Origin of the sequence: Oceanicola granulosus HTCC2516 (assembly GCF_000153305.1) — a bacterium.
GTDB lineage: Bacteria > Pseudomonadota > Alphaproteobacteria > Rhodobacterales > Rhodobacteraceae > Oceanicola > Oceanicola granulosus.
On record NZ_CH724107.1, the window covers coordinates 385,071 to 439,468 of the forward strand.

At 71.6% G+C, this 54,398-nt stretch carries 56 protein-coding genes and 1 pseudogene (1 of these 57 only partly in view); 35 read left to right on the forward strand and 22 right to left on the reverse strand.

Features of this window, described 5'->3' with window-relative positions:
• Positions 1–561, reverse strand: a pseudogene (locus tag OG2516_RS01905) (ATP-binding cassette domain-containing protein); the annotation flags it as partial.
• A gap of 153 nt (positions 562–714) precedes the next feature.
• Here OG2516_RS01905 and ctaA point away from each other — a divergent pair.
• The 6 genes from ctaA (at position 715) to hflX (ending at position 7,963) form a co-directional block, all read left to right on the forward strand.
• Complete coding sequence (gene ctaA, locus OG2516_RS01910; RefSeq protein ID WP_007253908.1) at positions 715–1,869, forward strand: heme A synthase; 1,155 nt, start codon at positions 715–717, stop codon at positions 1,867–1,869.
• The gene (locus OG2516_RS01915; protein ID WP_007253909.1) at positions 1,866–3,341 is read left to right on the forward strand and encodes a carboxypeptidase M32; all 1,476 of its coding nucleotides are present in this window, start codon (positions 1,866–1,868) and stop codon (positions 3,339–3,341) included. Before ctaA ends, OG2516_RS01915 begins: the two co-directional genes overlap by 4 nt.
• A 72-nt stretch (positions 3,342–3,413) precedes the next feature.
• Positions 3,414–4,790, forward strand: coding sequence for a Trk system potassium transporter TrkA (gene trkA, locus OG2516_RS01920; protein WP_007253910.1), 1,377 nt, complete (start codon positions 3,414–3,416; stop codon positions 4,788–4,790).
• A complete protein-coding gene (locus tag OG2516_RS01925) occupies positions 4,790–6,310 on the forward strand; it encodes a potassium transporter TrkG (RefSeq protein WP_007253911.1) in 1,521 nt (506 codons plus the stop codon). Before trkA ends, OG2516_RS01925 begins: the two co-directional genes overlap by 1 nt.
• A gap of 130 nt (positions 6,311–6,440) precedes the next feature.
• The gene (hfq, locus tag OG2516_RS01930) at positions 6,441–6,674 is read left to right on the forward strand and encodes an RNA chaperone Hfq (protein ID WP_007253912.1); all 234 of its coding nucleotides are present in this window, start codon (positions 6,441–6,443) and stop codon (positions 6,672–6,674) included.
• Complete coding sequence (gene hflX, locus OG2516_RS01935; protein ID WP_007253913.1) at positions 6,671–7,963, forward strand: GTPase HflX; 1,293 nt, start codon at positions 6,671–6,673, stop codon at positions 7,961–7,963. The genes hfq and hflX overlap by 4 nt, the downstream gene beginning before the upstream one ends.
• 6 nt (positions 7,964–7,969) lie before the next feature.
• On the opposite strand, the gene OG2516_RS01940 is transcribed toward hflX, so the two are convergent.
• Positions 7,970–9,532 (reverse strand): hypothetical protein, encoded by a 1,563-nt coding sequence (locus OG2516_RS01940; protein ID WP_007253914.1) that lies wholly within the window; start codon positions 9,530–9,532, stop codon positions 7,970–7,972.
• 95 nt (positions 9,533–9,627) lie between these two features.
• Here OG2516_RS01940 and OG2516_RS01945 point away from each other — a divergent pair, with 95 nt between their 5' ends.
• The gene (locus OG2516_RS01945) at positions 9,628–10,035 is read left to right on the forward strand and encodes a DUF2177 family protein (protein ID WP_007253915.1); all 408 of its coding nucleotides are present in this window, start codon (positions 9,628–9,630) and stop codon (positions 10,033–10,035) included.
• On the opposite strand, the gene OG2516_RS01950 is transcribed toward OG2516_RS01945, so the two are convergent.
• Complete coding sequence (locus OG2516_RS01950; protein WP_007253916.1) at positions 10,032–12,518, reverse strand: penicillin acylase family protein; 2,487 nt, start codon at positions 12,516–12,518, stop codon at positions 10,032–10,034. The two genes, OG2516_RS01945 and OG2516_RS01950, sit on opposite strands and share 4 nt — an antisense overlap.
• 84 nt (positions 12,519–12,602) lie before the next feature.
• Here OG2516_RS01950 and OG2516_RS01955 point away from each other — a divergent pair, with 84 nt between their 5' ends.
• Entirely contained in the window at positions 12,603–13,478 is an 876-nt protein-coding gene (locus OG2516_RS01955) for an NAD(P)-dependent oxidoreductase (protein ID WP_040614886.1), read from the forward strand.
• On the opposite strand, the gene OG2516_RS01960 is transcribed toward OG2516_RS01955, so the two are convergent.
• From OG2516_RS01960 to OG2516_RS01970, 3 genes are read right to left on the reverse strand one after another with little or no spacing between them, the layout of a single operon-like run.
• Positions 13,475–14,287: an ABC transporter substrate-binding protein gene (locus OG2516_RS01960; RefSeq protein ID WP_007253918.1), complete on the reverse strand. Its 813-nt coding sequence runs from the start codon at positions 14,285–14,287 to the stop codon at positions 13,475–13,477. The two genes, OG2516_RS01955 and OG2516_RS01960, sit on opposite strands and share 4 nt — an antisense overlap.
• Positions 14,284–15,030, reverse strand: a complete 747-nt coding sequence (locus OG2516_RS01965) for an ATP-binding cassette domain-containing protein (RefSeq protein WP_007253919.1) — start codon at positions 15,028–15,030, stop codon at positions 14,284–14,286. Before OG2516_RS01965 ends, OG2516_RS01960 begins: the two co-directional genes overlap by 4 nt.
• Positions 15,020–15,730: an ABC transporter permease gene (locus OG2516_RS01970; RefSeq protein ID WP_007253920.1), complete on the reverse strand. Its 711-nt coding sequence runs from the start codon at positions 15,728–15,730 to the stop codon at positions 15,020–15,022. Before OG2516_RS01970 ends, OG2516_RS01965 begins: the two co-directional genes overlap by 11 nt.
• 191 nt (positions 15,731–15,921) lie before the next feature.
• Between OG2516_RS01970 and glpK the strand changes: the two genes are divergently transcribed.
• Positions 15,922–17,409 (forward strand): glycerol kinase GlpK, encoded by a 1,488-nt coding sequence (gene glpK / locus OG2516_RS01975; RefSeq protein WP_007253921.1) that lies wholly within the window; start codon positions 15,922–15,924, stop codon positions 17,407–17,409.
• Positions 17,410–17,416: 7 nt separating this feature from the next.
• Here glpK and OG2516_RS01980 read toward each other — a convergent pair whose 3' ends face one another.
• Positions 17,417–17,602 (reverse strand): hypothetical protein, encoded by a 186-nt coding sequence (locus tag OG2516_RS01980; RefSeq protein WP_050769100.1) that lies wholly within the window; start codon positions 17,600–17,602, stop codon positions 17,417–17,419.
• Positions 17,603–17,966: 364 nt separating this feature from the next.
• On the opposite strand from OG2516_RS01980, the gene frr reads away from it, so the two are divergent.
• From frr to lpxB, 12 genes are all read left to right on the forward strand, one after another.
• On the forward strand, positions 17,967–18,527 hold the full coding sequence (gene frr, locus OG2516_RS01985) for a ribosome recycling factor (protein WP_007253923.1): 561 nt from the start codon (positions 17,967–17,969) through the stop codon (positions 18,525–18,527).
• A gap of 87 nt (positions 18,528–18,614) precedes the next feature.
• Positions 18,615–19,343 carry a polyprenyl diphosphate synthase gene (gene uppS / locus OG2516_RS01990; RefSeq protein WP_007253924.1) on the forward strand — a complete coding sequence of 243 codons (729 nt, stop codon included), beginning with the start codon at positions 18,615–18,617 and terminating at the stop codon, positions 19,341–19,343.
• A 4-nt stretch (positions 19,344–19,347) separates the two neighbouring features.
• The gene (locus OG2516_RS01995) at positions 19,348–20,148 is read left to right on the forward strand and encodes a phosphatidate cytidylyltransferase (RefSeq protein WP_007253925.1); all 801 of its coding nucleotides are present in this window, start codon (positions 19,348–19,350) and stop codon (positions 20,146–20,148) included.
• Complete coding sequence (gene dxr / locus OG2516_RS02000) at positions 20,145–21,311, forward strand: 1-deoxy-D-xylulose-5-phosphate reductoisomerase (protein ID WP_007253926.1); 1,167 nt, start codon at positions 20,145–20,147, stop codon at positions 21,309–21,311. Before OG2516_RS01995 ends, dxr begins: the two co-directional genes overlap by 4 nt.
• A gap of 6 nt (positions 21,312–21,317) precedes the next feature.
• Positions 21,318–22,652 (forward strand): RIP metalloprotease RseP, encoded by a 1,335-nt coding sequence (rseP, locus tag OG2516_RS02005; RefSeq protein WP_007253927.1) that lies wholly within the window; start codon positions 21,318–21,320, stop codon positions 22,650–22,652.
• Between the two features lie 100 nt (positions 22,653–22,752).
• On the forward strand, positions 22,753–22,881 hold the full coding sequence (locus OG2516_RS20835; RefSeq protein WP_007253928.1) for a hypothetical protein: 129 nt from the start codon (positions 22,753–22,755) through the stop codon (positions 22,879–22,881).
• Between the two features lie 136 nt (positions 22,882–23,017).
• Positions 23,018–25,336, forward strand: coding sequence for an outer membrane protein assembly factor BamA (gene bamA / locus OG2516_RS02010; RefSeq protein ID WP_007253929.1), 2,319 nt, complete (start codon positions 23,018–23,020; stop codon positions 25,334–25,336).
• Positions 25,336–25,932, forward strand: a complete 597-nt coding sequence (locus OG2516_RS02015; protein ID WP_007253930.1) for an OmpH/Skp family outer membrane protein — start codon at positions 25,336–25,338, stop codon at positions 25,930–25,932. The genes bamA and OG2516_RS02015 overlap by 1 nt, the downstream gene beginning before the upstream one ends.
• A gap of 61 nt (positions 25,933–25,993) precedes the next feature.
• Positions 25,994–26,464, forward strand: coding sequence for a 3-hydroxyacyl-ACP dehydratase FabZ (gene fabZ, locus OG2516_RS02020; protein ID WP_007253931.1), 471 nt, complete (start codon positions 25,994–25,996; stop codon positions 26,462–26,464).
• Complete coding sequence (gene lpxA, locus OG2516_RS02025; RefSeq protein ID WP_007253932.1) at positions 26,461–27,246, forward strand: acyl-ACP--UDP-N-acetylglucosamine O-acyltransferase; 786 nt, start codon at positions 26,461–26,463, stop codon at positions 27,244–27,246. The genes fabZ and lpxA overlap by 4 nt, the downstream gene beginning before the upstream one ends.
• 3 nt (positions 27,247–27,249) lie before the next feature.
• On the forward strand, positions 27,250–28,059 hold the full coding sequence (locus OG2516_RS02030; RefSeq protein ID WP_007253933.1) for an LpxI family protein: 810 nt from the start codon (positions 27,250–27,252) through the stop codon (positions 28,057–28,059).
• Positions 28,056–29,216 (forward strand): lipid-A-disaccharide synthase, encoded by a 1,161-nt coding sequence (lpxB, locus tag OG2516_RS02035; RefSeq protein WP_007253934.1) that lies wholly within the window; start codon positions 28,056–28,058, stop codon positions 29,214–29,216. The genes OG2516_RS02030 and lpxB overlap by 4 nt, the downstream gene beginning before the upstream one ends.
• Here the strand turns inward: lpxB and soxR are convergent.
• Positions 29,213–29,656 carry a redox-sensitive transcriptional activator SoxR gene (gene soxR / locus OG2516_RS02040; protein ID WP_007253935.1) on the reverse strand — a complete coding sequence of 148 codons (444 nt, stop codon included), beginning with the start codon at positions 29,654–29,656 and terminating at the stop codon, positions 29,213–29,215. The genes lpxB and soxR overlap by 4 nt on opposite strands.
• Before the next feature lie 89 nt (positions 29,657–29,745).
• Here soxR and OG2516_RS02045 point away from each other — a divergent pair, with 89 nt between their 5' ends.
• Positions 29,746–30,126: a VOC family protein gene (locus tag OG2516_RS02045; RefSeq protein ID WP_007253936.1), complete on the forward strand. Its 381-nt coding sequence runs from the start codon at positions 29,746–29,748 to the stop codon at positions 30,124–30,126.
• Here the strand turns inward: OG2516_RS02045 and OG2516_RS02050 are convergent.
• From OG2516_RS02050 to OG2516_RS02060, 4 genes are all read right to left on the reverse strand, one after another.
• Positions 30,114–30,812 (reverse strand): M48 family metallopeptidase, encoded by a 699-nt coding sequence (locus tag OG2516_RS02050; protein ID WP_007253937.1) that lies wholly within the window; start codon positions 30,810–30,812, stop codon positions 30,114–30,116. The two genes, OG2516_RS02045 and OG2516_RS02050, sit on opposite strands and share 13 nt — an antisense overlap.
• A 449-nt stretch (positions 30,813–31,261) precedes the next feature.
• Positions 31,262–31,426 carry a hypothetical protein gene (locus tag OG2516_RS20150; protein WP_007253939.1) on the reverse strand — a complete coding sequence of 55 codons (165 nt, stop codon included), beginning with the start codon at positions 31,424–31,426 and terminating at the stop codon, positions 31,262–31,264.
• Positions 31,427–31,434: 8 nt separating this feature from the next.
• A complete protein-coding gene (locus OG2516_RS02055; protein WP_007253940.1) occupies positions 31,435–32,781 on the reverse strand; it encodes a DUF2927 domain-containing protein in 1,347 nt (448 codons plus the stop codon).
• On the reverse strand, positions 32,778–33,239 hold the full coding sequence (locus OG2516_RS02060; protein ID WP_007253941.1) for a GNAT family N-acetyltransferase: 462 nt from the start codon (positions 33,237–33,239) through the stop codon (positions 32,778–32,780). Before OG2516_RS02060 ends, OG2516_RS02055 begins: the two co-directional genes overlap by 4 nt.
• 323 nt (positions 33,240–33,562) lie before the next feature.
• Here OG2516_RS02060 and dksA point away from each other — a divergent pair, with 323 nt between their 5' ends.
• Both dksA and OG2516_RS02070 read left to right on the forward strand, forming a co-directional pair.
• The gene (gene dksA, locus OG2516_RS02065) at positions 33,563–33,985 is read left to right on the forward strand and encodes an RNA polymerase-binding protein DksA (RefSeq protein ID WP_007253942.1); all 423 of its coding nucleotides are present in this window, start codon (positions 33,563–33,565) and stop codon (positions 33,983–33,985) included.
• Between the two features lie 43 nt (positions 33,986–34,028).
• Complete coding sequence (locus OG2516_RS02070; RefSeq protein WP_007253943.1) at positions 34,029–35,138, forward strand: FAD-dependent monooxygenase; 1,110 nt, start codon at positions 34,029–34,031, stop codon at positions 35,136–35,138.
• Here the strand turns inward: OG2516_RS02070 and OG2516_RS02075 are convergent.
• The 6 genes from OG2516_RS02075 to OG2516_RS02100 form a co-directional block, all read right to left on the reverse strand.
• Positions 35,135–35,962, reverse strand: a complete 828-nt coding sequence (locus tag OG2516_RS02075; protein ID WP_007253944.1) for a hypothetical protein — start codon at positions 35,960–35,962, stop codon at positions 35,135–35,137. The two genes, OG2516_RS02070 and OG2516_RS02075, sit on opposite strands and share 4 nt — an antisense overlap.
• The gene (xth, locus tag OG2516_RS02080) at positions 35,959–36,741 is read right to left on the reverse strand and encodes an exodeoxyribonuclease III (protein WP_040615341.1); all 783 of its coding nucleotides are present in this window, start codon (positions 36,739–36,741) and stop codon (positions 35,959–35,961) included. Before xth ends, OG2516_RS02075 begins: the two co-directional genes overlap by 4 nt.
• A 78-nt stretch (positions 36,742–36,819) precedes the next feature.
• Positions 36,820–37,218 carry a hypothetical protein gene (locus OG2516_RS02085; protein WP_007253946.1) on the reverse strand — a complete coding sequence of 133 codons (399 nt, stop codon included), beginning with the start codon at positions 37,216–37,218 and terminating at the stop codon, positions 36,820–36,822.
• A 159-nt stretch (positions 37,219–37,377) separates the two neighbouring features.
• Complete coding sequence (locus tag OG2516_RS02090; protein ID WP_040615344.1) at positions 37,378–37,701, reverse strand: HesB/IscA family protein; 324 nt, start codon at positions 37,699–37,701, stop codon at positions 37,378–37,380.
• Between the two features lie 76 nt (positions 37,702–37,777).
• A complete protein-coding gene (locus tag OG2516_RS02095; protein ID WP_007253948.1) occupies positions 37,778–38,503 on the reverse strand; it encodes a L,D-transpeptidase in 726 nt (241 codons plus the stop codon).
• 64 nt (positions 38,504–38,567) lie between these two features.
• Complete coding sequence (locus tag OG2516_RS02100) at positions 38,568–38,885, reverse strand: hypothetical protein (RefSeq protein WP_007253949.1); 318 nt, start codon at positions 38,883–38,885, stop codon at positions 38,568–38,570.
• A 234-nt stretch (positions 38,886–39,119) separates the two neighbouring features.
• Here OG2516_RS02100 and OG2516_RS02105 point away from each other — a divergent pair, with 234 nt between their 5' ends.
• From OG2516_RS02105 to OG2516_RS19840, 7 genes are all read left to right on the forward strand, one after another.
• Positions 39,120–40,304, forward strand: a complete 1,185-nt coding sequence (locus tag OG2516_RS02105; protein WP_007253950.1) for a deoxyguanosinetriphosphate triphosphohydrolase — start codon at positions 39,120–39,122, stop codon at positions 40,302–40,304.
• A gap of 80 nt (positions 40,305–40,384) precedes the next feature.
• Positions 40,385–42,127 carry an arginine--tRNA ligase gene (gene argS, locus OG2516_RS02110; protein ID WP_007253951.1) on the forward strand — a complete coding sequence of 581 codons (1,743 nt, stop codon included), beginning with the start codon at positions 40,385–40,387 and terminating at the stop codon, positions 42,125–42,127.
• Positions 42,128–42,220: 93 nt separating this feature from the next.
• Positions 42,221–43,255, forward strand: a complete 1,035-nt coding sequence (locus tag OG2516_RS02115) for an SPOR domain-containing protein (RefSeq protein WP_007253952.1) — start codon at positions 42,221–42,223, stop codon at positions 43,253–43,255.
• 3 nt (positions 43,256–43,258) lie between these two features.
• Positions 43,259–44,248, forward strand: a complete 990-nt coding sequence (locus OG2516_RS02120) for a glycoside hydrolase family 3 N-terminal domain-containing protein (protein WP_007253953.1) — start codon at positions 43,259–43,261, stop codon at positions 44,246–44,248.
• A 15-nt stretch (positions 44,249–44,263) separates the two neighbouring features.
• Positions 44,264–45,040 carry a segregation and condensation protein A gene (locus OG2516_RS02125; protein ID WP_007253954.1) on the forward strand — a complete coding sequence of 259 codons (777 nt, stop codon included), beginning with the start codon at positions 44,264–44,266 and terminating at the stop codon, positions 45,038–45,040.
• A 74-nt stretch (positions 45,041–45,114) separates the two neighbouring features.
• Positions 45,115–45,702, forward strand: coding sequence for an SMC-Scp complex subunit ScpB (scpB, locus tag OG2516_RS02130; protein ID WP_050769140.1), 588 nt, complete (start codon positions 45,115–45,117; stop codon positions 45,700–45,702).
• A gap of 91 nt (positions 45,703–45,793) precedes the next feature.
• Positions 45,794–45,964, forward strand: coding sequence for a hypothetical protein (locus tag OG2516_RS19840; protein WP_245544267.1), 171 nt, complete (start codon positions 45,794–45,796; stop codon positions 45,962–45,964).
• Positions 45,965–45,970: 6 nt separating this feature from the next.
• Here OG2516_RS19840 and OG2516_RS02135 read toward each other — a convergent pair whose 3' ends face one another.
• The 4 genes from OG2516_RS02135 to OG2516_RS02150 all read right to left on the reverse strand — a co-directional run bounded on the left by OG2516_RS02135 (position 45,971) and on the right by OG2516_RS02150 (position 49,596).
• Positions 45,971–46,780: a DUF502 domain-containing protein gene (locus OG2516_RS02135; protein ID WP_007253957.1), complete on the reverse strand. Its 810-nt coding sequence runs from the start codon at positions 46,778–46,780 to the stop codon at positions 45,971–45,973.
• A gap of 89 nt (positions 46,781–46,869) precedes the next feature.
• A complete protein-coding gene (locus OG2516_RS02140) occupies positions 46,870–47,778 on the reverse strand; it encodes a pseudouridine-5'-phosphate glycosidase (RefSeq protein ID WP_007253958.1) in 909 nt (302 codons plus the stop codon).
• Entirely contained in the window at positions 47,775–48,668 is an 894-nt protein-coding gene (locus OG2516_RS02145; protein ID WP_007253959.1) for a PfkB family carbohydrate kinase, read from the reverse strand. The genes OG2516_RS02140 and OG2516_RS02145 overlap by 4 nt, the downstream gene beginning before the upstream one ends.
• Before the next feature lie 112 nt (positions 48,669–48,780).
• Positions 48,781–49,596: a DUF4198 domain-containing protein gene (locus OG2516_RS02150; protein WP_007253960.1), complete on the reverse strand. Its 816-nt coding sequence runs from the start codon at positions 49,594–49,596 to the stop codon at positions 48,781–48,783.
• A 76-nt stretch (positions 49,597–49,672) separates the two neighbouring features.
• Between OG2516_RS02150 and OG2516_RS02155 the strand changes: the two genes are divergently transcribed.
• The 4 genes from OG2516_RS02155 to tsf all read left to right on the forward strand — a co-directional run.
• A complete protein-coding gene (locus tag OG2516_RS02155) occupies positions 49,673–50,944 on the forward strand; it encodes a HupE/UreJ family protein (RefSeq protein ID WP_050769101.1) in 1,272 nt (423 codons plus the stop codon).
• Positions 50,945–51,084: 140 nt separating this feature from the next.
• The gene (locus OG2516_RS20505) at positions 51,085–53,100 is read left to right on the forward strand and encodes a collagen-like domain-containing protein (RefSeq protein WP_156799260.1); all 2,016 of its coding nucleotides are present in this window, start codon (positions 51,085–51,087) and stop codon (positions 53,098–53,100) included.
• A 177-nt stretch (positions 53,101–53,277) separates the two neighbouring features.
• Complete coding sequence (gene rpsB, locus OG2516_RS02165) at positions 53,278–54,174, forward strand: 30S ribosomal protein S2 (RefSeq protein ID WP_007253963.1); 897 nt, start codon at positions 53,278–53,280, stop codon at positions 54,172–54,174.
• Positions 54,175–54,250: 76 nt separating this feature from the next.
• Positions 54,251–54,398: the 5' end (the start) of a translation elongation factor Ts gene (gene tsf, locus OG2516_RS02170; protein WP_040614888.1), read on the forward strand. The gene runs 728 nt beyond the window's last position; 148 of the gene's 876 nt are visible here — the first part of the coding sequence; the start codon lies at positions 54,251–54,253; its stop codon lies beyond the right edge, outside the window.

A 54,398-nucleotide genomic window follows, 5' to 3' on the forward strand; every position in this document is an offset into this window, starting at 1 on the left:
CACGATGGCGAGGTCGTGGGTGATGAAGAGCAGGATCAGCCCCTGCTTGCGCTTCAGCTCCGAGAGCAGCTCGAGGATCTGCGCATGGATCGTCACGTCGAGCGCGGTGGTCGGCTCGTCGGCGATCAGCAGGTCGGGGTTGTTGGCGAGCGCGATGGCGATCATCACCCGCTGGCGCTGCCCGCCCGAGAGCTGGTGCGGGTAGGCCTTGAGCCGGGTCTCCGGGTCGCGGATGCCGACCTGGGTGAGCAGCTCGATGATCCGTTTCTCGACCGCCGGCCCGCGCAGGCCCTGGTGCAGCTCGATCGACTCGGCGAGCTGCTTGTCGAGGGTGTGGAGCGGGTTGAGCGAGGTCATCGGCTCCTGAAAGATGAAGCTGATGTCGTTGCCGCGCACCTTGCGCAGCCGCGCCTCGGGGGCGCCGACCATCTCCTGCCCCTCGTAGAGGATCGAGCCGGAGACGCGGGCGCTGTCGCCCACCAGCCGCACCGTCGAGAGCGCGGTGACGGACTTGCCCGAGCCCGATTCGCCCACCAGCGCCACGGTCTCGCCGCGGCCGCACCCCCGGACATCGCCCCACGCGCTCTCCGGTGCACGCCCGGTGCACGCCCCGTGCACGCCCGGCACGGGGGCCCGCCCCCCGCGACCATTCGGCCGCCTTGCCGATCTCGGCGGCCGGGCATAGCTTGCGCCGCGAACGAGCGAGGGAGCCCGATGGCCGACAAACCCAGAGCGATCTTCGAGGAGGTCAAGCCCGGCGAGCCGGTCCGCGGCCGCGCGCCCGTCACCGGCGGCATCGACCGGGGCGGGCAGGGGGCGCGCGGCCTCGTGCGCGTGTGGCTGATGGTGCTCTTCGCGCTGGTCATGGTGATGATCGTCGTCGGGGGCATGACCCGCCTCACCGACAGCGGCCTGTCGATCACCGAGTGGGCGCCGATCTCCGGCGCGCTGCCGCCGATGAACGCCGCCGACTGGGAGCGCGAGTTCGCCGCCTACCAGCAGACCACCGAGTACCGCGAGCAGAACGCCGGCATGAGCCTCGCCGAGTTCAAGTCGATCTACTGGTGGGAATGGGGCCACCGCCAGCTCGGGCGGGTGATCGGGCTGGTCTGGGCGCTCGGCTTCGCGGGCCTGCTCGTCGCCGGCAAGATGCCGCGCGGCTGGACCGGGCGGCTGCTCGTGCTCGGCGCGCTCGGCGGGCTGCAGGGGGCGGTCGGCTGGTGGATGGTCGCCTCCGGGCTCGAGGAGGGAATGTTCGATGTCGCCTCCTACCGCCTCGCCGTCCATCTCGGCCTCGCCTTCGCGATCTTCGGGCTCATCGCGTGGTTCTGCTTCCGCCTCGGACGGCCCTCGGCCGACCTGCTGCAGGCCCGCCGCGCCGGCGAGCCGAAGCTGTTCTCGATGTCGACCGGGCTGATGCACGCTGCGTTCCTGCAGATCCTGCTTGGCGCGCTCGTCGCGGGCATCGACGCGGGCCGCAACTACCCGTCGTGGCCGCTGATGGACGGCGGGCTGGTGCCGGCGGACGTATTCGGCCTCGAGCCGCTCTGGCGCAACTTCTTCGAGAACCCGGGCCTCGTGCAGTTCATGCACCGGATGGTCGGCTACCTCGTCTTCGCCTTCGGCATCGTCGTGTGGCTGCGCGCGCGCCGCTCGGGCAACCACGCCACGCGCTTCGCCTTCAACGCGGTGCTGGCGATGCTGCTGGTGCAGATGGCGCTCGGCGTCCTGACGGTGCTCTACGCCGCGCCGGTGACACTGGCGATCCTGCACCAGCTGGGCGCGGTGCTGCTCTGGGTGCTGATCCTGCGCGGCCGCTTCCTCGCCCGTTACCCGTTGCCGCAATCCGTGAGAGGTGCCCGCCGATGACCCCGTTCGACGAGCTGATGAGCCACCAGCGCGAGACCACCGCCCTGGGCCAGGTCGCGGGGCGGCTGGGCTGGGACCAGGAGACGGTGATGCCGCGCGGGTCGGCCGAGCAGCGGGCCGAGGAGATGGCGGCGATGGAGACGGTGCTGCACGCCCGCCGCACCGATCCGCGCGTCGGCGAGTGGCTCGCCGCGCTCGACGAGGGCGCGCTCGGGGCGGCCGACCGGGCGCAGGTGCGGCTGATCCGGCGCGAGTACGAGCGCGCAGTGAAGGTGCCGGGCCGCCTCGCCGCCGAGCTCGCGCGGGTGACCTCGCGCAGCCAGGGCGTCTGGGCCGAGGCGCGCGCCGCCGACGATTTCACCGCCTTCGCCTCCACCCTCGAGCGGGTCGTCGCGCTCAAGCGCGAGGAGGGCGCGGCGCTCGCGGCGGAGGGCGACGTCTACGACGCGCTGCTCGACGATTACGAGCCGGGGATGAAGGCCGCCGAGCTCGACCGGATGTTCGGCGCGCTGCGCCCGCGCCTCGTGGCGCTGCGCGAGGCGGTGCTCGGCAAGCCGCGCGCGCCCGAGTTGACGGGCGACTTCGACGAGGCCGCGCAGATGAAGCTGTCGCGGCGCATTGCGCAGGTCTTCGGCTACGACATGAAGCGCGGCCGGGTCGACAAGGCGGTGCACCCGTTCTCGTCCGGGTCGGGCAACGACGTGCGCATCACCACCCGCACCGCGCCGGACGATCCGTTCAACTGCGTCTACTCGACGATCCACGAGGTCGGCCACGGCGCCTACGAGCAGGGCATCGACCAGGCGTACCTGCTGACGCCGGTGGGGCAGGGCGTCTCGATGGGCGTGCACGAGAGCCAGAGCCGCATCTACGAGAACCAGCTCGGCCGCAGCCGCGCCTTCACGGCCTGGCTGTTCGGCGAAATGGCCGACGCGTTCGGCAACCTCGGCGTCGCCGACGCCGACGCCTTCTACGCCGCCGCCAACCGGGTCCACCCGGGCTACATCCGCACCGAGTCCGACGAGGTGCAATACAACCTCCACATCCTGATGCGCTACGACCTGGAGCGCGCTCTGATCGGCCGCTCGCTCGAGGTGGCCGATCTCGAGGAGGCCTGGAATACGCGCTTCGAGGCCGATTTCGGCACCCGGGTCGACCGCCCCTCCAACGGCGTGCTGCAGGACGTGCACTGGTCGGTCGGGCTGTTCGGCTACTTCCCGACCTACACCCTCGGCAACGTCTATGCCGGCTGCCTGCACAAGGCGCTGCGCGCGGCGGTGCCCGACCTCGACGCTACCCTCGCCGCCGGCGAGACCGCCCCGGCGACGGAGTGGCTGCGCGAGCGGCTGCAGCGCCACGGCGGGCTGCGTCCGCCGCGCGACACGGTGCGGGAGGCCTGCGGCTTCGAGCCCGGCGAGGGGCCGCTGCTCGACTATCTCGAGGCGAAGTTCGGCGCGCTCTACGGACTGTAGGGCGCGCGAATTGCCAATGCCCCCGCGCTCTGTCACTTCTGGCAGCCGTGAGCCTATGACGCGAGGACGCGCATGAAGATCATCATCTGCGGGGCCGGGCAGGTCGGCTGGCAGATCGCCCGTCACCTGTCGGGCGAGCGCAACGACGTCACCGTCGTCGACAACAACCCCGACCTCGTGCGCCGCGCCACCGACACGCTCGACGTCCAGGGCATCGCGGGCTTCGCCTCCTATCCCGACATCCTCGAGCGCGCCGGCGCGCCCGACGCCGACATGATCATCGCCGCGACCCACAGCGACGAGGTCAACATGGTGATCTGCCAGGTCGCGCACTCGATCTTCGCGGTGCGCCGCAAGATCGCGCGGCTGCGCTCGCAGAGCTACCTCGACGCGATCTACGCCGACCTCTACCGGCGCGACCACATGCCGATCGACGTGGTGATTTCGCCCGAGAAGGAGGTCGCCGAGGCGGCGCTGCAGCGCCTCGCCGCGCCCGCCGCGTTCGACACCGAGGAGTTCCTCGACGGCGCGGGCACCTTGCTCGGGATCACCATCCGCGAGGATTGCCCGGTGGTGAACACGCCGCTGCGCCAGCTTACCGACCTGTTCTCCACCCTGCGCGCCATCGTCGTCGGGCTGCGCCGCGACGGCCAGCTGTTCGTGCCCGCGCCGGGCGACCAGATCTTCCCCGGCGACGCCGCCTACATCTTCGCGGCGCGCGAGGACGTGGGGCGCACGCTCGAGATCTTCGGCAAGACCCAGACCAAGAAGGAACGCGTCGTCATCATCGGCGGCGGCAACGTCGGGCTCGCCGTGGCCAAGGCGCTCGAGACGCGCGCCGAGCGGGTGCGCGTGCGGGTGATCGAGCGCGACCGGGCCACCGCCGAGCACGCCGCCGACGCGCTCGAGCGCACGATGGTGCTCAACGGCGACGGGCTCGACACCGCGATCCTGCAGGAGGCCAACATCGGCCGCGCCGACGCGGTGCTGGTGGTGACGGACGACGACAAGACCAACCTGCTCGCCGCGGTGCGCGCCAAGGAGCTGGGCTGTCCGATGGCGATCTGTCTCACCAACGACCCGACGCTGGTGCCCTTGATGGGCCCGCTCGACATCGACGCCCACATCAACCCGCGCGCCACCACCGTCAGCTCGATCCTGCGCCACATCCGCCACGGCCGGGTGCGCGGCGTCTACTCGATCGGCGACGCCGAGGCCGAGATGATCGAGGCGCAGGTGCTGTCCACCTCGCCCATGGCCGGCCAGCGCGTCCGCGACATCGCCTTCCCGGAGGGCGTGCTGGTCGGCGGCCTGCTGAAGAACGGCAAGTACGTCAAGCCGACGGGCGAGACCCGGGTCGAGGAGGGCGATCTCGTGGCGATCTTCGCGATGGCCGACGACGTGCCCGAGGTCGAGCGGCTGCTCCAGGTCTCGATCGACTTCTTCTGATGCGCGTCGCGAGGACCACCGCGAGGCCACGCCAGCCGCTCTTCGTGGTCCTGATGTGGTTCGGCAGCGCGGCGATGCTGATCCCGGCCGCGCACGGCTACGCCGTCGAGGCCATCCGCGAGGCGCAGACCTTCCTCGGCGGCGCGCTGCTGTTCCTGATCGGCTCGGGCATCGTCGCGCTCGCCCTGCGCGGGCGGCGGCCCGACGAGAGCGCCTTCAGCCAGCTCGCCACCCTGCTCGCCGCCTTCGTGGTGCTGCCGCTGGCCTTTGCGCTGCCGTTCTGGATCGCCCAGCCGCAGGGGACGCTGTTCGACGCCTGGTTCGAAATGGTCTCCTCCTTCACCACCACCGGCGCGACGCTCTACGACCCGGCGCGCCTGCCCGACACGCTGCATGTCTGGCGCGCGGTCGTGGGGTGGCTCGGCGGCCTGCTGGTCTGGATCGCGGCGATGGCGGTGTTCGCGCCGCTGAGCCTCGGCGGCTTCGAGGTGCGCGCCAGCGTCGGGCGGCGCGACATGGCGACCCGCTTCGCGCAGGTGACCCGCACCGCCGGCCCCTACGAGCGGCTCGACCGCTACTTCACCCGGCTGGCACCGATCTACACCAGCCTGACCCTGGCGCTGTGGCTCGGGCTGATCCTGTCGGGGCAGTCGCCGTTCCACGGTTTCGTGCACGCGCTGTCGGTGATGGCGACCTCGGGCATCTCGGCGTCGGGCGGGCTCGGCGGCGCGGGGGGCAGCGTGCTCGGCGAGGTGCTGATCCTCGGCTTCCTCGTCCTCGCCCTGTCGCGGCGCACCTACAGCTGGGGCCTGCCCGGCGAGAGCGGCCAGAAGCTACGCGACGACCACGAGTTCCGGCTGGGGATGCTGATCCTCGGCCTGAGCGCCTCGACGCTGTTCGTGCGCCACTGGATCGGCAGCGACGACGGGGCCGACCCGGCCAACGCCTTCGCGGCGCTCTGGGGCGGGCTGTTCACCGCCGCCTCGTTCCTGACCACGCTGGGGCTCGAGTCGCGCTACTGGTCCAGCGCGACGCTGTGGTCGGGGCTGGAGACGCCGGGGCTGGTGCTGATCGGGCTGGCGATCTTCGGCGGCGGCATCGGCACCACGGCGGGCGGCGTGAAGCTGCTGCGGGTGCACGCGCTCTACCACCACGGCCGCCGCGAAATCGAGCGGCTGGTGCATCCGAACTCCGTCGGCGGGCAGGGGCCCGAGGCGCGGCGCATCCGGCGCGAGGGGGCGATGATCGCCTGGGTGTTCTTCATGCTCTTCGCGATGTCCATCGCCGCGCTGATGCTGGCGGTGACACTCACCGGCGTCGATTTCGAGGGCGCGATGGTGCTCGCCGTGGCGGCGGTCACGAATTGCGGGCCGCTGGCGCGCATCGGTGCCGAGGTGCCGATTCCGTGGTCGGAGGTGCCCGAGGCGGCGCGGGCGGTGCTGGCGGCGGGGATGGTGCTCGGCCGGCTCGAGCTGCTGGCGATCATCGCGCTGCTCAATCCCGACCTGTGGCGCGGATGACGAAGCCGGCGCGCCGCGCCCGAAAGGGGCTGGAATCTCGCCCCCTCACGCGACATACTCCCGCGACGAGGGATGGGTGTTGCCATAAAGCGCCCAGTCAAGAAGACAACAAGAACAAAGGGCTGAAGCCATGGCTGCCGACAAGCAGAACCTTCAGGACGCGTTTCTGAATCACGTCCGCAAGACGAAGGTTCCGGTGACGATCTTTCTCATCAACGGCGTGAAGCTGCAGGGCGTGATCACCTGGTTCGACAGCTTCTGCGTGCTGCTGCGCCGGGACGGCCAGTCGCAGCTCGTCTACAAGAGCGCGATCTCGACGATCATGCCGTCGCAGCCGATCAACCTGTACGAAAGCGAAGATTGACCTTCGATCCCGAGACCGGGGACCGGCGCGAGAAACCGACCCGCGCCTTCGTCCTCCACCCCGACATCAAGACCCGCGGCCAGCGCCGCGATCCGACCCCCGCGCTCGAGGAAGCCGTGGCGCTCGCCGCCGCGTTGCCCGGGCTCGAGGTGATCGGCGCGGAGGTCGTGCGGCTGCAGCAGGTCCATCCGGGCCACCTGTTCGGCACCGGCAAGATCGCCGAGCTGAAGCAGCGGCTCAAGGCCGAGGAGGCCGAGCTGGTGCTCGTCGACGGCCCTGTCAGCCCGGTGCAGCAGCGCAACCTCGAGAAGGAGTGGGGCGTCAAGCTGCTCGACCGGACCGGGCTGATCCTCGAGATCTTCTCCGACCGCGCCCGCACCCGCGAGGGCGTGCTGCAGGTCGAGATGGCGGCGCTGTCCTACCAGCGCACCCGGCTGGTGCGGGCCTGGACCCACCTCGAGCGGCAGCGCGGCGGGCTCGGCTTCGTCGGCGGCCCCGGCGAGACCCAGATCGAGGCCGACCGACGGGCCATCGACGAGCAGCTCGCGCGGCTCAGGAAGCAGCTCGAGAAGGTGGTCAAGACCCGCACCCTGCACCGCGCCTCCCGCGCCAAGGTGCCGTTCCCGATCGTCGCCCTCGTCGGCTACACCAACGCCGGCAAGTCGACGCTGTTCAACCGCCTCACCGGCGCCGAGGTCATGGCCAAGGACATGCTCTTCGCCACGCTCGATCCGACCATGCGCAAGGTCGAGCTGCCGTCGGGCCAGGAGGTGATCCTGTCCGACACGGTGGGCTTCATCTCCGATCTGCCCACCGAGCTCGTCGCCGCCTTCCGCGCCACCCTCGAGGAGGTGCTCGACGCCGACCTGATCCTGCACGTGCGCGACGTCGCCCACGCCGAGACCGAGGAGCAGGCCGAGGACGTGCGCACCATCCTGTCGGGCATCGGCGTCGGCGAGGACGCGCCGCTGCTCGAGGTCTGGAACAAGATCGACCTGCTGCCCCCCGAGGAGCGCGAAGGCCGCGCCACCCAGGCCGCGCGCCGCGACGACGTGTTCGCCGTCTCCGCGCTGGAGGGCATCGGCCTCGACCCGCTGCTCGCCGCCGTCTCCGCCCGCGTCAGCGAGCCGCGCAGCCGCGACGTGCTGCACCTCGGCCACGAGGACGGCCGCCGCCGCGCCTGGCTGTTCGAGCAGGGCATCGTCTCCGACGAGACCCGCGACGACGACGGCACCCGCCTCACCGTCGACTGGACCGAGCGCCAGAAGGCCCGCTACGGCCGGCTCTGAGGCGCGTCAGCCCGCGATGCAGGGGCTGTGGATGCGGTCTCCGAGGTCGAGCGCGGCGGGCTCGGGGCCGTAGAGGTAGCCGACCGCGTGCGGCCCCATCCAGTCGACCTCGGTCTCGAACAGGAGCGGCGCGTCGTCGGCGATGTCCGGCCGCGCGCGGCCGCGATCCTCGACCATGGTGCCCGTCTTGCTGAAGCCGAGCTGCTGCATGTAGTGCGACGCGCCGACCATCGTCAGCATCGGGTCGCCGCACGCATGGCGGTAGGACACGAGCGATTCGTAGACGTAGAAGTCGGGGAGCCAGTAGCCGGTGCCGCCCGCACGGAGGTAGATGCGCGGCTGCTCCTGCCGCCCCGTGGCCTCCCAGTGCGCGGCGATGGCTTCGGCGTCGGCGCGCAGCGTGTCCATGTGGATCTTGTGTGCCGCCGGGGTGACGAACTCGTACTCCGCGTAGGCGCGCTGCAGGCCCGGCAGGCGGGTCAGCGGCGCGGGGTTCACGCCGGCGAAGGTGACGACCGCGGCCATCACCGCCTGCCAGCCCACGAACAGCCCCGCCAGTCCCGGCCGCGCGCGCGGCAGAGCCAGCACCAGCACGAGGCTCGCGCCCATCAGGTAGGGCAGGAAGAGGCGGTAGCCGAACATCATGTGCTGCCCCGAGGCGCGGCTGGCGTAGAGCAGGAACAGCACCGCGCTGATCGCCCCGCCGCGCAGGATCGCGCGGGCGAGCGGCGCGCGCGACGCGAGCGGCGCGGGGCGCAGCAGGAGCGGCAGCAGGAACAGGCCCGAGAGCAGCAGGAAGTTGAGCAGCGCCGAGAGGCTGTCGAGCGGGGCGCGGCCGCCGTCGGCGAGCTTGAGGTAGTAGGAGGTCGGGAAGACGTCGCCGTAGTAGAGCGCCGCGAACAGCAGCCAGCCGCCCACGAGCGCGAGGCAGAGCGCCGCGCCCGCCCAGAGCGCCGGGCGGCGGTAGGCGACGGTCAGCACCGCGAGCAGCAGCGGCACCGAGACCAGCGCGCTGTCGTAGCGCGTGACGAACATCAGCCCCGCCAGCCCGCCGAGCCACAGCAGGTCCGCGCCTGTCGCGGCGTCGGCGCGCACCATCCTCGACAGGCGCGCGACGAAGAGCGTGGCGAGGCAGGCGAGCAGCGGCGTCTCGAGGCCGCCGACGGTCCAGAGCGCGAGGAACGGCGAGAACAGCGACAGCGCGCTGAACAGCAGCAGCGCCGCACCGCCGAGCCCGGTCTGCCGGACCGCCGCGAGCCAGCCCGCCAGCACCAGCGCCGGCGCGAGGAGGCGGTAGGCCTGGACCGGATCGAGCCCCAGCCACGCGAGCGCCGTCTCGAGCAGCGCGTGGAGCGGCGAGGTCAGGGCGGAGACGTACTCGCCGATGTTGTAGACCAGCCCGTGCCCCGCCGCGGCGTTGCGCGCGTAGCGTCCGACGATCAGCGCGTCGTCGGCAACGAAGGGCCAGAACAGGGCGCAGAGGCCGACGAAGGCGGCGGCGCAGCCGGCGACGAGCAGGTGATCGCGCGCGAGGCCGCGCGCCGGGGCGGAGGGGGCGAGAACTGTCATGCCGGTTCTGTCGCAGGGCATTCGGGCGCCATGAGGGCAACAAAGTGAACCGCCCGGAGCGGAGCGCCGTAGACAGAGGCGAAGGAGGGCCTGACATGAGCCTGATCGTTCTCTACGTGGCGACCGCCGCCATCTTCCTGGTCGCCGACGCGGTGATGCTGTCGTCGGTGATGAAGCCGCTCTTCGAACGCCACCTCGGCGACGAGTTGCGCGACGGGATCCGCTACGTCCCCGCCACCGTCTTCTACATGTTCTACGTCGGTGTGGTGCTGTACTTCGTCTCCGCCCCGGCGCTGCGCGAGGGGACGGCGCTGCTGCCGGTGGCGCTGAACGCCGCGCTGCTCGGGGCCTTCGCCTACGGCACCTACGAGTTCACCAGCTACGCGGTGATGGCGCGCTGGCACGCCTCGATGGTCGCCGCCGACTTCGCGTGGGGCACGCTGCTCACCGCCGGCTCGGCCGTGATCGGCCTGGCGATCACCCGCGCGCTGACCGCCGCCTAGTCCGCCGCGACCGCGTCGGCCACGGCGGGCCGCAGCACGGTGACGCCGACGGCGCCGCCGCGGGCGAGGGACGGGTCGAGCGACATCGGGATGTACTCGCCGCGCCGCCAGCGCTCGCCGAGGTGGTCGTAGTAGCGCGACAGCGGGTGGCCGGACTGGCCGGTCGAGGTGATGAAGACCGACGAGTCCGGGTCCGCGAAATCGTAGACGCCGCGGTAGACGGCGGCGTGGACGTTGAGCATCGGGTTCGGCCCGGTGCCGAGGGTCATGCCGCGCATCAGGGTGTTGTCGCCCCCCGAGGTCGATTGGCGGATGTTGACGAACCAGCGCAGCACCGCCACCTCGCCGAGCACGGAATGGTCGTGGCGCGCCTCGTGGGCGTCGCCCCAGCGCAGGGTCTGGAGGTCGCTGCCGTAGGTCTCGCCGATCCAGACGAGCGCGTCGTCGAGCGCCTGCCGGGCGATGTCGGTGCAGGTCTCGGTCGGGGCGGACTGAATCACGTCGCACCAGCGCGAGGCGCCGTTGAGGTCGCGGAAGACGCGCTCGATGAACAGCGGCTGCAGGTGGGTGAACTCGCGCGCCAGCGGGCCGAGCTCGTCGCGGATCAGCCGCTCCTGCAGGAAGCGCACCCACGCCGCGTAGAGCAGCGGCTCGGGCAGGTGCTCGTTCATCTCGCCGTTCCACTCCGCCAGCAGCGTCAGCGCGATCTGGCGCTGCCGCTCCGGCGTGCCCTCGGGCGCGGCGTCGCCGGTGAACCACAGGTCGGCCCCGATCAGCGGCAGCAGCGCGCGGGCGGTGAAGCTCACCGTGTCGAGCTGCGCCTCGATGAAGCTCTCACGGGTATGGACCTCGCGGCTCTGCATCAGCCGCACCCACCGCGCGACGCGCTGGCTGTCGCCCCAATGGTAGGAGACGTGGCGCGGGAAGGGGGAAGAGACGATCTTGTTGTTGGTGTGCCCGAGGATGCCGCCCTCCGGATCGACCCAGACCGGATTGTCGCTCGCCGGGAACGTGCCCTGCCAGCGGTTCTCCTCGATGTAGCCGAGCGAGGGCATCCGGCCGCGGGTGCGGTGGTCGGGGTCGCGCGCGGGCAGGGCGCCGATCAGCTTGAGGGCGATGCGGTTGCGGTCGGCGACGGTGAGCACCATCGCCGGGGCGACGTGGCGCGCGCCCGCCTCGAGGGCCTCCTCGACGTCGTGGGCGCGCATCAGCGCCATCGCCGCCGACAGCGACGTGTCGTCGTCGCTCAGCACCGTCCAGCTGACCGAGGTGACGTGGCCCGGCGGGCGGATAGTGCCGAGCTCGAACAGGTCGGGGGGCAGCACGGGGCCGTTGTCGGTCCATTGCAGGCGCAAGGTCTGCGCCGCGCCGCCCTTCACGACGACGATGCTGTCGCGGGTCTCGAAGCGCTTCCAGCCGTCGGGGGTGCGGTATTCGCGCGCGTCGTCCGGATTCACCTCCTCGACGAAGACGTCGATGTCGTCGGCGTAGGCGGAGGTGACGCCCCAGCCGAGGTCGGCGCTGCGCCCCGTCAGCACCACCGGCACGCCGGGGATGGTGCCGCCGATCACGCCGCCCGAGGACAGCTCGAGCCGCGCGAGGTAGAACAGCGAGGGCGCCGACAGGCCGAGATGGGGGTCGTTGGCGAGCAGGGTGGAGCCGGTCGCCGAGCGCGCGATGCCCGCTGCCCAGGCGTTCGACGCGCCCGCCAGCGGCGCCGGGTTGATCGGCGAGAGCGGGTCGTCGGGCAGCCGGGTGCCCTCGGCGTAGGTCGGCAGATTGCCCGGCATCATCGCGCCGTAGCGGGGCAGGGCGGCGACGCCGGGGCCGGGCGCGCTCGGGAGCAGGTCGTCGACGCGCTCGTCCTCCAGGATCAGCGAGGCACGGGCGCGCAGCACCTCGATGTCGAGGTGGCTCTGCATCTCGAGCGCCATCAGCTTGACGATGGCGATCGAGTCCGCCGGCTGCCACGGGGCGATGGCGTGGTTGAAGAGCCACATCTCGGGCGCCCCCCGCCCGCGCGCGCCGGCATTGACCTCGCCGAACCAGGAATTGACCCCGGCGGCGTAGGCCTCGAGCGCGGCCGTGGTCTGGCGGTCCTGCGCGTCGACGGAGCGGGTGGCGAGGGTGTAGAGGTCGAGCCGGCGCATGAGCTTGTCGATCCCCACCGTGCGCGCGCCGAACAGCTCCGACAGCCGCCCCTGCGCGGTGCGCCGCAGCATCGTCATCTGCCACATCCTGTCCTGCGCGTGGGCGTAGCCGAGGGCGAAGAACACGTCGTCGTCGCGCGCGCCGAAGATGTGGGGGACGTTGGCGTTGTCGCGCACGATCTCGACGGGCGCGGAGATGCCGGCCACCTCGTAGGTGCGGTCGTAGTCGGGCAGCGAGCGGGCGGCGAAGTAGTAGGCCAGGGCGAAGGCGGCGATCCCCAGCACGACGAGGGCGGTGGCGATACGCAGGAGCCAGTGGAAGAGGAGGGCCATGCAGTTCCCGGCAATGTTGACCGCGCGGTCCGGTCGGTTAGGGTCCGCGACGTTTCTACAGAACCGGCGGGAAGGGACAAGCCGATGGCACGAGTGGCGTTTCTGGGACTGGGTGTCATGGGCTTCCCCATGGCGGGGCATCTTGCCGCGGCCGGGCACGAGGTGACGGTCTATAACCGCACCGAGGCCAAGGCGCAGGCATGGGTGGAGAAGCACGGCGGCACCCTCGCCCCGACCCCCGCCGAGGCGGCGAAGGGTCAGGATTTCGTGATGGCCTGCGTCGGCAACGACGACGACCTGCGCGCGGTCTGCCTCGGCGCGGATGGCGCGCTCGGGGCGATGGAGGCGGGCGCGGTGTTCGTCGACCACACCACCGTCTCGGCCGACGTGACGCTGGAGATGGCCGCCGCCGCCGCCGAGCGCGGCGTCGCCTTCGTCGACGCTCCGGTCTCGGGCGGGCAGGCGGGGGCGGAGAACGGCCAGCTCGTGGTGATGTGCGGCGGCGACGAGTCCGCCTACGGGCGCGCCGAGCCGGTGATCGACGCCTACGCCAAGCTCTGCCGCCGCCTCGGCGACAGCGGCGCCGGCCAGTTCTGCAAGATGGCCAACCAGATCTGCATCGCCGGCCTCGTGCAGGGCCTGTCGGAGGGGCTGAACTTCGCCGCCAGGGCCGGGCTCGACGGGCGTGCGGTGGTCGAGGTGATCGGCGGCGGCGCGGCGGGCTCGTGGCAGATGCAGAACCGCTACGAGACGATGATCGACGACGTCTTCGAGCACGGCTTCGCCGTCGACTGGATGCGCAAGGACCTCGGGATCTGCCTCGCCGCCGCCGACGACGTGGGCGCGAGCCTGCCGGTTACCGCGCTGGTCGACCAGTTCTACAAGGACGTGCAGGCGATGGGCGGCGGCCGCTGGGACACGTCGTCGCTGATCGCCCGCCTGCGCAAGCTCGACGGCTAGTTCGGCGCCTCGTTGGGGAAGAACAGCTGGGTGCCGTCGCGGGTGACCGACGCGATGGCGGCGCGGCCCTCCTCGGAGAGCAGCCAGTCGCGCAGCGCCTCGGCGCCGGCGAGGTTGGTGCCGGGGCAGTGGTCGGGGCTGACGGGGATCAGGCCGTACTGGTTGAACAGCGCCGGGTCGCCCTCGAACAGCACGGCCATGCCGTCGCGGTTGGCGAAGCTCAGCCACGTGGCGCGGTCGGTGAGCGCGTAGGCGCCGCGCGCGGCGGCGAGGTTGAGCGTCGCGCCCATGCCCGAGCCGGTCTCGAGGTACCAGCGGCCCGACCCGTCGGCGGGCTCGAGCGATGCCGCCCGCCAGAGCGCGCGCTCGGCCTTGTGGGTGCCGCTGTCGTCGCCGCGGCTGGCGAAGGGCGCGCGGGCCCTGGCGATGGCGGCGAGCGCGGCGGCGGCGCTGTCGGCCCCGGCGATGCCGGCGGGATCGGCGGCGGGGCCGACGAGGACGAAGTCGTTGTACATCACGTCGCGCCGCTCGGTGCCGTAGCCGGCGGCGACGAACGCCTCCTCGGCCGTTCGCGCGTGGGTCAGCAGCACGTCGCCGTCGCAGTTCTGCGCGTTCTTCAGCGCCTGCCCCGTTCCGACCGCCACGACCTGCGCGTCGAGCCCGGTGGCGGCCTCGAAGGCTGGCAGGATCTCGTCGTAGAGGCCGCTGTTCTGGGTCGAGGTGGTGGACTGGATCAGCAGCCGCTCCGCCTCGGCCGGGACGGCGGCGGGCGCGGCGAGGAGGGCGAGGGCGAGGAGGGGGCGGATCATAACAAAAGGCGTCCTTCGAGGTAGGCGCGCGCCTCGTCGCTTTCGGGGCGCTGGAAGAAGTCGTCGGCGGGGCGGTGCTCGGTGATGCGGCCGGCGGCGAGGAAGGCGACGTCGTCGGCGAGGCGCGCGGCCTGGGCGCGGTCGTGGGTGACGATCAGCACCTTGACGCCTGCGTGCGCGGCGGCGCGCACCAGCGCCTCGACGGCGGCGGTGGAGGCGGGATCGAGGTGGGCGGTCGGCTCGTCGAGCAGCAACAGCCGGGGCCGCGCGGCGAGGGCGCGGGCGATGGCCAGGCGCTGCTGCTCGCCGCCCGAGAGCGCGCGGGCCTGCGCCTGCGCCTGCGCGCTGAGGCGGGCCTGCACCAGCAGCTCGGCGAGCCGCCCGGCGCGCGCGGCGCGCGGCACGCGGGCGAGGCGCAGGGCGTGGGCGAGGTTGGCGCGCACCGTGCGGTGGAGCAGCACGGGCTTCTGGAACACCAGCGCCGGCGCGCCGGTGTGGGGCGCGAGGTCGATCGCGCCGCCGTCGGGCGGGATCAGCCCCGCCAGCGCGCGCAGCAGCAGGCTCTTGCCCGCGCCGTTCGGCCCGAGCAGCGCGGTGATGCCGCCGGTGAACAGCGTCAGCTCCAGCCCGTCGAGCAGCGCCCGCCCGCCCCGCCGCAGGGTCAGGGCGCGCACCATCGCCACCGGCCGCGCCGGGGCGGCGGGGGTGTGGCGGAACGGCAGGACGCGGCGGTCAGCGGGCATAGGCGACCCCGTAGGCCCTCGGCCGCAGCCCCAGCGCGGCGGCGTTGAGCGCCAGCGACAGGCACACGAGCACCAGCCCGAGCGCCAGCGCCAGCGCCAGCTCTCCGCGCGACGTCTCGAGCGCGATGGCCGTCGTCATCACCCGCGTCACGTGGTCGATGTTGCCGCCGACGATCATCACCGCGCCGACCTCGGCGAAGGCCCGCCCCATCCCCGCCAGCGCCGCCGTCAGCAGCGCCGGCCGCGCCTCCCACAGCAGCGTCGCGATGCGCTGGCCGCGGCTGGCGCGCAGGGCGCGCAGGGTCTCGTCGAACTCGTCCATCAGCCCCGCGATGGCCGAGCGCGACAGCGCCGCGACGATGGGCGTGACCAGCACCGTCTGCGCCACGATCATCGCCGTCGGCGTGTAGAGCAGCCCCAGCGCGCTGAGCGGGCCGGCGCGCGAGAAGGCCATGTAGAGCAGCAGCCCCACCACCACCGGCGGCAGCCCCATTGAGGCGTTCAGCACCAGCGCCAGCGCCCGCCGCCCCGGAAAGCGCAGCACCGCCAGCGCCGCGCCCAGCGGCATCCCGATCAGGCACGCCAGCGCCACCGCCGAGAGCGACACCCGCAGGCTCAGCAGCACGATCTGCAGCAGCTCCCGGTCGCCGGAGGCGACGAGGGTGACGGCATGGGCGAAGGCGGCGGTGAAATCCTGCATGGCCGAAAGGCTAGCCACGTCGCCCGGGAGCCTGTCAATCGGCCCGCGCCGCGGCGCGCGGCCCGCCCGTCGCAACCGCGCCCGCAGGCGTCGCATCCCGCGCACGATCGGCGCGGAAAGTCCGCGATCGGCGGCGGTAGACACCCCCGCCCGCCGCCGCCATGGTGTCGCGGCAGTCAGGAGGAGAGCGCATGACCCACATTCTCGCCATCGACCAGGGCACCACCTCGAGCCGCGCCATCCTCTACGACGGCGAGATGCGACCGGTGTCCACGTCGCAGCGGGAGTTCGCCCAGCACTTCCCCCGTTCGGGCTGGGTCGAGCACGCGCCGCAGGACCTGTGGGAGACGGTCGTCGCCACCTGCCGCGAGGCGATCGCGCAGGCCGGGCTGGAGCCGGGCGACATCGCGGGCATCGGCATCACCAACCAGCGCGAGACGGTGGTGGTCTGGGATCGCGACACCGGCGAGCCGCTCGACCGCGCCATCGTCTGGCAGGACCGGCGCACGGCCGATTTCTGCGCCGAGCTGCGCGCGGAGGGGTTCGAGGCGGAGCTGACGCGGCGCACCGGGCTGCTCGCCGATCCGTACTTCTCGGGGACCAAGCTCAAGTGGCTGCTCGACCGCCACGAGGGCGCGCGCGCCCGCGCCGAGGCGGGCGAGCTGCTGTTCGGCACCGTCGACAGCTACCTGATCTGGCGCCTCACCGGCGGCGCCCGCCACGTCACCGACGCCACCAATGCCGCCCGCACGCTGCTCTACAACATCCGCGAGGGCGAGTGGGACGACACCATCTGCGAGCGGCTCGGCGTCCCGCGGGCGATGCTGCCCGAGGTGCTCGACTGCGCCGCCGATTTCGGCACCACGGAGCCGGGGCTGTTCGGCGCGGCGCTGCCGATCCTCGGCGTCGCGGGCGACCAGCAGGCGGCGACGCTGGGGCAGGCGTGTTTCGAGCCGGGGATGCTGAAATCGACCTACGGCACCGGCTGCTTCGCGCTGCTCAACACCGGGCGCGAGCTGGTGGAGAGCCGCAACCGGCTGCTCGGCACCATCGCCTACCGGCTCGACGGCGAGGTGACCTACGCGCTCGAGGGCGCGATCTTCATCGCCGGCGCGGTGGTGCAGTGGCTGCGCGACGGGCTCGGGGTGATCTCGTCGGCGGGCGAGACGGCGGCGCTGGCGGCGGGAGCGGATCCGGGCCACGAGCTCTACCTCGTGCCGGCCTTCACCGGCCTCGGCGCGCCGCACTGGGACCCGGACGCGCGGGGCGCGATCTATGGGCTGACGCGCAATTCCGGCCCGGCCGAGTTCGCGCGGGCGGCGCTCGAGAGCGTCGGCTTCCAGACCCGAGACCTGCTCGAGGCGATGCACGACGACTGGGCGGGGCAGGGCGAGGGCGTGCTGCGCGTCGACGGCGGCATGAGCGCGTCGGACTGGGCGATGCAGTTCCTCGCCGACATCATCGGCGCACCGGTCGACCGCCCGGCGGGGCTCGAGACGACGGCGCTCGGCGCGGCATGGCTGGCGGGCCAGCGGGCGGGGCTCTACCCGGCGCAGGCGGAATTCGCCAAACGCTGGTCGGCGGAGCGCCAGTTCACGCCGCAGATGGACCCGGACGAGCGCGCGCGGCGCTACGCGGGCTGGCAGGACGCGGTGCGCCGCACCCTGACGACGGGCTGAGCCGGGCTCAGGCCTCGAGCGGGCAGAGGTCGCGGCCGCGCGCGAGGCTGGTCAGGACCCGGCCCTCGCGGGCGTCGCGGATGCCGTAGCCGTATCCGGCGAGGCGGTGCTTCCACTCGCGCTCGGACAGGCAGCGGGCGCGCTCGGCGAGGACGAAGCGGCAGACGGCGGTGAGATCGGTGGTCTCGGGCATGACAGCCTCCATGAGATTGCGATGACGATGAGGAGAGACTTGCAGCGGTCTTTGTCGCCGGTGGCGCAACAATGCGGCGAAGACGTGGTATTGTTCGCTGTGACATTGACGCAACGGCAGCCTGGGCGGGGATGCCGGGCTGAAGCCCGGCCTACGGGCGGAGCGCCGGGTGCGGCGGGCCGGCCTCGAGCCCGGCGCGCTCCCCGCCGGCTACGCGGAAACGCGCCGACCCGCCTCTGCCGGCCCGGTCAAGCCCTGCGGGACAGGGGCCACGGGGCCGCGACGCTGCGGAACACGCGGCCTAGCCATCCGGCGGTGGTGGCGCTATAGCGGGCACCAGCAGGCCGCGATGCAAGAAAGACAAATGGCAGAAGACTTCATCCTCGACACCGACGACCTCCAGCGCCGCATGGACGGCACCATGAACAACCTGCGCACCGAGTTCGCCTCGCTGCGGACGGGCCGCGCCTCGGCGAGCATGCTCGAGCCGGTGCAGGTCGAGGCCTACGGGCAGATGACCCCGATCAACCAGGTCGGCACCGTCAACGTGCCCGAGCCCCGGATGGTGACGATCAACGTCTGGGACAAGGGCCTCGTCAACAAGGTCGAGAAAGCGATCCGCGAGAGCGGCCTCGGGATCAACCCGCAGATGAACGGCACCATCATCATGCTGCCGATCCCCGAGCTCAACGAGGAGCGCCGCCGCGAGCTGACCAAGGTCGCCGGCCAGTACGCCGAGCATGCCCGGGTCTCGATCCGCAACGTGCGCCGCGACGGGATGGACCAGATCAAGAAGGCCGCCGACGGCATGGCCGAGGACGATCGCAAGCTCTGGGAGGCCGAGGTGCAGGAGATGACGGACAAGTACATCAAGTCCGTCGACGACGCGCTCGAGCACAAGCAGGCGGAGATCATGCAGGTCTGAGCGGACGGCGGGCCGCCTGCGCGCGCCGCCGCGACCTGCTGCAACGAGACGACGCCCCGCCACAGGGGCGCATTGGAGAGCCGGCAGATGGCCAAGGACACAATGAATACCCCGAGCGGGCCGCGCCACGTGGCGGTCATCATGGACGGCAACGGCCGCTGGGCGCAGCAGCGCGGCAAGCCGCGCCTGTTCGGCCACCACGCCGGGGCGAAGCGGGTCCGCGAGATCGTCGAGGCCTGCCCCGATCTGGGGGTCAAGTACCTGACCATCTTCGCCTTCTCGACCGAGAACTGGAAGCGGACGCAGTCCGAGGTGGCCGGGCTCATGGGCCTGTTCCGCCGCTACATCGAACGCGAGGCGCGCGACCTGTTCAACCGCGGCGTCCGGGTGCGCTTCATCGGCGACCGGATCCGGCTCGACGACAAGCTCGTCGCCATGATGGACGACCTCGAGCTGCTGACCTCGGGCAACGACCGGGTCCACCTGACCATCGCGCTCAACTACGGCGGCCGCGACGAGGTGACCCGCGCCGCCCAGCGGCTCGCGGTGGAGATCGAGCAGGGCCGGCTGAACCACAAGGACGTCGATGCCGAAACGCTCGCGCGCTTCCTCGACACCCGCTTCCTGCCCGACCCGGACCTGGTGATCCGCACCAGCGGCGAGGCGCGGATCTCGAACTTCCTGCTCTGGCAGTCGGCCTACGCCGAGTACGAGTTCATCGACACGCTCTGGCCCGACTTCACCGATGCCGAATTCGCCCGCATCGTCGGCCACTATGCCCAACGCGACCGGCGCTTCGGGGCCGTCAAGGCCTGACGGCGTGGCGGGCGGATCAGACCCGGATCGCTGGAGCGACCTGCGCGCGCGGCTCGGCTCGGGCGCGATCATGGTGGGGATCGGCGGCCTCGCGGTGCTGGCCGGGGGCGTCTGGTTCCAGATGCTGGCGGTGTTCGCCACCTCGGTGATGGTGTGGGAGCTGTGGACGATGATCCACCGCGACCGCCCGACCATCGGGATGCTCCTCGCCGCGCTCGTCGCGTCCGTGCTGTCGGGCTTCCTGACGGTGGACCGCAGCTACTTCCTCGTCTTCCTGCTCATCGCGCCGCTGATCGGCGGCTTCGTCGCGCGCCGCGAGCGGGTGACCTTCGCCGCCTTCGCGCTGGCGATCCAGATCGCGGGCTGGGGCCTCGTGGTGTTTCGCGGCGACTACGGCGTGACCTGGCTGTTCTGGCTGATCGTCGTCGTCGTCGTCACCGACATCGCCGGCTACTTCGCCGGCAAGACCTTCGGCGGGCCGAAATTCTGGCCCAAGGTGTCGCCGAAGAAGACCTGGAGCGGGACCGTCGCGGGCTGGCTGGCGGCGGGAGTCGTGGGGATCGTGTTCATCCTGCTGACGCCGGCGGGCTGGTGGCTCGTGCCGGTGTCGATGCTGCTGAGCTTCGCCGGGCAGATGGGCGACATCGCCGAGAGCGCGCTCAAGCGGCGCATGAAGGTCAAGGACAGCTCGACGCTGATCCCCGGCCACGGCGGGCTGTTCGACCGCTTCGACGCGCTGCTCGGCGCGTCGCTGTTCATGCTCGTCGCCGCCGTTCTCTTCGACCTGCCGCGGGTGGCCTTTTGAGGCGCATCTCGATCCTCGGGGCGACGGGGTCGATCGGGCAGAACACGGTGAGCCTGATCGAGGCGCGCGACGATTGCGAGGTCGTCGCGCTGACCGGCGGGCACAACGTGGCGCGGCTCGCCGACGACGCGCGCCGCCTGAAGGCCGAGATCGCCGTCACCTCCCGCCCCGACCTGCTCGACGAGCTGCGCACGCGGCTCGAGGGGAGCGGCGTCGCGGCGGCGGCGGGCGACGAGGCCATCGCCGAGGCCGCCGCGCGGCCGGCGGACTGGACGATGTCGGCCATCGTCGGCGCCGCCGGGCTGGTGCCGGGCATGGAGGTGATCCGCCGCGGCGGCACGCTGGCGCTCGCCAACAAGGAGACGCTGGTCTGCGCCGGGCGGCTGGTGATGGACGAGGCCCGCGCCCACGGCGCGACGCTGCTGCCCGTCGACAGCGAGCACTCGGCTATCTTCCAGGCGCTGATCGGCGAGGACATCGCCGCCGTCGAGCGCATCGTGGTCACCGCCAGCGGCGGCGCGTTCCGCGATTGGCCGCTGGCCGACCTGCCGCGCGCGACGCTGGCGGAGGCGTCGTCGCACCCGAACTGGGACATGGGACAGCGCATCACCATCGACAGCGCGTCGATGTTCAACAAGGCCCTCGAGCTGATCGAGACCCGCGAGTTCTTCGGCGTGGCGCCCGAGCGGATCGAGGCGGTGATCCACCCCGAGAGCCTCGTGCACGCGCTCGTCGGCTTCACCGACGGGGCGCTGATGGCCCATCTCGGCCCGCCCGACATGCGCCACGCCATCGGATTCGCCCTCAACCACCCCGCGCGCGCGCCGCTGCCGGTGGCGCGGCTCGATCTCGCCGCCATCGGCCAGCTCACCTTCCGCGCCCCCGACGACGCCCGCTACCCGGCGCTGCGGCTCGCGCGCGAGGTCATGGCGGCGGGCGGGCTGGCGGGGGCGGTGTTCAACGCCGCCAAGGAAGCGGCGCTCGACGGCTTCATCGCGGGGCGCATCGGCTTCACCGACATGGCCGAGATCGTCGAGGCGGTGCTCGACGCGACGTCGGCCGACGCCGCGGCGGGCAGGGGCGGCTACGACCTCGAGATGGTGCTGGACACCGACCGGCTCGCGCGGATACGCGCGGGCGAGCTCATCGCAAAGAGAGACTGACCGACCGTGGACATCTCACAGATCATCCCCCAGTTCGGCGGCGCCGCCTTCACCATCCTGGCCTTCGTCGTCGCCCTGTCGATCATCGTGGCGATCCACGAATACGGCCACTACATCGTCGGCCGCTGGAGCGGCATCGACGCGGAGGTGTTCTCGCTCGGCTTCGGGCCGGTGCTCTATTCGCGCGTCGACAAGCGCGGCACCAAGTGGCAGATCGCGGCGCTGCCGTTCGGCGGCTACGTGAAGTTCCTCGGCGACGCCAACGCCGCGAGCGTCGGGGCCAACGCCGACATCCGCGAGATGGACAAGCGGCGCACGATGCTCGGCGCGCCGCTCTGGGCGCGCGCCGCCACCGTGGCGGCGGGACCGTTCTTCAACTTCGCGCTGTCGTTCCTGATCTTCGCGCTGGTGATCCTGTCGGAAGGGCAGGCGCGCGATCCGCTCACCGTGTCGGAGCTGCGCGCGCTGCCGGCCGACTACGTGCAGGAGCTCGAGCCGGGCGACGAGGTGCTCGCCATCGACGGCCGCCCCGCGCCGTCGCTCGAAGAGTTCGACGACTTCCTCGACACCCTGCCGCTCGAGGCGACGCTCGAGTACCGCGTGCGCCGCGACGGCGAGGAGCGGGTGGTGCAGGGGCCGTACCCGTATCCGCCGGTCATCCTCGGGCTCAATCCGCAATCGGCGGCGATGGACGTGGACCTCGCCGTGGGCGACGTGATCCTGTCGATCAACGGCACCGACATCCGCACCTTCGAGGAGCTGCGCCAGATCGTCGGCGCCTCCGACGGCGGGCCGTTGGCGCTGGAGGTCTGGCGCGACGGCGAGGTGCTCGACTTCACGCTCGTGCCGCGCTCGGTCGATCTGCCGCGCCCCGAGGGCGGCTTCGAGACGCGCTACCTGATCGGCATCAGCGGCGGGCTGTTCTTCGAGGCAGAGACCGAGAGCCTCGGCCTGCTCGCGTCGCTCGGCTACGGCGCGGCGCAGGTGTGGTTCATCATCACCTCGTCGCTCGACGGGCTGTGGCACATGATCACCGGCGCCATCTCCACCTGCAACCTCTCCGGCCCCGTCGGCATCGCCGAGACGTCGGGCGCGATGGCGAGCCAGGGGCCGCTCGACTTCATCTGGTTCGTCGCGGTGCTGTCGACGGCGGTGGGGATGCTCAACCTGTTCCCGGTGCCGATCCTCGACGGTGGCCACCTGGTGTTTCACGCCTACGAGGCGGTGCGCGGCAAGCCGCCCTCGGACGCGGCGCTGCGGGTGCTGATGGCGGCCGGGCTGTCGGTCTTGCTGACGCTGATGCTGTTCGCGCTGGCCAACGACCTTTTCCTCTGCCCCTGAACGACTCCGCCCGATCGCCATGATCGGGGCAAGGTGCTGCCACAATCCTCCGTCATCACGGTGCGCGACCAACCACGCGCAACGATGAGGCGGAGACCGCATGTCGACCATGAACGAGAGCTACGAGAGCCTGTCGCTCCTGATCGAGCTGAACCAGGACCGCCTGCTCTACCTCGCCGTCCTCGGCGTGGCGCTGACGTTCGGTGCGTTCCTGGGCGCGCCGCCCTGAGCCGGTCGGCGGCACCGCCGGCGTCTGAACCCGATTACTTGCCACAACGCGTCCTCCCGGGCGCGTTCTCGTTTTGACAAGCCGCACCCATGCAGCTACCAGATGTAGCAGTGGGGACGACTTCGAGGCAGGGATTATGATGTTCAGCGGTAGCCGCGTCGCGGCACGGAAAACCTTCACGACCACCTGCGCCGCGGCGCTGATGCTGGTCGCGGTCACCGCGAGCGCCCAGACCTACCGGTTCGACAGCGTCTCGGTTCAGGGCAACGGGCTCATCGAGGACGCCACGATCCTGTCCTACGCCGGCATCTCGCGCGGCGAGGCGGTCGACGCCGCCCGCCTCAACGACGCCGCCCAGCAGATCCGCGCCTCGGGCTTCTTCGAATCCGTCGAGGTGGTGCCGCAGGGGTCGACCCTGGTGATCCAGGTGCGCGAGTACCCGCAGGTCAACCTCGTCAGCTTCGAGGGCAACGCCCGGCTCAACGACGAGCAGCTGCGCGCGGTGATCCAGAGCCAGCAGGGCCGCGTCTACAACCCCGCCACCGCCGAGCGCGACACCGCCGCCATCGCCGAGGCCTACGCCCGGTCGGGCCGCGTCAACGCCACCGTGCTCCCCTCGATCATCCGCCGCGACAACAACCGCGTCGACCTGGTGTTCGAGGTGTTCGAGGGCGGCCTCTCCGAGATCGAGCGGATCTCCTTCGTCGGCAACCGCAGCTTCTCCGACCGCCGCCTGCGCGGCGTGCTCGAGAGCAAGCAGGCCGGAGCGTTCCGGGTGCTGATCCAGCGCGACACCTACTCCGCCGAGCGCATCCAGTTCGACAAGCAGGTGCTGACCGACTTCTACAACTCGCGCGGCTATGTCGACTTCGTGGTCAACGACGTCGACGTCGCCCTCTCGCGCGAGCGCGACGCCTACCTCGTGACGTTCAACGTCCAGGAAGGGCAGCAATTCCGCATCGGCAACGTCGGCCTGACCAGCGAGATCCCGGAGGCCGACCCGGCCGCCTTCGCCGGAGCGGTGCGGCTCGACCCGGGCAGCATCTACTCGCCGACCGATATCGAGAACGACATCGCCCGCCTCGAGGCGCAGGCGTCGCGGATGGGGCTCAACTTCGTGCGCGTCGACCCGCGCATCACCCGCGACGACCGCGGCCTGCTGCTCAACATCGAGTACGTGCTGGTGCCCGGCGAGCGCATCTTCGTCGAGCGCATCGACATCGAGGGCAACACCACCACCCTCGACCGGGTGATCCGCAGCCAGTTCCGCACCGTCGAGGGCGATCCGCTGAACCCGCGCGAAGTCCGCGAGAGCGCCGAGCGCATCCGCGCCCTCGGCTACTTCGCCGACGCCACCGTCAACGCCCGCGAGGGCTCGAGCCCCGACCAGGTGGTGATCGATGTGGACGTCGAGGAGCAGCCCACCGGCTCGCTCTCCTTCGGTGCCAACTTCAACACCGACAACGGCATCTCGCTGGTCGCCAGCTTCGCCGAGCGCAACTTCCTCGGCCGCGGCCAGTCGCTCGCCTTCTCGGTCTCCACCGGCGAGACAAACCGCAACTTCTCGTTCAACTTCGCCGAGCCGAACCTGCTCGGGCGCGACCTGCGCTTCGGGCTCGACGCCGCCTACCGCACCACCGACAACGCCAACGCGCTCTACGACACCGAGACCCTGCGCGTCAGCCCCGGCCTCAGCTTCCCGGCCGGCGAGCAGACCCGGCTGTCGGTGTTCTACGCCTACGAGTACACCGACATCACCGGTGTCGCCGGCACGCGCGATGCGCCGGCCGACGAGCGCGCCTCCGTACTGATCTTCGAGGAGGCCGAGCAGGGCGGCGTCGCCACCCACGCACTCGGTTACTCGTTCTCCTACGACAACCGCCGCTCGGGGCTCGAGCCGCGGGTCGGGGTCGTGCTGCGCTTCGGGCAGGAGTTCGGCGTCGGCGACGCGCAGTTCATCAAGTCGACCGCGCTGGCCAGCGCCGAGACGCGGGTGCTGGGCGAGGACGTCACCCTGCGCGCGACCGTCGAGGGCGGCGCGCTCGACTACCGAGAGGGCAGCAGCCGCGTCACCGACCGCTACTTCCTCGGCTCGCGCCTGCTGCGCGGCTTCGAGGCCGGCGGCGTCGGCCCGCGCGACGCCGACACCGACGACGCGCTCGGCGGCAACTACTTCGCCGTCGCCCGGGTCGAGGCCGAATTCCCGCTCGGCCTGCCCGAGGAGTACGGCATCACCGGCGGCGTGTTCTTCGACCACGGCTCCGTCTGGGATGTCGGCGACACCCACGGCGCCGACGTGATCTACAACGACTTCACGCCGCGCAGCGTCGCCGGCCTGTCGATCTTCTGGACCACGCCCATCGGCCCGCTGCGGTTCAACTTCTCCGAGCCGATCGACGTGCAGGAGCGCGACAAGACGCGCGACTTCGACCTCACGATCTCCACCGCGTTCTGATGATCCGCGCAGCGGCGCCCGTCCTGGCGCTGCTGGCGCTCGCCGCGCCCGCCGCGCTGCCGGCCCAGCAGGCCCCGGCCACGCCCCCCGTCGCGAGCGAGGGCGGGGTGCGCAGCCCGGTGCTGACGATCGATCCGGAGCTGCTCTATTCCGGCTCGGCCTTCGGCGACCGCATCGCGCGTGAGCTGCAGGCCGAGACCGAGGCGCTCGCCGCCGAGAACCGCCGCATCACTGCCGAGCTCGAGGCCGAGGAGACGTCCCTCACCGAGCGCCGCCCGACCATGGCGCCGGAGGCGTTCCGCGCCGAGGCGGCGGCGTTCGACGAGAAGGTGCAGGAGATCCGCCGCACGCAGGACGCCAAGGAGCGCGCGCTGAACCAGACCGTGCAGCAGGCGCAGGAGCAGTTCCTCGCCGCCGCGCGCCCGGTGCTGGGCCGGCTGATGGCCGAATATGGCGCCGCCGTCATCCTCGACCGGCGCACGGTGATCCTCGGCGTCGGCGCCATCGACATCACCGACGAGGCCGTCGCGCGGATCGACGCCGAGATCGGCGACGGCACCGGCGACGGTGACGTGGCGCCCGAGGCGCAGGAGTAGGCAGCTTGCCCGAGGGGGGCGCTGTTGCTAACCAGACCGGACGAGCCAGCGAGGACCCTCCATGACCGACAGCCCGGCCCCGACCGAAGCCGACATCCACCTGATCCAGGCGATCCTGCCGCACCGCTATCCGTTCCTCCTCGTCGACCGGGTGGTGCAGATCGACGGCATCAAGACGGCGCGCGGGATCAAGAACGTCTCGATGAACGAGCCCCACTTCCAGGGCCACTTCCCGGGCAACCCGGTGATGCCCGGCGTCACCATCGTCGAGGCGATGGCGCAGACCGCGGCCGTCATGGTGGGCACGTCGCTCGGCCTGACCGAGGGCAACCTGCGGGTCTATTTCATGGGCATCGACGGCTGCAAGTTCCGCCGCAAGGTGGTCCCCGGCGACCAGCTGCTGCTCGATCTCGAGACCACGCGCGGCCGCCCCGGCGGCAAGGTCTGGAAGTTCGCCGGCCGCGCCACCGTCGACGGCGAACTCGCCGCCGAGGCGGAGTTCACCGCGATGATGGAACTGCCCGGCACATGAGTTACGTCCACCCCAGCGCGGTGGTCGAGACGGGCGCGGAGATCGCGCCCGGCGCGCGCGTGGGGCCGTTCTGCCACGTCGGCCCCGACGTGCGGCTCGCGGACGGGGTGGTGCTGCACAGCCATGTCGTCGTCACCGGCGACACCGAGATCGGCGAGGGCAGCGAGGTGTTCCCGTTCGCCGTCCTCGGCGCGATCCCGCAGGATCTCAAGTATTCCGGCGAGGCCGCGCGGCTCGTGATCGGCGCGAGGAACCGAATTCGCGAGCACGTGACGATGAACATCGGCACCGGCCACGGCGGCGGGCTCACGCGGGTGGGAGACGACGGGCTGTTCATGGCCGGCTGCCACATCGCCCACGATTGCCGCATCGGCGACCGGGTGATCATCGTCAACCAGTCCGCCATCGCCGGTCATTGCGTGCTTGAGGACGACGTCATCGTCGGCGGCCTCTGCGGCGTGCACCAGTTCGTGCGCATCGGCCGCGGCGCGATCATCGGCGCGGTGACCATGGTGACGAAGGACGTGGTCCCCCACGGCCTCGTGCAGGGGCCGCGCGGGGTGCTCGACGGGCTCAACCTCGTGGGCCTCAAGCGCAAGGGCGTCGGCCGCGCCGACATCACCGCGCTGCGCGCCGCGTTCCAGATGCTGAAGGACGGCGAGGGCACCTTCGCCGACCGTGCCCGCCGGCTGAAGGCCGAGAGCGTCTCGGAGCCGGTGCAGGAGATGGTCGACTTCATCCTCGGCGACACCGACCGCTCGTTCCTGACGCCGGGAGGGTAGGGGATGCTGGCGCTGATCGCCGGAACGGGTCTGCTGCCCGGTCTGCTCTGCGCCCGGCTCGCCGAGAACGGCGAGGTGCCGCTGGTCTGCGAGATGGCCGGCTTCGCGCCCGACCTGCCGCCCGATCTGCCGCGCCTGCCGTTCCGCCTCGAGACGCTCGGCAGCCTGATCGGCGCGCTGCGCAGCCGGGGCGTCGAGCGGGTCTGTCTCGCCGGCGCGGTGCGCCGCCCGGTGATCGACCCCGCGGCCATCGATGCCGCCACCGTCCCGCTCGTGCCGCGCCTGAAGGCGGCGCTCGGCAAGGGCGACGACGGCGCGCTGCGCGAGATCGTCGGGCTGTTCGAGGAGGCCGGAATGGAGGTGGTCGGCGCGCACGACATCGTCCCCGAGCTGCTGCCGCCCGCCGGCCACTATGCCGGCCCCGCGCCCGGCGAGGCGCTGAAGGCCGACGCCGCGCTCGCCGAGGCCGTCGTCGCCGAACTCGGGGCCGCCGATCTCGGCCAGGCCTGCGCGGTGCGCGGCGGCCGGGTGCTGGCGCAGGAGGGGCCGGAGGGCACGGCGGCGATGCTCGCGCTGCTGACGCCCGACGGCCCGCGCACCGGCCTGCTCTACAAGGCCGCCAAGCCCGGCCAGGATCGCCGCGTCGACCTCCCCGCGATCGGGCCGCAGACCCCGATGAGCGTCGCCGAGGCGGGGCTCGGCGGCATCGTCGTGGAGGCCGGCGGCGTCGTGGTGCTCGACCTCGCGCGGGTCATCGACCGGTGCCGGGATCTCGGCCTGACGCTCTGGATCCGCGACAGGTCCGCGCCGTGAAGGTCTTCCTCGTCGCGGGCGAGGCCTCGGGCGACCGGCTCGGCGCGACGCTGATGGCGGGGCTGAAGCGGCTCATGCCCGGCGTGCGGTTCGAGGGGATCGGCGGGCCGGAGATGATCTCGGAGGGGCTGACCTCGCGCTTCGCGATGGACGAGCTCAGCGTCATGGGCCTCGTCGAGATCCTGCCCCGCTACACCCACCTCAAGCGCCGCATCGCCGAGACCGCCGCCGCCGTCGTCGCCTCGGAGCCGGACGTGCTCGTCACCATCGACAGCCCCGATTTCGGCCTGCGCGTGGCGCGGCAGGTGAAGGCTGCGAGCGACGTGCGTTGCGTGCATTACGTCGCGCCGACGGTCTGGGCGTGGCGGCCCAAGCGGGCGCGGAAGATGGCGCGCTACATCGACCAGGTGCTGGCGCTGTTTCCCTTCGAGCCGCCCTACATGGAGGCCGTGGGCCTGCGCTGCGACTTCGTCGGCCACCCCGTTGCGTCCGAGACGCTGGCCACGCCGGTCGACGGGCTGCGCTTTCGACAGCGCCACGAGATCACCGGCCCGCTGGTCCTCGCGCTGCCCGGCTCGCGGCGCGGCGAGGTGGCGCGGCTGGCCGACCGCTTCGGCGAGACGCTGCGGCTGGTGCTGTCGCAGCGCCCCGGTGCGCGGGTGGTGGTGCCCTGCGCCGCGCCGGTGGCCGATCTCGTGGCCGAGAAGGCGAGGCGCTGGCCCGGCGCGCCGATCCTCATCGATCCGCGCACCGACCCCGACGCCTGGGCCGACAAGCGCGCCGCCTTCCGCGCCGCCGACGTCGCGCTCGCCGCGTCGGGCACGGTGTCGCTCGAGCTGGCGGCGGCGGAGACGCCGATGGTGATCGCCTACGACATGAACCGGCTGACGCTGGCGCTGATGCGGCGGATGATGCTCGTCGACACGGTGACGCTGGTCAACCTCGTCAGCGACACCCGCACCGTGCCCGAGTTCATCGGCGCCGACTTCCGCCCCGGCCCCGTCGCCGAGGCGCTGCTGCGCCAGCTCGCCGACCCGGCCGCGCAGCGCGCGGCGATGGCGGTGACGATGGAGCGGCTCGGCCAGTACGGCGAGGACCCGGGCATGCGCGCCGCGCGGGCGGTGCTCGACGGGCTGGGGCGGCGCCCGACGCGCTAGTCGGCGTCGATCACGTGGCGCGGGCCAGGGCCGCGCGCGGCGGCGCGGTCGTCGGGGTTGTAGAGGGCGCAGCGCTCGAGGCTGAGGCAGCCGCAGCCGATGCAGCCGTCTAGCTTGTCGCGCAGCCGCTCCAGCTCGGCGATGCGCGCCTCGATCTGCCCCCGGAAGCCCCTGGAGATCTCCGCCCAATCCTGCGCCGTCAGCGCCTTGTGCGCCGGGAAGCGCGCGAGGTGGCCGGCGATCTCGGCGAGCGGGAAGCCGAGCCGCTGGGCGATCATCGCGAACGACAGCCGCCGGATGTCGGCCCGCCCGTAGCGGCGGTGGCCGCCGGCGTTGCGCACCGGCTGCACGATGCCGTGGGTCTCGTAGAAGCGGATCGCCGAGACCGCCAGCCCGGTGCGGGCGGCCAGGTCGCCGATGGTGAGGCCATTGTCCCGCATGGGAAATTTCTCCTTGATCTGAAGTTAACTTGAGAAGTTACACAAGGTGTGCATCGCCGGCAACGGCCTCGGAAACCAGGAGAAACCAAATGTCCCGCCTCGAGCACACCAACGTCACCGTCCCCGATCCGGACGCCTCCGCCGCCATGCTGGCCGATCTCTTCGGCTGGCACGTTCGCTGGAGCGGCGACGCGATCTCGGGCGGCTACTCCGTCCATGTCGGCAGCGACGACAGCTACGTCGCCCTCTACCGTGGCCCCGAGTCGCCGCGATCGGGCGGCAGCAGCTACGCCACCCTCGGCGGCCTGAACCACATCGGCATCGTCGTCGACGACCTCGACGCCACCGAGGCGCGGGTGCGGGCGCGGGGCTACGAGCCGCACAGCCACGCCGACTACGAGCCCGGCCGACGCTTCTACTTCCGCGAGGAGAACGGGATCGAGATCGAGGTGGTCGCCTACGACGAGTGAGGCTCCACCTGCCAGCGCCGCTCGTTGGCCTCGATCGCGGCGACGCGCTCGTCGGTCTTCGGGTGGCTCAGCAGCCAGGCCGGCGCCGCGCCCGCGCGCGCGCCGGTCAGCGCCTCGAGCTTGCGAAACAGCGACTTCTGCGGCCCCGTGCCGATGCCCGACTTGACCAGCAGAGCCGAGGCGTAGGCATCGGCCTCGTACTCGTCGGCCCGCGACAGGCGCGCCGAGAGCAGCGAGGTGAGGGCGTTGGCGATGACGAAGCCGATGCCCGGGATGATCCGCGCGATCACCATGCCGAGCGCGGCGCGCAGGGCGTTCTGGCCGGAGAAATCGATCATCCGCCGCCGCGAATGGCCGAGCGCGACGTGGCCGAGCTCGTGGGCGATGACGCTGGCCAGCTCGTTGGCGCTGACCTCGCCGTTCTGGTACTTGCGATAGAAGCCGCGCGTCAGGAAGATCCGCCCGTCGGGCGCGGCGAGGCCGTTGACTGGATCTATCTCGTAGATGTGGACCCGGATCCGCTCGATATCGAGCGCCTTCGCCATCCGCGCGAGGATGGTGCGCAGGCGCGGATCGGCGAGTTCGGTCGAGCGGCTGTCGAGCTCCCGCGCCGTCCGCCAGGCGGAGAAGCGGTAGACCAGCAGGCCATAGAGAACCGCAAGAAGAATCGGGGTCAGCTTTATCATGCACTACATATGGTGGCTGGGCGGCGCTGTGGGAAGTCGGCAACGTGGCGCCGTGTTCACCCTATTTTTAGGAACCGCTGCTAAAACCACGGCGTTTTATCCGCTGAAGCCGCCGTCCCCGGGGGAGGGCCGGCCCGAAAACGAGGCAGTAGCAATGGACTATCGTGACGTCGACAAGGCGGCCCTGAAGGAGGGTCTGCAAAAGGCATATCACCCTCCGCAGGACCAGCCGGAGGTCCTTACGGCTCTGTTGAGCCGCATAGCGCAACTCGACGACGGTCGGGATGCGAAGCCAGGCGAGTCGCGCTACAGCTAGGCGCGCCTCGAGCAGGATCAAGTTCCGGGCAAAGCCTGAAACTTTGGATCGCACGGCCAGAAAGGCCGACCCGGCGCCCGGCGCCACCTCCCGAAAGCCAAGATCATCCACGCGCGGTCAGGCGCGCCTGCAGTCAGGCGCGAATGAGGAATACCGTGATGAAGAGGCCGATGAGCGCGCCGATCAGGGCCCAGACCGCGGCCCACTGGAGGATGTCGGCGCGGCTGCCCCTGAGCGCGCGTGCCCGCCAGGCACCGCCGGCGGCGCCGAGCAACAGACCGATCAGGGATAGGATCATCGCGGGCCTCAGTAACTGCCGTCCGGCCGCAGCGCCGCGATCTCGCGTTGCCGCGCGCGCACGCTGCTCTCGGAGCCGAAGCCGTACCGCGCCCACGCCAGGCTGTCCAGCCGCACGGCCTCGGCCTCGGCGGTGCGGTCCAGCAGGGTCAGCGCCTCCGTCTTGAACATCAGCAGCGTCGCGAGCAGGGCCGCGTTCTCGTACTCCTGCGCCACCGCCAGCGCCGGCTCGACGAGGCCCAGCACCGCTTCGCCGTCACCGGCCGAGAGGGCGAAGGCCGACAGCTGCACCGCCACGTGGGCGCGGTGGATGCGCATCAGCCGGTCCTGGGCATAGGCCCGGTCGGCCGCGTGGAAGGCCGCGAGCGCGGCGCTCGTGTCATGGCCCACCAGCAGCCGGCCGTAGGCGTAGCTGGCGAACCCCGCGCGCGCGCCGCCCCAGCCGAAGGCCCGTCCCATCCGGATCGCCTCCGCCGCCGCCGCGCGCCGCTGCACCGTCGGCGTCTCGCGCGCCATCGCCTCCTCGATCGCCGCCACCCAGTCGCGGCTCTCGCCGCGCTCGCCACTCGCCCGCCCGCGCGCGCCGCCCGGGTTGAGCCGCGCCAGCACCCCCGGCAGCCGCAGCGCCACCTCGGCGCGGCTCATCCCGTTGCGCAGCTCGGGCGCGTAGTAGGCGGCGAGGATCAGCATGTCGAAGCCGGTCAGCACCGCCTGGATGTTGTCGTCGTTGAAGACGCTGTCGGGCAGCCGGTAGAGGTCGTTCAGCGGGCCGATCGCCTGGGCGAGTTCCTCGTGCAGGCAGTCGCGGATCTCCTGCGGCGCGGCATCGGCGGGCACGAATATGGCCGCGCGGTCGCGCCGGGTCAGGGTGGTCCAGTCCACCTGCGGCGTGCGGCGCGCGGCGAGGAACTCCTGCCACGACGACACCCGCGGCACCACGAAGCAGGCCGCGCGGGGCACCGCGCCCTGGAGCGTCGACGAGGGGATGGCCTGCACCGTGATCGCCGCGTCGGCGCCGCCGGTGCGGCGGATGTCAATGCCGGCCTCCGTCCGGAGCCGCGCCAGCAGCGCCTCGAGATCGCCCGCCAGCGAGGCCGGTGCCGCCCCGGCGACGCGCACGGTGATCGGCTCCTCGAAGCGCGTCATCACCGGCAGTACGCGGCCGCTTTCCATACGGAAGGCGAGGTCGAGGAAGTCGCGCTCGATCTCGGCGTTCGGGCGCGTCGGCTGGCGCGGGGAGGCGGCCGCGAAGGCGCGCATCGGGGGCAGGGTGTCGAGGCTCAGCGCCCGATCCGGCGGCGGGCTGGGCGCGCAGGACGCCACCAGCAGCGCCAGGATCGGGAGCCAGCGTCTCATGTCGGGCGGTCGTACTTCACGAACGGCGACAGCTTCGCGATCCGGTCGTAGAGCTTGCGGGCGGCGTGATTGTCCTCCTGCGTCAGCCAGTAGACCCGCGGCGTGCCGCGTGCGTCGGCCGCCGCGTAGACCGCCTCGATCAGGGCGCGCCCGACGCCACGGCCGCGCGCGTCGTGCGCGGCGTAGAGGTCCTGCAGGTAACAGACGTCCTCGGTGCGCCAGCAATGGCGGTGCCAGATGGTGTGGACGAGGCCGACGGCCCTGCCGTCGATCCGCGCCAGGCGGCCCTCCATGTCGGCCATGTCGGGTCCGGTGAGGCGGGCGAAGGTGGTGGCGTAGACGTCTTCCGGGACGGTCGTTCCGTAGAAGTCGAGGTACGCCGTCCAGAGCTCACGCCAGTCCGCCTCGTCCTGCGGCGTCAGTTCGCGGATCTCGATATCGCTGCCTGTCGTGGTCATTCCTGCTCCTGGCGGAAGGGGACTCGCATGGAGAGAGCCTGCCGGGCCGGGGCGCGAACTTCCAGCCGTTTGTGCCGCGCCTCGCGCCCGATCAAGCCGGCGTTACCGCAAACCCCGCACCGGGCGGCGCGCGGACCCCGCCGCGGGGCCGTGCATACAGGCGATTTCGCTGCCGCGCGTGATGGCGCTAACCCTCGCGTTTTAGAGGAAATGTGGGGGTGACACCCTCGCGGCGAGGGAGTAAACGGGCGCCACAAGAGAGGGGACGCTGAATGACTGGTCACCCGCAAGAGCCAGCAGACGGCGAGGCAAGGGATAACACGATGAAGGCCGAGGTTTTTCTGCCGGACGATTACCGACCCGCCGATAACGAACCATTCATGAACGAGCGTCAGCTCGAGTACTTTCGCCGCAAGCTGCACAACTGGAAGACCGAGATCCTCGACGAGAGCCGCGACACGATCGAGGCGATGAAGGATCAGACCCGCAACATTCCCGACATCGCCGACCGCGCCTCGGAGGAGACGGACCGCGCGCTCGAGCTGCGCACCCGCGACCGCCAGCGCAAGCTCGTCGCCAAGATCGACGCCGCGCTGCGCCGGATCGAGGAGGGCGAGTACGGCTATTGCGAGATGACCGGCGAGCCGATCTCGCTGAAGCGGCTCGACGCGCGCCCGATCGCGACCATGAGCCTCGAGGCGCAGGAGCGTCATGAGCGCCGCGAGAAGGTCCACCGCGACGACTGAGCGGCGCGAGACTACGCCGCCAGCCATTCCGGCCGCGCCCGGCGTGGCGGTGATCGGCGGCGGCATCGGCGGGCTTGCCGCCGCGCTCGCCTTCGCCCGGCACGGCGCGGAAGTCGCCGTCTTCGAGCAGGCCGAGGCGCTGCGCGAGGTCGGCGCCGGCATCCAGATCACCCCGAACGGCGCGCGCGTCCTCGACGCGCTCGGCCTCGGCGACGCCGTGCGCGCGCGCGGGCTGGCGCTCGATGCCCTCTTGCCGATGGACGGGGTCGGCGGCCGTCCGGTCGCGCGGTTCGATCTCACCGGCCTCGGCGGCCCCCGCTACCGCGCCTTCCACCGCGCCGACCTGATCGAGCTGCTCGCCGAGGGCTGCCGCGCCGCCGGGGTGGCGCTGCATCTCGGGCGGCGGGTCGAGGACATCGCTGCAGACGGCAGCTTCACGGCCGGCACCCGCATCAGGCCCGGCCTCACCGTCGGCGCCGACGGTCTGCGCGCGACCAGCCGGGCGGTGCTGAACGGGGCGCAGGCGCCGTTCTTCACCGGGCAGGTGGCTTGGCGGGCGGTGATCGAGGCGGAGCAGCCGGCGGAGGCGCGGATCTGGATGGCGCCGGGGCGGCACGTGGTGAGCTATCCGCTGCCCGGCGGACGGCTCAACATCGTCGCCGTCGAGGAGCGGGCGGCGTGGGTCGAGGAGAGCTGGCATCGCGCCGCCGATCCCGCCGCGCTCGCGCGCGCCTTCTCCGGCATGGCCGCGCCGGTGCGCGCGCTGCTTCGGCGGGTCGAGACGGTGCACGAGTGGGGCCTGTTCCGCCATCCCGTCGCCGGGAGCTGGAGCAACGGCCGCCTCGCGCTGCTCGGCGACGCCGCCCACCCGACGCTGCCGTTCCTCGCGCAGGGCGCCAACCTCGCGCTCGAGGACGCCTGGAGCCTCGCCGCCCACTGGGCGCGGGGCGACCTCGCCGGCTACGGCCCCGTGCGCCGCCCGCGCGTCGCCCGGGCCATCGCCAGCGCCGAGCGCAACGCGGTGAACTACCACCTCCGCGGCCCCCGCCGCGCCGCCGCCCACGTGGCGCTGCGCACCCTGTCGAAGGTCGCGCCCCGGGCGTTCCTCGGGCGGATGGACTGGCTCTACGGCCACGACGTGACGGCGGGCTAGAGGCCGAACTCTTTGAGGATGCGCGCCCGCTCGGCGGGATCGGCGATGCCCGCGCGCTCGAACCAGCCGAGCCGCTCGTCGAGCTTACCGCGCCGGGCGATCATGTTCTCGCCGTGGCCCACGACGTAGAGCGCGGCGGGAAACGGCACCGGGTCGAGCGGCACGCCCCACTCGTCGCAGATGCGCGCCACCCTGGTGTGCGAGCGGTGCTCGGCGAGCAGGCGGGCGTCGCGGCGGTGGGTGCGGAAATCGACGTAGACGGCGGAGGAGGATCCGCAGGCGAGGTGGAAGGGTTTCTCGGGCGGCGTCATCGGCGCGACGGCGCGGGTGCCGGCATGGACGAAGTAGCCCTTGTCGATCAGGTAGCCGCGCCCGTTGTTGTCGGCGCGCATGTGGGCGACGGCCTCGGGGTGGAGGATGTCGTCGGCGTCGAACTGCATGTAGTAGCCGTCGCCCGCAAGCGTGCGGGAGACGTGGCGGATCAGCTGGCGGCGCTTGTCGCCCTTGTCGTAGAACTTGTCGCCGACGCGGGCGGTGACGAAGGTGATGCGCGCGTCATCGGGCAGGGCGGGGCGGTCCTGTCCGCAGATGACGGCGCGCCAGCCCGGGTCGCTCTGGCGGCGGAAGCTGTCGAGCGTGGCCGCGAGGTTGGCCTCCACCTGCGCCCAATCGCCCGCGCGGCGGCGCGAGACGAGGGGGATGGCGAAGATCACCTCGGGCGCCGCCGAGGGTCGCACCTCCCCGCGCCGCCAGCGCCAGATCCGCCCGCGCAGGCGGGTCTGGGCGTCGGTGCGGCCCTGGAGGAGCCGGAGCAGGGTGCTCACGCGGCGAGGTCGACCACGACGGGCACGTGATCGGAGGGCTTGTCGCGCCCGCGCACGGCCGAGTCGATCCAGACGTCGCGCATCAGGTCGGCGGCCTGCGGGGTCATCAGGACGTGGTCGATGCGGATCCCGTCGTTCTTCTGCCAGGCCCCGGCCTGGTAGTCCCAGAAGGAATAGTGCCCGGCCGCCAGTGTCTTGGCGCGGAACGCCTCGGTGAAGCCGAGGTTGAGCAGGCGCCGCCAGGCGCGGCGGGTCTGGGGCAGGAACAGCGCATCCTTCACCCAAGCCTTGGGTCGGGCGGCGTCTTCGGGCTGGGGGATGACGTTGTAGTCGCCCGCCATGATCGCCGGCTCCTCCGCCTCCATCAACTCGGCGGCGCGGGCGTGGAGCCGCTCCATCCAGGCGAGCTTGTAGTCGTATTTCGGCCCCGGCGCCGGGTTGCCGTTGGGCAGGTAGAGTCCGCAGAGCCGGATGGCGGCATGCTCGCCGACCACCGTCGCCTCGATCCAGCGGGCGTGCTCGTCGGTGTCGTCGCCGGGCAGGCCGCGCGAGACGTCCTCGAGCGGCAGCTTGGAGAGGATGGCGACGCCGTTGAAGCCCTTCTGGCCGTGGGTGGCGACGTTGTAGCCCTTCTCCTCGAAAAGCTCGGAGGGGAAGTTCTCGTCGATCGACTTGATCTCCTGCAGGAGCACCACGTCGGGGTCGGCCTCGTCGAGCCACGCCAGCAGGGACTGGTGGCGGGCCTTGATGCCGTTGATGTTGAAGGTCGCGATTTTCATGGAGCGGACCATGGCGCAGGCAAAGGAAAAGGGCCAGTCCGAAGACTGGCCCTGGTTCCGTCCGATCTTGGACCGGCCTTAGTTGTTGGCAGTGGTGTCGCCGGTTTCGTCACCGTCCATGCCCATGTCCATCAGCTCGATCTCGACCCAGGCAGCGGCCATGTCGGGCGTGGTAGGCTCGCCGAGGTACAGCACGGCGGCCACGTCGAAAAGCGGGCGCGCGCCGACGTTGACTTCGACGTCGGTGTTGGCGCCGGCGCCAACTTCGACCGAGCCGAGGATCTCGCCGAACTCGCCGCCGTTGTAGTCGTAGATCACGACGGTGCCGGCGGAATCGGCGACCACTTCACCCAGCTCGATGACGGCGTCGGCCTGCTGGGGCGCGTTGTCGATGTAGGTGAAGTAGCTGTCCGCGGCGGCAACGGTGCCGAAGAGGCCGGCGGCGGCGGTCAGGGCGATGAGGCTCTTGTTGGTCATTGGTAATCTCCGTGTTCGTTTCATTGCCCCACCAACACGACGAGCAACGAAATGGTTGCGCGTCAGCACAGAGAAATTTCTGACGTTGGCGTGAGTGTGCGTATGTGCACGAGAGCGTTGCGCGGCCGCGAAGATGAGCCGGGAACTTCTTCCGGGCGACTACATCGAGAACGACGTGCCGCAGCCGCAGGAGCTGGAGGCGTTGGGGTTCTCGATGACGAAGCGGGCGCCGATGATCTCGTCGGCGAAGTCGATCACCGCGTCCGACAGGAACGGCAGCGAGACCGCGTCGATCACGACCCGTTCGCCCGCGCCCTCGAGGACGAGGTCGTCCTCCGCGGGCTCGTCGAGATCGATCTGGTACTGGAAGCCGGAACAGCCGCCGCCCTCCACCGCCACGCGCAGCGCCTTGCCCTCGGAGGCGGCGCCGATCTCGGCGAGGCGCTCGAAGGCACGGGGGGTGACTTTGGGGGGCAGGGTCATCATCGTGAGAGGCTCCGTGTCGCTGGTGCAGATTTATGGGGCCCGCCGCCTTGCCGCAAGGGGCGGGCCCGTCGGCTCAGTAGAGCTCGCGCACGTTGCTCTGGGGGCGCAGGGTCGGCAGCACGAAGACCGGCGCGTGGTGGCGCACCCGGTCGTGCAGGTCGATCACGTCCTGGTCGAGCATCCGGATGCAGCCCGACGAGACCGCCTTGCCGAGGTTCTCCGGCTCGCAGGCGCCGTGGATGCGGTAGAGCGTGTCGACGCCGTCCTCGAACAGGTAGAGCGCGCGCGCGCCGAGCGGGTTGCCCGGCCCCGGATCCATGCCGCCGGCGGCGACGGAATAGGGGGCGAGGTCGGGGCGGCGCTCGATCATCTCGGCCGGCACCTTCCAGCGCGGCCAGTGGCGCTTGAACTGGACCACCGCGTTGCCGTTCCACGCGCGCCCCGCTGCGCCGGTGCCGACGCCGTAGCGCAGGGCGCGGCCGTCGGGCTCGATCAGGTGCAGGAAGCCGGCGTCGGGGTCGATGACGATGGAGCCGACCTCGTAGCGCCCGTAGGGGTCCGCCACCTCCTGGCGCCACAGCTCCTCGCGCACCACGCCCTCGGGCACGGCGGGGACGGGATAGGGTTCGTCGGTGATCGCGCCGTAGCGGGCGGGCAACGGCGGGATCGGCGGCGGCGCGGGCTCGGCGGGGGCGGCGAAGGCGACGGCGGGGGGCGGCGGCGGTGGCGGAGCCCTGCGCGCGCAGGCGGCGAGGGGGGCCGCGGCGGCGGTCAGGAGGAACAGGCGTCGGGTCTGCATGAGAGAGCCTCGTGGAAGATGTCGGTAAGCGAGTGGTCCCGCCGGTGGCGGGAATGGCGGCGGCTCAGGCCGCCCGCGGCGGGCGTCGCGGGCCACCACCCGCGAGGCCCTCGCCGAAGCGGCCGCGCTCGGGCAGCAGCACCGGCGCACCGGGCCGCGCCGGCGCGGCGGCGGGCGCGGGCAGGACCACCGGCACCGCGCAGGGGCTGCCGGGCAGCGAGGCGCCCCGGCAGAGCCGCGCGGGTGCGGTCTCGACGGTGCTCTCGGCCACGATGACCGGTCCGAACGCCGCGCGTTCGGCCGACGCCGCGGCCGCCCACGCGCCCCAGGGCAGCATCAGCAGGGTCAGCAGGACGACGAGGATCGGGCGGGTCACGCGCATGGGCGCGACCTTCCACCCGCGCCGCGCCGAAGTCGAGCCACCGCGGCTCACGAACCCGAGAGGCCCTCCCGGCAGGATCGGCTCGCCACCGCCCGCCGCCCCTGCTAGGAGGGCCGCGAGCGGATGGCGGGCAGGCCGGACGCCGCGAGACGCGCACCGCCCGGGCAAGGGCGGGCGCGACGGACAAGCAGGGCCGGCGGGCAGGCCGGTCGGGACAGACAAGAGGGCAGGGACATGCGAGCCCCCTACGCCAGCGACCCCGCCGCGAGCCGGGGCCGGCTCCACGTCGAGCCGGACAGCACCTTCCGCTCGGAGTTCCAGCGCGATCGCGACCGGATCATCCACGCTTCGAGCTTCCGGCGCCTGAAGCACAAGACGCAGGTCTTCGTCGAGCACGAGGGCGACTACTTCCGCACCCGGCTGACGCATTCCATCGAGGTGGCGCAGGTGGCGCGGACGATGGCGCAGGTGCTCGGCCTCGACCAGGAGCTGACCGAGGCCGTCGCGCTGGCGCATGACCTCGGCCACACGCCCTTCGGCCATACCGGCGAGGACGCGCTGTCGGCGCTGATGGCGCCCTATGGCGGCTTCGACCACAACGCCCAGACCGTCCGCATCGTCACCTCGCTCGAGCGGCACTACGCCGAGTGGGACGGGCTCAACCTGACCTGGGAGACGCTCGAGGGCATTGCCAAGCACAACGGCCCCGTGACCGACCCGGTGCCCTGGGCGCTCGCCGCCTACGACGCGGTCCACGACCTCGAGCTCGCCAGCCACGCCAGCGCCGAGGCGCAGGTGGCGGCGCTGTCCGACGACATCGCCTACAACAACCACGACCTGCACGACGGGCTGCGCGCCGAGCTGTTCTCCACCGACGAGCTCGCCGAGCTGCCGGTGCTGGCCGACTGCTTCGCCGCCGTCGACAGGAAGTACCCTGGCCTCAACTACTACCGCCGCCGCCACGAGGCGCTGCGCCGGTTCTTCGGCATCTTGGTGGAGGACGTGCTCGCGGTGAGCCGCGCCAACCTCGCCGATCTCGCGCCCGGGAGCGTCTCCGACGTGCGCGGGGCGGGGCGGATGATGGTGCAGTTCTCCGACGCGCTCTGGGCCGACCTCAACGTGATCCGCCGGTTCCTGTTCGAGCGGATGTACCGCGCGCCCTCGGTGGTGGAGATGCGGGCGCAGGTGACGCAGGTGATCGAGGAGCTGTTCCCGGTCTTCATGGACGACCCGACGCTGCTGCCCCGGCAGTGGCGCAAGGACGTCGCCGAGGCCGAGGGAGAGACGGAGCTGGCGCGTATCGTGTGCGACTACATCGCCGGGATGACCGACCGCTTCGCGATCCAGACCCACGCGCGGCTGTGCCGGAACGGCGAGCCGCTGCCCGAGCTCGCGCCGCTCGGGCGCGGCCTGCGCTAAGCGGCGTTGCACCGGGCGCGCCCCGTGCTAAACCCGCCGCCGAACCAGCAACAGCCACTTCCAGACCGGGACCCAGAGAGATGAACCTGTTCGCCGACATCCGGGCCCTCGTGGTCGACCGCCTCGCCGCCCTCGCCGCCGACGGCACGATCCCCGACGGGCTCGACACCGCCAACGTCGCCGTCGAGCCGCCGCGCGACCCGGCCCACGGCGACATGGCCACCAACGCCGCGATGGTGCTCGCCAAGCCCGCCGGGATGAAGCCGCGCGACATCGCCGACGCGCTCGCCGCGCGGCTCGCCGACGATCCGCGCATCGCGCTCGCCGAGGTGGCGGGGCCGGGCTTTCTCAACATCCGCCTCGCCGACGGCGTCTGGCAGGATCTGGTGCGCCAGGTGCTGCGGGACGACAGCTACGGCCGCTCCGACATGGGCGCGGGCGAGAAGGTCAACGTCGAGTTCGTCTCGGTCAACCCGACCGGCCCGATGCATCTCGGCCACGTGCGCAACGCCGCTTTCGGCGACGCGCTGGCGAGCCTGCTCGACTATGCCGGCCACGAGGTCACGCGCGAGTACTACATCAACGACGGCGGCGCGCAGGTCGACGTGCTCGCCCGCTCCGTCTACCTGCGCTACCTCGAGGCGCACGGCCGCGAGGTCCGCTTCGAGGACGGCACCTATCCCGGCGACTACCTCGTCGCCGTGGGCGAGGCGCTGAAGGCCGAGGTCGGCGACGCCTACGTCGACCAGAACGAGGACGTGTGGCTCAAGCACGTGCGCGAGTTCTCCACCGACCGGATGATGCAGGTCATCAAGGACGACCTCGCCGCGCTCGGCGTGGTGATGGACAACTACTTCTCCGAGAAGTCGCTCTACGGCACCGGCAAGATCGAGGGCGCCATCGAGTCGCTGCGCGACAAGGGGCTGATCTACAAGGGCACGCTCGAGCCGCCCAAGGGCAAGGTGCCCGAGGACTGGGAGCCGCGCGAGCAGACGCTGTTCCGCTCGACCGCGCACGGCGACGACGTCGACCGGCCGATCATGAAGTCGGACGGCACCTGGACCTACTTCGCCCCCGACATCGCCTACCACCACGACAAGCTCGAGCGCGGCTTCACGCAGCTGATCGACGTGCTCGGCGCCGATCACGGCGGCTACGTCAAGCGCATGAAGGCCGCTGTCAGCGCCATGTCCGACGGCCAGGTGCCGCTCGACGTGAAGCTGATCCAGTTGGTGAAGCTCTACAAGAACGGCGAGCCGTTCAAGATGTCCAAGCGCGCCGGCACCTTCGTGACGCTGGCCGACGTGGTCGACATGGTCGGCCCCGATGTGACCCGCTTCCACATGCTCACCCGCAAGAACGACGCGCCGCTCGATTTCGACTTCGACAAGGTGACGGAGCAGTCCAAGGACAACCCGGTCTTCTACGTCCAGTACGCCCACGCCCGGGTGCAGTCGGTCCTGCGCAAGGCCGCCGAGGAGGGCATCGACACCGAAACGGCGACGCTCGCCGAGGTCGACCTGTCCGGCCTCACCCACGAATCCGAGCTGGCGCTGGCGAAGAAGCTCGCCGAGTGGCCGCGCCTCGTCGAGATCGCGGCGCGCACCCACGAGCCGCACCGGGTCGCCTTCTACCTCTACGAGCTCGCCTCCGAGCTGCACGCGCTCTGGAACAAGGGCAACGAGGATCATTCCCTGCGCTTCCTGCAGGAGGGTGACGCCGCTGCAACACAGGCGAAAATTGCGCTGCCCCGGGCCGCGGCGATTGTGATTTCGGCCGGCCTTGGTATCCTTGGGGTCACTCCCGTGGACGAGATGCGCTGAAGCGCACGGGGCCCTCAGGGCCGCCTCGCGGGAGCCGAGCAGGAACCAGAATGGACCACCGGCGGACCCAGCCGCCGGGGCAGTGAGGCAGAGATGGCAGACTTATCCTATGGTGCGGACGCGCCGCAGCCGGCGTTCGCCGCCGGCACGCTCGTCAACCTCGCAGGCGCCGCCCTTTCGTTGGCCTTGATCGCCGGTGTCGGCGTCTGGGGCTACAAGCTCGTCGTGCGCGACGTCACCGGCGTTCCGGTGGTGCGCGCGATCGAGGGGCCGATGCGCACCGCGCCCGACAACCCGGGCGGCGAGGTCGCGCTCCATCGCGGGCTCGCGGTCAACGCGGTCGCCGCCGTCGGCGAGGCCGCGCCGCCCGAAGACCGGCTGATGCTCGCGCCCGGCGGCGTCGGGCTCGCGGCCGAGGATCTCGAGGTGCCCGCCGAGGAAGCTCCCGCCGAGGCCATCGCCGGCGTCACCGCGGCCGTGGCCCGCGCCGCCGGAGGCGAGGCGCAGCTGATCGAGGCGAGCGCCCCGGCGGCCGACATGGCCGCCGCGCCGGGCGACGACGAGGCGATGACCGCCGAGCAGATCATGCAGCTCGCCGACCAGATCGCCGCCGGCATCGAGCCGCTGACCGCGACCGACGTGGAGAACGCCAGCGTCGAGATGAGCCTCGACGGCGCCCCAGTCGCTGGCCCCGACGCCATCGACGCCACCGTCCCCGGCGTGTCCGTCTCGCCGCGCCCGCCGCAGCGCCCGATGCGCATCGCCGGGATCCAGCCGACCGCCGCCGGTCTCGCGCCGACGAACGCCTCGCTCGCCGCCGCCGACGTGCCGGCCGCCTCCGGCGCGCTGCGCATCGCGGTGCCCGAGGCGATTCCCGCCGGGACCAAGCTCGTGCAGCTCGGGGCCTTCGACACCGAGCAGCTCGCCGCCGAGGAGTGGCTGCGCATGTCCAGCCGCTTCAGCGACTTCATGGACGGCAAGAGCCGGGTGATCCAGCGCGCCGAGAGCGGCGGGCGGACCTTCTACCGGCTGCGCGCGATGGGCTTCGACGACCTCTCCGACGCCCGCCGCTTCTGCGCGGCCCTCGTCTCCGAGGATGCGCTCTGCATCCCCGTGGTCATGCGCTGACGGATGGGCCACCGCGCGGTCATCTTCGGCTGTGAAGGCACCGTGCTCACCGATGCGGAGGCGCGGTTCTTCCGCCGCGCCGATCCGTGGGGCTTCATCCTCTTCGGCCGCAACATCGACAACCCGGAGCAGGTCCGCGCCCTGACCGCCGCCCTGCGCGACAGCGTCGGGCGCGACGCACCGGTGCTGATCGACCAGGAGGGCGGGCGCGTGCAGCGGATGTGGCCGCCGCACTGGCGCGAGTACCTGCCCGCGCTCGACCAGATGGCGCGGGCCCGCGACCCGATGCGCGCGCACTACGTCCGCAACCGGCTGATCGCCGAGGAGCTGCACGCGGTCGGCATCGACGTCAATTGCGCGCCGCTCGCCGATCTCGTGGAGGACGACACCCACCCGGTGCTGCTCAACCGCCTGTCGGGCCGCGACGTCGACACCGTCGTCGAGGCCGCCCGGGTCTGCGCCGACGCGCTGCTCGACGGCGGTGTGCTGCCGGTGCTCAAGCACATCCCCGGCTACGGCCGCGCCAGCGTCGACAGCCACCTCGACCTGCCGCGCGTGTCCGTGCCCGCCGAGGAGCTCGTGGCGCGCGACTTCGCCCCGTTCCGCGCGCTGCGCGACATGGCGATGGGGATGAGCGCGCACATCGTCTTCGAGGACATCGACTCCGACAACCCGGCCACCACCTCGGAGCGGATGATCCGGTTGGTGCGCGAGGAGATCGGCTTCTCGGGCCTGCTGATGACCGACGACATCGGGATGCAGGCGCTGTCGGGCGGCATGGCGGCGCGCTCCGCCGCGTGCCTCGAGGCGGGTTGCGATCTCGTGCTGCACTGCAACGGCGAGATGGCGGAGATGGAGCAGGTCGCCTCGGCCTGCCCGCCGATGGACGGCGCCGCCAACGCCCGCGCCGACGCCGCGTTGGCCCAGCGCAAGGCGCCCCGGCCGATTGACAGCGCGGCGCTCGTCGCCGAACTTGACGCCCTCCTGAGCTAGAAGGCGCGCCCGCCCGTGAGTGATGTCTCCGCTGCCGATGCCGTCAGCGCCCGGCTCGCCGCCGAGGCGCTGATCGTCGACGTCGACGGATACGAGGGCCCGCTCGACCTGCTGCTCAACCTCAGCCGCACCCAGAAGGTCGACCTGCGCGAGATCTCGATCCTCGCGCTCGCCGAGCAGTACCTGTCGTTCGTCGAACGTGCCAAGGAGCTCCGGATCGAGCTCGCCGCCGACTACCTGGTGATGGCGGCGTGGCTGGCCTTCCTGAAGTCGCGGCTGCTGTTGCCGCCCGACCCGACCGAGGAGGGGCCCTCGGGCGAGGACCTCGCCGCGCACCTGGCGTTCCAGCTCGAGCGGCTCGAGGCGATGCGCGACAGCGCCGCCAAGCTGATGGCCCGCGACCAGCTCGGGCGCGACCGCTTCGCGCGGGGCATCACCGAGGACGTCGCCCGGGTGCGCCGCGTCACCTACACCGCGACCCTGGTCGACCTGATGCAGGCCTATGCCCGGATCCGCACCAAGGACGAGTTCCGCCCCTACGCCTTCGACCGGGAGAACCTGCTGACGATGGAGCAGGCGCTCGACCGGATGCGCCCGCTGATCGGCTTCATGGGCGACTGGGGCGAGCTGACCACCTACCTCCCCGACGACTGGCACAGCGAACCGGCCCGGCGCCGCAGCGCCACCGCCTCGACCTTCGCCGCCTCGCTGCAGCTGGTGAAGGAGGGGCATGTCGAGCTCCGGCAGGGCGAGACCTTCGCGCCGATCGAGATCCGCAGGAAGAGCACGTGACCGACCCCGAGACCGACCCCGACGCGCACGCCGAGAGCGACCCGCGCGAGCAGAGCCTGTTCGAGGCGCCGCCGATGGCGGAGCAGGAGCGGATGGTCGAGGCCATCCTGTTCGCCACCGCCGATCCCGTCTCGCTGCGCGACCTCACCGGGCGGATGCCGCACGGGTGCGAGCCCGCCACCGCGCTCGCCGCCCTGCGCCGGCGCTACGAGGGGCGCGGCGTCAACGTCGTGCGCATCGGCGAGTCCTGGGCGATCCGCACCGCGCCCGACCTCGGCTTTCTGATGCGCCACGAGGTGGTGGAGACGCGCAAGCTCAGCCGCGCGGCGATCGAGACGCTCGCCATCGTCGCCTACCACCAGCCCGTCACCCGCGCCGAGATCGAGGAGATCCGCGGCGTCGGCGTCAGCCGGGGCACCATCGACCAGCTGCTCGAGCTCGACTGGATCCGCTTCGGTCGCCGCCGCATGAGCCCAGGGCGGCCGGTGACCTTCGTGGTGACGGAGGCGTTCCTCGACCATTTCGGTCTCGAGAACCCGCGCGACCTGCCGGGGCTCAAGGAGCTGCGCGCGGCGGGCCTGCTCGACAACCGCCCGATGCCCGGCGAGGCGACGGACGACGACGAGGGCGACGGCGGACAGGGAGACATGTTCGAGGGCTGACGCTGACCCCTTTGTTTCCGCGCCCCGTCATCCTAGATCTGTTGGCAGGGGCACTTATCGAGGTCAGCAAGCCGTGAACCGTATCGTTTCCATGATCCTCCGCATGCTCGTCCGCAAGGGCGTCAACCACGGCATCCGCCGCGCCTCGCGGGGTGGCAAGCCGACGACGCCGGGCCAGCGCCAGGGCGCGCAGGCGAACCGGACCAACGCCAAGCGCGTCAACCAGGCGATGCGCGTCGCCCGCCGCTTCGGCAGGTTCTGAGGCGGATCAGGCGCTCTCGCGCTCGGAGCGCACCGGCGGCGGAGCCTTTGGCTCCGCCTCGGGGTGGCTGAGCCGGCCGGCGCCGCGCTCGAGCGCTTCGGGCAGCGTCTTGTCGCGCGAGCCGGGATAGACGAGGCCGGCGGAGATCACGAGCTTGGCCGCGTCCTCGAGGCTCATGTCGAGCACCACCACGTCCTCGGCCGGGAAGAACAGCAGGAAGCCGGAGGTCGGGTTGGGGGTGGTCGGCACGAAGACCGAGACCATGTCGGAGCCGTGCGACTTCTCCACCACCTCGCCCCGGGTCTGGGTCGAGATGAAGCCGATCGCCCAGATCCCCTTGCGCGGGTATTCGATCAGGCAGGCCTTCTCGAAGCTCGTTTCGGTCTGCGCGAACACCGTCTCGGCGATCTGCTTGACGCCGTTGTAGATCGAGCGGACCACCGGCAGCCGCCCGACGAGGCTCTCGCCCCAGCGCAGGAACGAGCGCCCGATCAGGCCCTTGGCGACCCAGCCGACGAAGATGGTGAACAGGATGAAGATCACCACGCCGAGGCCGCGCACGTTGATGAGGATGCGGTCCTCGCCCTCGAGCCCGAGGAAGCGGTTGAGCAGCTCGGTCGGGTGGTAGGCGTTGGGCACGAAAGGCCAGACGAAGCCGTCGACCCAGCCGACCACGGTCCAGATCAGCCAGACCGTCAGCCCGATGGGCGCGATCACCACGATCCCGGTCAGGATGTTGTTGCGCGTCCCCGCGAGCAGGCGTCCGAAGAAGCGCAGGCGCGGTTTGTGCGGCTCCGTGAGGTCCGGCTTGGTCAAGGTCTGGCCTTAAGTGACAGCGTCATCGGTATATCTAGGTGAAGCCGGAGGGCTTCACAACGGCTGCCCGCGCGGGGGCGGGCCGGCGATCATGCCGCGCCCAATTCCCGGGCGATGGCGGCGGCGAGGCGCGCGTTGTTGAGCACCAGCGAGATGTTGGCCTCCAGCGAGCGGCCCTCGGTGAGGGTGAAGAGCCGGTCGAGCAGGAACGGCGTCACGGCCTTCTGGCCGATCCCCTCCGCCTCGGCGTCGGCGAGCGCGCGGGCGATGAGCGGCGCGAGGGTCTCGGCGGGGATCTCGTCGGCTTCGGGGATCGGGTTGGCGACGAGCTGGCCGCCGGGCAGGCCGAGCGCGGCGCGCATGGCGTGGGCGCGGGCGATCTCGGCGGCGCTGTCCATGCGCAGCGGCGCGGCGAGGGGCGAGGTGCGCGACCAGAAGGCGGGTAGGCTGTCCTGGCCGTAGGCGATCACCGGCACGCCGAGCGTCTCGAGCACCTCGTAGGTCTTGTCGAGATCGAGGATCGCCTTGGCCCCGGCGGCGACGACGGTCACGGCGGTCTGAGCGAGCTCGTGCAGGTCGGCGGAGATGTCGAAGCTGGTCTCGGCGCCGCGATGGACGCCGCCGATGCCGCCGGTGGCGAAGACGCCTATGCCCGCGATGCGCGCGGCGATCATCGTCGCGGCGACGGTGGTGGCGCCGGTGCCGCCGGTGGCGAGGCAGGCGGCGAAGTCGGCGCGGCTGAGCTTGCGCACGTCGCTGCGCTGCGCCAGCCCCTCGAGCGCGACGGCGTCGAGCCCGACCCGGAGCTTGCCGTCCACCACCGCCATCGTCGCCGGCGTCGCGCCGCTCTCGCGCACCGCGTCCTCGACGGCGCGGGCGGTCTCGAGGTTCTTCGGCCAGGGCATCCCGTGGGTGATGATGGTGCTTTCGAGCGCGACGAGGGGGCGGCCCTCGGCGCGGGCCTCGGTGACCTCGGGGCTCTCGGCGATGTGGATCATTGGGGGGTGTCTCCGGATACGTAGGCGGCGGCCGCCTGAAGGGCGCGCTCGAGCGCCGCCTCGGGGGCGGCGCCGGCGAGCTCGGCGGCGATGTGGGCGGCCATGAAGATGTCGCCGGCGCCGGTGACGCGGGTGACGAGGACGGCGGGCGGGGTCTTGGTCAGGCTGCGGCCCGGCGCGGCCTCGGTGGCGGACGCGCCGCCGTCGGTGACAAGCGCGCGCGCCGCGCCGCGCGCCAGCAGCGCGTCGGCGGCCTCGGCGGAGCTGGCGAAGGTGGTCTGGCAGAGCAGCCCGGCCTCCTCGAGATTGACGTAAAGCGTCGCCGTCGGGTGGCCGAGCAGCGCCTGGAGCCGCAGCGCCTTGCCCGGCGAGGCGGGGGCGACGCGGATGTCGGCGCGGGCGAAGAGCGGCGAGACGGCGATCTCGCGCAGCAGGTCCTCGGTGAGGTTGCCGTCGAGCGCCACCGGCCCCGCCCACGGCGCCTCGGGGCTGCCGAGCCGGCCGTCGCCGAGCGGGCGCAGGATCTTGTCGCCGGCGCGCTCGAGCGAGTGGGCGTCGGCGATGGCGGCGATCAGGCCGTTGGCGCCCTCGATGGCCATGTAGTTGTCGGTGGGCAGATCCTCGGAGCGGTAGGCGTGCGCCACCTCCATCCCCATCGCCTCCGCCTCGGCGAGCAGCGCGTCGCCCGCCGCGTCGCGCCCGAGGGCGGCGAGCAGGGCGGGGCGCAGGCCGAAGCGGGTCAGCGTCATCGCGATGTTGAGCGCGACGCCGCCGGGCACGCGGGTGATGTGGCCGGGCACGTCCGAGCCGAGGCGCATCGTCGAGGCCGAGCGCCCGATCACGTCCCAGAGTACGGCGCCGATGCAGAGGATGTCGGGCGTCTTGTCCATGCCGCCTCTTTGGCGCGTGCCGGAGGGGGCGTCAATCGCGCCGCGACCGCCGGCGCGGGTGGCGGGCGGCGGCGCCTCCGGCGGGGATATTTGCAGGACAGAGAGGGGGGCGTCACTCGGGGACGGCGAAGGTCAGGCTGGCCCAGAGGCTTTCCCACGCCGCACCCCGCTCGGCGGCGAGGTCGCCCAGGGGGCTGCGCAGGATCACCGCGTCGACGAGGTAGCTGTGCCCGGGCGCGACCGGCAGCGTCACGATGCCGTCGCCGTCGGTGCGGTGCAGCGTGACCTCGACGCTGCCGTCGGGCGCCTTGTCGAACAGCTCGACCTGCGCGTCGGCGCGCGGCGCGTCGCCGTAGAAGACCTGCACGTCGATGCCGTCGCTCATGTCGCCGGTGTAGGGGTTCTCGAGCGCCACGATCTCCGTCTCGAGCCCGATGTGGCTGTCGGCGCCGTCCCCCGCGCCGACGGCGACGAGCGCCTTGGCGTGGCGGGTGTAGACCTCGCGGAAGTTCTCCATCGGGTGGCCGGCCTCCGCGTGGCGGGCGGGGACGTCCTCGAAGCCCTTGTGCTCGACGAAGCGCATGAAGTCCTCGAACGTCTCGTAGTCGACGTTCATCGGCGTCGAGACGTAGGCCACCACCGTCAGCCCCTCGGCGGGCGCGGCGAGCGAGAGCGCCGGGCGGTCGCCGACCCGTGCCTCCACCGGCGCCGCGAGGCCGCCGCTGAAGATCTCGAAGCGCGAGAAGCGGTTGGGCAGGTAGGCGTAGGTGGGTCCGTCGAAGATCTGGCCGTTGACAAGGTGAGCTTCAACCGTACCGTCGGGCGCGACCGTGTAGTCGAGGGGTTCGATCCAGAATTCGTGCGCCAGGGCAGGGGCGGATAACAGGCTCAGCGCGACTGAGCCGGAGGCGAGAAGGGCAAGACGCATGAAGGGTTCCTCGTTGGCTGGGCGCAGGGTGTCGCCGCGCGCGCTGGTGTCAAGACTTGCCCTTGCGGTGCTGGCGATGTGGCTGATGCTCGCCGGCGGCGCGGCGCGGGCGCACGAGGTGATGCCGGCCATCGCCGACATGACGCGCCAGGGCGACGAGCTGGTCTTCGAGGTCGCCGCCAACGTGGAGAGCTTCCTCGCCGGGATCGACCTCGCCGCCGTCGAGGACACCGACGCCGCGCCCGAGGCGCAGGATTACGACCGCCTGCGCGCGCTGCCGCCCGAGGCGCTGGAGGCGCAGGTGGCCGAGTTCTGGCCGCGCATGGCGGACCTGATCGAGGTGCGTGCCGACGGCGCCGCGCTGCCGCTCGAGCTGGTGGCGGTCGAGACCGACGAGGTGGGCGACGTGGAGCTGGTGCGCGACACCCGCCTGACCTTCACCGCGGCGCTGCCGCCGGGGGCGGAGAGCGTCGAGGTCGGCTGGGCGCCGCGGCTGGGAGCGCTGGTGCTGCGCCAGCAGGGGGTCGAGGCGCCTTGGGACGGCTACCTCGAGCCGGGCGCCACGAGCCCGCCGATCGCGCTCGCGGGCGGCGGGCAGGCGAGCGGCTGGGGGGCGCTGCTGGCCTACATCCCCGTCGGGATCGACCACATCGTGCCGCTCGGGCTCGACCATATCCTGTTCGTCCTGGGGCTGTTCTTCCTGTCGACCCGCCTCGGCCCGCTGCTGTGGCAGGTCAGCGCCTTCACCCTGGCGCACACGATCACCCTCGCCGCCGCGGCGCTCGGCTACGTCACGGTGCCGGCGTCGGTCGTCGAGCCGATCATCGCCGCCTCGATCGTCTACGTCGCGGTCGAGAACATCCTGCGCGGCGGGCAACTGACGCCGTGGCGGCCGGCGGTGGTGTTCGGCTTCGGGCTGCTGCACGGGCTGGGCTTCGCCAGCGTGCTGGGCGCGTTCGGGCTGCCGGAGGGGAGCTTCCTGCCGGCGCTGATCGGCTTCAACATCGGTGTCGAGCTGGGCCAGCTGGCGGTGATCGCGGTGGCGTGGCTGATCTGCCGCGCGGCGATGCTGCGGGGCGGCGAGGGCGCGCGCGGGATGGCGGCGCTCTACCTCGCGGTCGGCATCGTGGTGCTGCCGGCGCTGGCGGTGCCGATGGCCGGGCTCGGCCCCGAGATGCAGGCCGCGTGGCAGCCGCTGCTCCTGGGCGCGGGTGTGCTGTTCGCCTTCAGCGCCATTGCGCTGAGCGTGCGTGCCGTGGGCGCGTGGGAGATGGCGGTGGCGATGCCGGCGAGTGCGCTGATCGGGTTGGTGGGAGCCTGGTGGGTCGTGGAGCGGGTGTTTCTTTGACGGAATTGACCTAGCGTCAGTTAACGTTTGATCGGGCGGCGGTCGACCGGCAAACTGTCGGGACTTGATGCTTTCTACATTTCGCACCGGGGCCGCTGCCGGTCCCGGCCAAGTCATTCGGCCGTGCCGGTGCGCCGGCATTGGCCCAGGGCGGGAGTATTTCGCCAATGCCTTTCCGGAAATCCGACATCGACGCCGCCCTCGACCCCGTCTCCAGCACGGAAATCGACCGTGCCCCCACGTTGGGCGGGTATAGCTTGAATGCCGTCTCCGAGGACGGCACCAGCGCGACATTGACAATCGTCGGCGCGGTCAGCGTGCTGCGTTTCTACGACGCCTCGGGCGAGGTCACCAAGATCCTGAGGTTCGGTTCTGACATAGGCACGAGGCCGGCTGCCCTGGACATGACCGCCGACGGTCATGTTCTGCTGATCCACCAGAACAATTCGCAGACGACGGCGACGCTGCAGGAATTCCGGCCGGACGGCACGCAGGTCGGGGACGACGAGCCGATCGACCTGCCCCTCGGGCGAACCGTCGTCACCGACCTCAGAACGTTCGATGACGGCGGTTACGCGATCCTCGGCCTGTCGTCGCATGCCGTGATCCGGCCCACGCTCCTCATCTACGATGCGGATCACGAGCTTGTCGACCGCACAACGCTGCAGAGCGATGCCTCCATCGACATCGTCTCCTTCGGCGTCCGCCCCGGAGCCGATCCGGGACCGGGCAAGCCGGCCATCGTCGTGGCCTACGCAAACGAACTGCAGGTGTTCGATCGGCAGGGGCGATTGCTGGACAAGGGGCCGATCAGCGAGGACACCGAGTCGGTCCAGATGTCGCTCGAGGCGCGCATGGACGCGACCGGCACGATCTATGTCAGTTGGATCAAGCGCGAGGGCGACGATTTCAGGAGTGGCCCGCAGGACCTCATGCTGCGCCGCTTCGAGCCGGACCTGACGCCGGTCGACGCGGTCGAGAAGCACCTCGCCGACGTCTTGCCGCAACAGGCGCTGCTGGAGGTGACGGCCGACGGGCGGGTTCACGTCGCGCATCGCGCGGCGGGCGGCGATCGCGTCGTGCGCAGCTACGACGCCAAGATGAATCTGGACGAGTTGCAGGAGTTCGACCCCGATCCGCCTGGACAGTTCACCATGCTGGACCTGGCGCTGAATTCCAGCGGCACGCGTGTGTTGCTCACGAGCGAGACCATAAACGGCTCGGGCATCCCCGGTATCACCGTGACCGGCACCAACGGGCACAACGAGCTGCAGGCGGGCATCGGCTACCATCGCGGCACCGACGGCGACGACCGGCTCGACGGCAGCGCGCTCAGCCGCGACCTGATCGATGTGCTCGAAGGGCGCGGCGGTGACGACACGCTCAAGGGACACGACGGCGACGACCAGCTGTTCGGCGACGACGGCAAGGACAAGCTGCGCGGCGGCAAGGGCGACGACACCGCCAAGGGCGGCGACGGGCGCGACGACATCAAGGGCGGCGACGGCGACGACAAGCTCAAGGGGCAGGACGGCAAGGACAAGCTCAAGGGCGAGAAGGGCGACGACAAGCTGCGCGGCGGCGACGGCAACGACAAGCTGCGCGGCGGCAAGGGCGAGGACGACCTGAAGGGCCAGGACGGCAAGGACGACCTCAAGGGCGGCCGCGGCGACGACAAGCTCAAGGGCGGCGACGGCAAGGACAAGCTCAAGGGCGAGAAGGGCGACGACAAGCTGCGCGGCGGCGACGGCGACGACAAGCTGCGCGGTGGCAAGGGCGAGGACGATCTCAGGGGCCAGAGGGGCGACGACGACCTCAAGGGTGGCAAGCACGACGACGTGCTGCGCGGCGGCAAGGGCAACGACCGGCTCGACGGGGGCAGGGGAGACGACAAGATGAAGGGCGGCGGTGGCCGTGACGACTTCGTCTTCACCGAGCTGCAGCGGGGCGAGCGCGACGTCATCAAGGACTTTGACGCCGGCCGCGACGACCTGGGCTTCCGGGCGAGCGAACTCGGGCGCGGCCGCCACGACTTCGACGACCTGCGCATCCGCGACATCGGAGACGACACCAGGATCGTCGTTGACGGCCATGTCATCGTCCTGCGCGGCGTCGATGCCGACGACCTCTCGGCGGGCGACGTGTTCTTCTTCTGAGACCCGGCCCGGCCCCGCCGCCACGCCGCCCTTGCGCCCGGCGGCGGGATCGAGTAAAGCGCGCGCACTCAATCCCGCAGGCGGGGGCGGGCTTCCGGGAGAGACATCCCCGGCAGTCCACCGGTTGGCATCACGCTGATCCCCCGCCGAGGCTCAAACCGGAAAGAAGGATAGCACATGGCTCTTCCCGAGTTCACCATGCGCCAGCTGCTCGAGGCTGGCGTTCACTTCGGCCACCAGACCCAGCGCTGGAACCCGAAGATGGCCGAGTACATCTACGGCGCCCGCAACGGCATCCACATCATGGACCTGACCCAGACCGTGCCGATGCTCGACGCGGCGCTGCAGGCCATCCGCGACACCGTCGCCAAGGGCGGCCGCGTCCTCTTCGTCGGCACCAAGCGCCAGGCCCAGAAGCCGATCGCCGAGGCCGCCGAGAAGTGCGCCCAGTACTACATGAACCACCGCTGGCTCGGCGGCACGCTGACCAACTGGCAGACCGTCTCGCAGTCGATCAACCGCCTGCGCGCCATCGACGAGGCCGCCGACGTCGGCTTCGAGGGCCTGACCAAGAAAGAGCGCCTCGGCATGGAGCGCGAGCAGGCCAAGCTGACCGCCTCGCTCGGCGGCATCCGCGAGATGGGCGGCGTGCCCGACATGCTGTTCGTCATCGACGTCAACAAGGAAGACCTGGCCATCGCGGAAGCCAAGAAGCTCGGCATCCCGGTCGTCGCCGTCGTCGACACCAACTGCTCGCCGGCCGGCGTCGACTACGTCATCCCCGGCAACGACGACGCGGCCCGCGCCATCGCGCTCTACTGCGACCTCGTCAGCCGCGCCGCGCTCGACGGCATGTCGGCCCAGCTCGGCGCCGCCGGCGTCGATCTCGGCGAGATGGAAGCGCTGGCCGAGGAAGCCCTCGCCGAGGAGCGCGGCCAGTCCGCCGCCGCCGCCGACGCCGAGGCCGCCCCGGCCGAGAGCACCGGCGTCGAGACCGGGCACAACACGCCCGACGTGCCCGAAGAGGCGCCGCTCGACCTCGACAACAAGGAAAAGGGCGAGAAGGTCTCCTGAGACCGACCTCGTCGCTGACCTGACCTGTGCCGGAGCTTCGTCTCCGGCACACATCCGCATTCGAAGGAGACACACGATGGCGGTTACCGCTCAGATGGTGAAAGAGCTGCGCGAGAGCACCGGCGCAGGCATGATGGACGCCAAGAAGGCGCTGACCGAGACCGGCGGCGACATGGAAGCCGCGGTCGACTGGCTGCGCACCAAGGGCCTCGCCAAGGCCGCGA

What these genes read in the sequence shown, in the direction of transcription:
- OG2516_RS02140 (WP_007253958.1), bottom strand. Translation starts at nt 47,778, where the DNA reads ATGATCCACATCGCCGAGAGCCCCGAGGTCACCGAGGCCCGCGCCGAG.
- rpsB (WP_007253963.1), top strand. Translation starts at nt 53,278, where the DNA reads ATGGCTCTTCCCGAGTTCACCATGCGCCAGCTGCTCGAGGCTGGCGTT.
- OG2516_RS01960 (WP_007253918.1), bottom strand. Translation starts at nt 14,287, where the DNA reads ATGATCCGCCCCCTCCTCGCCCTCGCCCTCCTCGCCGCGCCCGCCGCC.
- uppS (WP_007253924.1), top strand. Translation starts at nt 18,615, where the DNA reads ATGGCCAAGGACACAATGAATACCCCGAGCGGGCCGCGCCACGTGGCG.
- trkA (WP_007253910.1), top strand. Translation starts at nt 3,414, where the DNA reads ATGAAGATCATCATCTGCGGGGCCGGGCAGGTCGGCTGGCAGATCGCC.
- OG2516_RS02155 (WP_050769101.1), top strand. Translation starts at nt 49,673, where the DNA reads ATGTGGCTGATGCTCGCCGGCGGCGCGGCGCGGGCGCACGAGGTGATG.
- bamA (WP_007253929.1), top strand. Translation starts at nt 23,018, where the DNA reads ATGATGTTCAGCGGTAGCCGCGTCGCGGCACGGAAAACCTTCACGACC.
- OG2516_RS02030 (WP_007253933.1), top strand. Translation starts at nt 27,250, where the DNA reads ATGCTGGCGCTGATCGCCGGAACGGGTCTGCTGCCCGGTCTGCTCTGC.
- frr (WP_007253923.1), top strand. Translation starts at nt 17,967, where the DNA reads ATGGCAGAAGACTTCATCCTCGACACCGACGACCTCCAGCGCCGCATG.
- OG2516_RS19840 (WP_245544267.1), top strand. Translation starts at nt 45,794, where the DNA reads ATGATCCTCCGCATGCTCGTCCGCAAGGGCGTCAACCACGGCATCCGC.
- OG2516_RS02060 (WP_007253941.1), bottom strand. Translation starts at nt 33,239, where the DNA reads ATGACCACGACAGGCAGCGATATCGAGATCCGCGAACTGACGCCGCAG.
- OG2516_RS01915 (WP_007253909.1), top strand. Translation starts at nt 1,866, where the DNA reads ATGACCCCGTTCGACGAGCTGATGAGCCACCAGCGCGAGACCACCGCC.
- OG2516_RS02145 (WP_007253959.1), bottom strand. Translation starts at nt 48,668, where the DNA reads ATGGACAAGACGCCCGACATCCTCTGCATCGGCGCCGTACTCTGGGAC.
- OG2516_RS01965 (WP_007253919.1), bottom strand. Translation starts at nt 15,030, where the DNA reads ATGCCCGCTGACCGCCGCGTCCTGCCGTTCCGCCACACCCCCGCCGCC.
- OG2516_RS20150 (WP_007253939.1), bottom strand. Translation starts at nt 31,426, where the DNA reads ATGATCCTATCCCTGATCGGTCTGTTGCTCGGCGCCGCCGGCGGTGCC.
- OG2516_RS02055 (WP_007253940.1), bottom strand. Translation starts at nt 32,781, where the DNA reads ATGAGACGCTGGCTCCCGATCCTGGCGCTGCTGGTGGCGTCCTGCGCG.
- fabZ (WP_007253931.1), top strand. Translation starts at nt 25,994, where the DNA reads ATGACCGACAGCCCGGCCCCGACCGAAGCCGACATCCACCTGATCCAG.
- OG2516_RS02150 (WP_007253960.1), bottom strand. Translation starts at nt 49,596, where the DNA reads ATGCGTCTTGCCCTTCTCGCCTCCGGCTCAGTCGCGCTGAGCCTGTTA.
- OG2516_RS02105 (WP_007253950.1), top strand. Translation starts at nt 39,120, where the DNA reads ATGCGAGCCCCCTACGCCAGCGACCCCGCCGCGAGCCGGGGCCGGCTC.
- lpxA (WP_007253932.1), top strand. Translation starts at nt 26,461, where the DNA reads ATGAGTTACGTCCACCCCAGCGCGGTGGTCGAGACGGGCGCGGAGATC.
- OG2516_RS02045 (WP_007253936.1), top strand. Translation starts at nt 29,746, where the DNA reads ATGTCCCGCCTCGAGCACACCAACGTCACCGTCCCCGATCCGGACGCC.
- OG2516_RS01980 (WP_050769100.1), bottom strand. Translation starts at nt 17,602, where the DNA reads ATGCCCGAGACCACCGATCTCACCGCCGTCTGCCGCTTCGTCCTCGCC.
- OG2516_RS20835 (WP_007253928.1), top strand. Translation starts at nt 22,753, where the DNA reads ATGTCGACCATGAACGAGAGCTACGAGAGCCTGTCGCTCCTGATCGAG.
- OG2516_RS02100 (WP_007253949.1), bottom strand. Translation starts at nt 38,885, where the DNA reads ATGCGCGTGACCCGCCCGATCCTCGTCGTCCTGCTGACCCTGCTGATG.
- argS (WP_007253951.1), top strand. Translation starts at nt 40,385, where the DNA reads ATGAACCTGTTCGCCGACATCCGGGCCCTCGTGGTCGACCGCCTCGCC.
- soxR (WP_007253935.1), bottom strand. Translation starts at nt 29,656, where the DNA reads ATGCGGGACAATGGCCTCACCATCGGCGACCTGGCCGCCCGCACCGGG.
- OG2516_RS02015 (WP_007253930.1), top strand. Translation starts at nt 25,336, where the DNA reads ATGATCCGCGCAGCGGCGCCCGTCCTGGCGCTGCTGGCGCTCGCCGCG.
- OG2516_RS01940 (WP_007253914.1), bottom strand. Translation starts at nt 9,532, where the DNA reads ATGACAGTTCTCGCCCCCTCCGCCCCGGCGCGCGGCCTCGCGCGCGAT.
- OG2516_RS01925 (WP_007253911.1), top strand. Translation starts at nt 4,790, where the DNA reads ATGCGCGTCGCGAGGACCACCGCGAGGCCACGCCAGCCGCTCTTCGTG.
- OG2516_RS02085 (WP_007253946.1), bottom strand. Translation starts at nt 37,218, where the DNA reads ATGACCAACAAGAGCCTCATCGCCCTGACCGCCGCCGCCGGCCTCTTC.
- OG2516_RS02090 (WP_040615344.1), bottom strand. Translation starts at nt 37,701, where the DNA reads ATGACCCTGCCCCCCAAAGTCACCCCCCGTGCCTTCGAGCGCCTCGCC.
- OG2516_RS02115 (WP_007253952.1), top strand. Translation starts at nt 42,221, where the DNA reads ATGGCAGACTTATCCTATGGTGCGGACGCGCCGCAGCCGGCGTTCGCC.
- OG2516_RS01955 (WP_040614886.1), top strand. Translation starts at nt 12,603, where the DNA reads ATGGCACGAGTGGCGTTTCTGGGACTGGGTGTCATGGGCTTCCCCATG.
- OG2516_RS01950 (WP_007253916.1), bottom strand. Translation starts at nt 12,518, where the DNA reads ATGGCCCTCCTCTTCCACTGGCTCCTGCGTATCGCCACCGCCCTCGTC.
- dksA (WP_007253942.1), top strand. Translation starts at nt 33,563, where the DNA reads ATGAAGGCCGAGGTTTTTCTGCCGGACGATTACCGACCCGCCGATAAC.
- OG2516_RS02050 (WP_007253937.1), bottom strand. Translation starts at nt 30,812, where the DNA reads ATGATAAAGCTGACCCCGATTCTTCTTGCGGTTCTCTATGGCCTGCTG.
- OG2516_RS01970 (WP_007253920.1), bottom strand. Translation starts at nt 15,730, where the DNA reads ATGCAGGATTTCACCGCCGCCTTCGCCCATGCCGTCACCCTCGTCGCC.
- scpB (WP_050769140.1), top strand. Translation starts at nt 45,115, where the DNA reads ATGGCGGAGCAGGAGCGGATGGTCGAGGCCATCCTGTTCGCCACCGCC.
- glpK (WP_007253921.1), top strand. Translation starts at nt 15,922, where the DNA reads ATGACCCACATTCTCGCCATCGACCAGGGCACCACCTCGAGCCGCGCC.
- ctaA (WP_007253908.1), top strand. Translation starts at nt 715, where the DNA reads ATGGCCGACAAACCCAGAGCGATCTTCGAGGAGGTCAAGCCCGGCGAG.
- hfq (WP_007253912.1), top strand. Translation starts at nt 6,441, where the DNA reads ATGGCTGCCGACAAGCAGAACCTTCAGGACGCGTTTCTGAATCACGTC.
- OG2516_RS02120 (WP_007253953.1), top strand. Translation starts at nt 43,259, where the DNA reads ATGGGCCACCGCGCGGTCATCTTCGGCTGTGAAGGCACCGTGCTCACC.
- OG2516_RS02095 (WP_007253948.1), bottom strand. Translation starts at nt 38,503, where the DNA reads ATGCAGACCCGACGCCTGTTCCTCCTGACCGCCGCCGCGGCCCCCCTC.
- xth (WP_040615341.1), bottom strand. Translation starts at nt 36,741, where the DNA reads ATGAAAATCGCGACCTTCAACATCAACGGCATCAAGGCCCGCCACCAG.
- OG2516_RS01945 (WP_007253915.1), top strand. Translation starts at nt 9,628, where the DNA reads ATGAGCCTGATCGTTCTCTACGTGGCGACCGCCGCCATCTTCCTGGTC.